Source organism: Bacillus sp. FCW2 (assembly GCF_021228595.1).
In the GTDB taxonomy this organism is placed as follows: Bacteria; Bacillota; Bacilli; order Bacillales; family Bacillaceae; genus Bacillus; species Bacillus velezensis.
Genome location: NZ_CP089436.1, coordinates 3,826,560 through 3,881,073, shown reverse-complemented (window position 1 = coordinate 3,881,073; position 54,514 = coordinate 3,826,560). Strand labels below are relative to the sequence as shown.

The following is a 54,514-nucleotide window of genomic DNA, read 5'->3' as shown; positions in this document are numbered from 1 at the left end:
CGTTCAAACCGTCCAGAAACCATCACCCATTACATCAATTGAAACATCGGAAGAACCCCGCGTTCACACAAAGCTCGAAGAATTCAACAGAGTGCTTGGCGGCGGCGTTGTGAAGGGCTCGTTAGTATTAATCGGCGGCGATCCCGGGATCGGAAAATCAACGCTCCTTCTCCAAGTATCCGCACAATTAGCAGATACGGCCGGCAGCGTGCTTTACATTTCAGGGGAAGAATCCGTGAAGCAAACGAAGCTGCGTGCCGACAGACTTGGAATCAACAGCCAAATGTTACATGTTTTATCTGAAACCGATATGGAGTATATTTCGTCTGCTATACAAGAGATGAAACCCGCATTTGTTGTCGTAGACTCCATTCAGACCGTGTACCAAAGTGATATAACCTCAGCTCCCGGCAGTGTATCACAAGTAAGAGAGTGTACGGCCGAATTGATGAAAATCGCGAAAACAAACGGCATACCTATTTTTATCGTCGGACACGTCACAAAAGAAGGATCGATCGCAGGGCCGAGATTGCTTGAGCACATGGTCGATACCGTTCTATACTTTGAAGGAGAGCGGCACCATACATTCCGTATTTTGCGGGCCGTAAAAAACCGTTTCGGCTCCACAAATGAAATGGGCATCTTTGAAATGCGGGAAGAGGGGCTTACGGAGGTGCTGAACCCTTCTGAAATATTCTTGGAAGAGCGTTCTGCCGGGGCATCAGGTTCGAGTATCGTTGCGTCAATGGAAGGAACGAGACCGATCCTGGTTGAAATTCAGGCGCTCATATCACCGACCAGTTTTGGAAACCCGCGCCGCATGGCTACAGGCATTGACCACAACAGGGTGTCGTTAATTATGGCTGTGCTTGAGAAGCGGGTGGGTCTTTTGCTTCAAAATCAAGATGCGTATTTAAAGGTCGCCGGCGGGGTCAAACTGGATGAACCGGCGATTGATTTGGCAGTAGCCGTCAGCATTGCCTCAAGCTTCAGAGATACACCGCCGAATCCCGCAGATTGCTTTATCGGTGAAGTGGGTCTGACAGGAGAAGTCCGCAGGGTGTCAAGAATCGAACAGCGCGTAAAAGAAGCGGCGAAACTCGGCTTCAAGCGCATGATCATACCTGAGGCGAATGCAGACGGGTGGACAATACCAAAAGGGATTGAGGTTGTCGGAGTAGCAAATGTTGCAGAAGCGCTTCGTACTTCATTAGGAGGATCATAATAGATGGAAAAAGAGAAAAAAGGGGCGAAACAAGAGCTTGACCTGTCTGCAATTCTGCAGTTCGTTGCACCGGGCACCCCGCTCAGAGCCGGGATAGAGAATGTACTTCGGGCAAATACAGGCGGCCTGATTGTTGTCGGATACAATGATAAGGTAAAGCAAGTCGTCGATGGCGGTTTTCATATTAATACATCATTTGCGCCCGCTCACTTATACGAGCTGGCCAAAATGGACGGTGCCATTATTTTAAGTGATTCCGGCCAGAAAATTCTTTATGCGAATACGCAGCTTATGCCGGAGGCGACCATTTCTTCTTCAGAAACGGGAATGAGGCACCGTACGGCGGAACGGGTGGCGAAGCAGACCGGCTGTCTCGTCATTGCCATTTCTGAGCGCAGAAATGTCATTACGTTATATCAGGACAGCATGAAGTACACACTAAAGGACATAGGATTTATTTTAACAAAGGCAAATCAGGCCATTCAAACGCTTGAGAAGTATAAAACCATTTTAGACAAAACGATTACGGCTTTAAACGCATTAGAGTTTGAGGAGCTTGTGACATTCAGTGACGTGCTGTCCGTCATGCATCGGTATGAAATGGTGCTCCGAATAAAAAATGAAATCAATATGTATATTAAAGAACTCGGAACGGAAGGCCACTTAATCCGTCTGCAGGTGATTGAACTGATTACGGACATGGAAGAAGAGGCGGCACTTTTCATCAAAGACTATGTCAAAGAAAAAATCAAAGATCCGTTCGTGCTGTTAAAAGAGCTTCAGGATATGTCCAGCTATGATCTGCTTGATGATTCCATTCTGTTTAAGCTGCTTGGATATCCGGCTTCTACGAATCTTGATGATTATGTGCTCCCGAGAGGATACAGGCTGCTGAACAAAATTCCGCGTCTGCCGATGCCGATTGTTGAAAATGTGGTTGAGGCGTTCGGATTTTTGCCAAGCATAACGGAAGCCACTGTGGAAGAGCTTGATGATGTCGAGGGTATCGGAGAAGTGCGCGCCCAAAAAATCAAAAAAGGCTTAAAACGCCTTCAGGAAAAACACTATATAGATAGACAGCTTTAAGAATCGCTTAAACCTGTCGGAATCCGGGTATATTATTGTTAGTTTTTGTTTATTCTGAATTTGTAGGCTCTGACAGTCTGCTGAAAAAATGCTACTTAAAAGGAGGTGGAGGTATGTTAAAACGAATAGTTCAGGCGTTCTTCATTATTGTGGGCGGCGTTGTCGGTATCTTTTTAATACCTGAATTGTTTGTGCTGTCAAATATACAGGACATACCTTTAATAACAAACGCATATACGTCTGCTGCAATTGGTGCTATTATCTTTTTTCTCATCAGTATATGGACGACAGAATATGTGATTAATTGGGTAAAATGGATTGAAGATTCTTTGCTGAGAGCTCCGGTGCCGGATCTGTTATTCGGGAGTCTCGGATTGGTTTTTGGACTTATCATCGCATATCTCATTGTAAACGTGATTCCGCTGGACAATATTCCGTACCGTATATTCAGCACCATCATTCCGGTCTTTCTGGCTTTCTTTCTCGGTTACCTGGGCTTCCAAGTCGGATTTAAGAAAAAGGATGAACTGATCAGTCTTTTCTCCATTTCTGCAAGAATGCAGAAGAAAAAGGGAAGTGCTGATGAGGAGCAGGAGGAACAGGATAAAAGGCTGAAAATCTTGGATACAAGTGTTATTATTGATGGGAGAATTGCAGATATTTGTCAGACGGGCTTTTTAGAAGGCGTCATTGTCATTCCTCAATTTGTGCTGGAGGAATTACAGCATATCGCTGATTCTTCAGATGTTTTAAAACGTAACAGAGGACGCCGCGGACTGGATATCTTGAATCGCATTCAAAAGGAACTGGATATTACGGTTGAAATTTATGAAGGCGACTTCGAAGACATTCAGGAGGTTGACAGCAAGCTTGTCAAACTTGCGAAGCTGACATCCGGCGTCGTTGTGACGAATGATTTTAATTTAAATAAAGTATGTGAGCTTCAGAAGGTTGCGGTACTGAATATTAATGACCTTGCAAACGCGGTGAAGCCGGTTGTGCTTCCGGGCGAAGAGATGAATGTGCAGGTGATTAAGGATGGGAAAGAGCATAATCAAGGTGTGGCTTACTTGGATGACGGGACGATGATTGTTGTGGAAGAAGGCCGCAATTATATAGGGAAACATATTGATGTGCTCGTAACCAGCGTACTGCAGACAGCGGCGGGACGAATGATTTTTGCCAAGCCCAAGCTGCTTGAGAAAGCTCTTTAAGAGGGAGTTCATATGGAGTATGTTGTCGTTATTCCGGCTGCCGGACAAGGAAAACGGATGAAGGCCGGGAAAAATAAGCTGTTCATCAGCTTAAAAGGTGCGCCTGTTATTATACACACACTGCGGGTTTTTGAAAGCCACGCACCCTGTCAGAAAATAATCCTGGTGATAAACGAGAGTGAACGGGAAGATTTTCGCCAGCTGCTGGCCCAATTTCCGATTCAGACGGAAATTGAGCTTGTTACCGGAGGTGCGGAGCGTCAGCACAGTGTATACGAAGGACTGAAAGTGATTGATAAGGAATCGGTCGTCCTTGTTCATGACGGAGCGCGCCCGTTTGTCACACATCAGCATATCGATAAGCTCGTTGAAACAGCAGAGGAGGCGGGAGCGGCTGTCCTGGCTGTTCCTGTGAAAGACACGATAAAACGGGCGGAAGGCTCCCGGGTTGCGGAGACCTTTGATCGTTCAAGCTTGTGGGCCGTTCAAACGCCGCAGGCTTTTCGTCTTTCTTTATTGAAGACGGCGCATATGGAAGCGGAAAACAAAGGCTTCTTAGGGACGGATGACGCCAGCCTCGTCGAGCGTCTTGATGGATATCAGGTGAGTATCGTTGAAGGCAGCTATACCAATATTAAGCTGACAACGCCGGATGATCTGATATCCGCGGAAGCAATCATGAAAGCGGAAAGTGGGAATCATAATGTTTAGAATCGGACAAGGATTTGATGTGCATCAATTAACGGAAGGCCGTCCTCTCATCATCGGCGGAATTGAAATTCCTTATGAAAAGGGGCTGCTCGGACATTCAGATGCTGATGTATTGCTGCATACAGTCGCAGACGCGTGTCTCGGAGCGGCAGGTGAAGGAGATATCGGCAAGCATTTCCCGGATACTGATCCGGAATTCAAAGATGCGGATTCTTTTAAGCTGCTTCAGCATGTTTGGAACATTGTTAAAGAAAAAGGATACGTACTCGGAAATATAGACTGCACGATTATTGCGCAAAAGCCGAAAATGGCGCCGCATATTGATGCTATGAGAAAACGGATAGCGGAAGGCCTTGAGGCGGACGTTTCTCAAGTAAACGTAAAAGCAACGACGACAGAAAAGCTCGGGTTTACCGGAAGAGCCGAAGGAATTGCCGCTCAGGCAACCGTTCTGATCCAAAAAGCCTGATCATTGTTTTGATGCCCGGTCTATTTGGTGGTAGAATAGATACATATATTCGGCTAGAGGCTACAGACGAGATGAAAGGAAGTATTTGAACATGGGAAATGAAGTACGCGTTCGTTATGCACCGAGTCCGACCGGACATTTGCATATCGGTAACGCCAGAACGGCGCTTTTTAACTATTTATTTGCCCGCAGCCAAGGCGGAAAGTTTATTATCCGGATTGAGGATACGGACAAAAAGCGAAATATTGAAGGCGGAGAGCAAAGCCAGCTCAACTATTTGAAATGGCTCGGCATGGACTGGGATGAAAGTGTGGATGTCGGCGGAGAATACGGCCCGTACCGCCAGTCTGAGCGTAACGACATTTACAAAGAGTACTATGAAGAGCTTCTTGAAAAAGGGCTAGCTTATAAATGTTTCTGTACGGAAGAAGAACTTGAGAAAGAACGTGAAGAGCAAATCGCCCGCGGGGAAATGCCGCGCTATTCCGGCAAACACAGAAACCTGACTCAAAAAGAGCAGGAGCAGTTTTTAGCCGAAGGCAGACAGCCGAGCATCCGTTTCCGCGTGCCGGAAGGGAAAATCATCGCATTTAACGATATCGTAAAAGGCGAGATTTCTTTTGAATCAGACGGCATCGGCGACTTTGTCATCGTCAAAAAAGACGGAACACCGACGTATAACTTTGCCGTCGCGATTGACGATTACCTAATGAAAATGACGCACGTGCTCCGCGGTGAGGATCACATTTCAAATACACCGAAACAGATCATGATTTTCCAGGCATTCGGCTGGGATGTTCCTGTCTTCGGACATATGACGCTTATCGTGAACGAAAGCCGCAAAAAATTAAGTAAACGTGATGAATCAATTATCCAGTTTATTGAGCAGTATGATGAGCTGGGTTACCTGCCTGAAGCGCTGTTTAACTTTATCGGACTTCTCGGCTGGTCTCCCGTCGGTGAAGAAGAGCTTTTCACAAGAGAACAATTCATTGACATTTTTGATGTAAATCGTTTGTCTAAGTCACCGGCTCTGTTTGATATGCATAAACTGAAATGGGTCAACAACCAATACGTCAAAGCGCTGGATCTTGATCAAGTTGTTGAGCTGACCCTGCCGCACCTGCAAAAAGCAGGTAAAGTCGGCACTGAGCTTTCTGCCGAAGAGCAGGAATGGGTTCGTAAATTAATCTCTCTTTACCATGAGCAATTGAGCTACGGCGCTGAAATTGTCGAGCTGACTGATTTGTTCTTTAAAGATGAGATCGAGTATAATCAAGAGGCAAAAGCCGTTCTGGAAGAAGAACAGGTGCCTGAAGTGCTCAGCGTATTTGCTGCGAAGCTTGAAGAGCTTGAAGAATTTACGCCTGAGCTGATCAAAGCCTCAATCAAGGCTGTTCAGAAAGAAACAGGCCATAAAGGCAAAAAGCTGTTCATGCCGATTCGTGTAGCGGTTACCGGTCAGACACACGGTCCGGAGCTTCCGCAGGCCATTGAGCTGATCGGCAGAGAAACAGCCGTAAGACGCCTGAAAAGCATTTAAATATACGATTGTTGACAGGGAAGAGTATAAAACAATGACCATTACAGAAAGAATCTTCATCGGCTGAGAGAGATTCATGCGTCATGTTTTAGAAGTGCGCCCTTAAGACCTTTGAAGAACATTTCTGCGGAAATCAGTATTTAAAGGCGGCCGCCGCCGTTACCGGCTTTTAAGTTGGGAAAACAGTGACTTGTTTTTCAAACAGAGTGGAACCGCGCGGTAAAAGCGTCTCTGTCATGTTTACATGCAGAGGCGCTTTTTTTATAGGCGGAAAAACAGACTGGAGCGGGGAGAGAATGGGGGGAAGCATGTGTTTTTTAAAATGCTAAAAGAAGACATAGATACAGTGTTCGATCAAGATCCGGCAGCAAGAAGCTATTTCGAAGTTGTTTTAACTTATTCTGGTTTACATGCTATATGGGCGCATCGGATTGCACATGCTTTATATAAACGGAGATTTTTCTTCCTGGCGCGCCTGATATCACAGATTGCCCGTTTCTTTACCGGAATTGAAATCCATCCCGGCGCGACCATCGGGAGAAGGTTTTTCATTGACCACGGTATGGGGGTCGTCATAGGGGAAACATGTGAAATCGGCAATAACGTGACGGTATTCCAAGGTGTCACTCTCGGGGGAACGGGAAAAGAAAAGGGGAAGCGGCATCCGACCATAAAAGATGATGCTTTAATTGCAACCGGAGCGAAGGTGCTCGGCTCTATTACGGTCGGGCAGGGTTCTAAAGTAGGGGCCGGCTCCGTTGTGCTTCGTGATGTTCCCGACTTTTCGACCGTTGTCGGCATACCGGGGAAAGTCGTCATTCGGAACGGAAGAAAAATCAAACGCGATCTCAATCACCAAGACTTGCCCGATCCGGTTGCTGACCGGTTTAGAGCATTGGAGCAGCAGATTTTTGAACTGCAGGCTGAACTGGAAGATAAAAAAGAAAGGATCAACCAAAAATGACCATTACACTTTATAATACATTGACACGGAAAAAGGAAACATTCGTTCCTCTTGAGGAAGGCAAAGTAAAAATGTACGTGTGCGGACCGACTGTATACAACTATATTCATATCGGAAACGCCCGTCCGGCGATTGTGTATGATACCGTACGCAACTATTTGGAGTATAAAGGATACGATGTTCAATACGTATCGAATTTCACCGATGTTGACGACAAACTGATTAAGGCGGCCAACGAGCTCGGCGAGGACGTCCCGACCGTTTCTGAGCGGTTCATTAAAGCGTATTTTGAAGACGTGGGCGCCCTCGGATGCCGGAAAGCGGATCTTCATCCCCGGGTCATGGAAAACATGGACGCCATTATTGAATTTGTCAGCGAGCTGATTAAAAAAGGCTACGCTTATGAATCAGAAGGCGACGTCTATTTCAAAACAAGGGCCTTCGAAGGCTACGGCAAGCTATCTCAGCAATCAATTGATGAACTCAGATCAGGCGCGCGTATCCGTGTCGGCGAGAAGAAAGAGGATGCGCTGGACTTTGCTCTTTGGAAAGCTGCTAAGGACGGAGAAATTTCATGGGATAGCCCTTGGGGAAAAGGCCGCCCGGGCTGGCATATTGAATGCTCCGCAATGGTGAAAAAGTATTTGGGTGACGAAATCGATATTCATGCCGGCGGTCAGGACCTGACATTCCCGCACCATGAAAACGAAATCGCCCAATCTGAAGCATTAACAGGCAAGACATTCGCAAAATACTGGCTTCACAACGGATATATCAATATCGATAATGAGAAAATGTCAAAATCTCTCGGCAACTTTGTTTTGGTGCACGATATCATTAAGCAATATGACCCGCAGCTTTTGAGATTTTTCATGCTGTCCGTTCATTACCGCCACCCGATCAACTATTCGGAAGAGCTGCTTGAGAAAACAAAAAACGCGTTTAACCGCCTGAAGACGGCCTACAGTAATTTAAACCATCGTTTGATTAGCAGCACGAATCTGACTGACAATGATGAGGAATGGCTCGCTAAAATTGAAGAGCACCGCACTGCGTTTGAAGAAGCAATGGATGATGATTTTAATACGGCGAATGCGATTTCCGTTTGGTTTGATCTGGCGAAGCTCGCCAATTACTACATGCAGGAAGACAATACGGCGGATCACGTCATTAAAGCCTTTATCAGCATGTTTGACAGAATCGGATCTGTTCTCGGACTTACGCTCGGCGAAGAAGAGCTTGTCGACGAAGAGATTGAAGAGTTGATTGAGAAGAGAAATGAAGCCCGCCGCAATCGCGATTTTGCTTTGTCAGACCAGATTCGCGATCAGCTGAAAAGCATGAATATCATTCTTGAAGATACGGCCCAGGGAACTCGCTGGAAGCGGGGAGAGTAAGCGGATGCTTCAATTTGAACAAATCAAAGATTCAAAGCAGTTAAACGGTCTTGCGCTTGCTTATATGGGTGATGCCATTTTTGAAATATACGTCCGGCATCACCTGCTTAAGCAGGGCTTTACGAAACCGAATGACCTTCATAAGAAGGCGAGCCGGATTGTATCGGCAAAATCACAGGCAGACATATTGTTCCGCCTTCAGGACGAATCCTTTTTCACGGAGGAAGAGGAAGCCGTGCTGAGAAGAGGCAGAAACGCGAAATCAGGGACGACGCCTAAAAACACAGATGTACAGACGTACCGCCATAGTACAGCTTTTGAGGCTTTACTCGGATACCTTTTTCTTGAGAAAAGAGAAGAAAGACTGAATCAGCTGATTGCTGAGGCTATACAAGTCGGGACGTCAGGGAGGAAAACAAATGAGTCAGCAACATGATTACGTCATAGGAAAAAACGCTGTGATTGAGACGTTAAAGTCAGATCGCAAGCTGTATAAGTTATGGATGGCGGAAAACACAGTAAAAGGACAGGCGCAGCAAGTTATGGAGCTTGCTAAAAAGCGCGGCGTCACCATTCAATTTGTACCGAGGAAAAAACTCGATCAGATGGTGGAGGGGCAGCATCAGGGTGTTGTCGCCCAGGTGGCGGCATATGAATATGCACAATTAGACGAATTATATAAAAGAGCGGAAGAGAGAAACGAACAGCCTTTCTTTCTCATACTGGACGAGCTGGAAGACCCTCATAATCTCGGTTCCATCATGAGAACGGCTGACGCTGTCGGTGCACACGGCATCGTGATTCCGAAACGCAGAGCGGTCGGACTGACTTCGACGGTCGCAAAAGCTTCGACCGGTGCGATTGAACACATTCCCGTCGTGAAGGTGACCAACCTTGCCCGGACACTTGATGAAATGAAGGAGCGGGGGATTTGGGTCGTCGGAACGGATGCATCCGCCCGGGAAGACTACCGCTCTATGGACGGCAAGATGCCTTTGGCGCTCGTTATCGGAAGCGAAGGCAGAGGAATGGGGCGGCTTGTGAAAGAGAAATGTGATTTTCTCATTAAGCTTCCGATGGCCGGAAAAGTCACGTCTCTGAATGCGTCGGTAGCGGCCGGCCTTCTCATGTATGAAGTCTACCGGAAGCGCAATCCTTTAGGGGAATGAAGACAGATGGACATCCTGTTAGTAGACGGATACAACATGATTGGAGCTTGGCCGCAGCTAAAGGATTTAAAAGCGAACAGTTTTGAAGAAGCGAGAGATGTACTGATCCAGAAGATGGCGGAATATCAGTCCTACACGGGAATCAGAGTCATTGTGGTGTTTGACGCACACCTGGTAAAAGGCATAGAGAAAAAACAAACGAATCACAGAGTCGAAGTGATTTTCACACGGGAGAATGAGACGGCGGATGAGCGGATCGAGAAGCTTGCCCAGGCGCTAAACAATATTGCGACACAGATTCATGTCGCAACTTCCGATTATACGGAGCAGTGGGCGATTTTCGGACAAGGGGCTCTCCGCAAATCCGCCCGGGAGCTCCTGAGGGAAGTGGATACGATAGAACGCCGGATTCAAAGGCGGGTTTCAAAGATCACTTCTGAAAAACCACCGGGTAAAATCGAGCTGTCCGAAGAGGTTTTGAAAACGTTTGAAAAGTGGCGCCGAGGCGGTCTGGATTAGGTTGACGCTTTTTCGCCCATTAATGTATAATATTTCTATCTACGTGCGCCGGGGGGATCGCAGTGAATCTACAGAACAGCAAGGGAAAGTTCAACAAAGTGCAATTTTGCCAGTTGGAGGACGAGCAGGTCATTGAAAAGGTTCATGTTGGGGATAGTGATGCGTTAGATTACTTGATTACGAAGTACCGTAATTTTGTACGGGCGAAAGCAAGGTCTTATTTTTTAATAGGGGCCGACAGAGAAGATATTGTACAGGAAGGGATGATAGGCTTATATAAGTCTATCCGAGACTTTAGAGAGGACAAGCTCACTTCATTTAAAGCTTTTGCAGAATTATGCATTACCCGCCAGATTATTACCGCAATAAAGACAGCTACCCGTCAGAAACACATTCCTTTAAATTCCTATGTTTCTTTAGACAAACCTATTTTTGATGAAGAATCTGACAGAACACTGCTTGATGTCATTTCAGGCGCTAAAACGTTAAATCCTGAAGAGATGATTATTAATCAGGAAGAATTTGATGATATCGAAATGAAAATGGGAGAACTGCTGAGCGATCTGGAGAGAAAGGTGCTTGTTCTGTATTTGGACGGAAGAAGTTACCAAGAGATTTCAGATGACTTAAACCGACACGTAAAATCAATCGATAATGCCCTGCAGCGCGTGAAGCGCAAGCTTGAAAAGTATTTAGAAATAAGAGAGATCAGCCTGTAGCAGGTTTCTGTGTCATATTGACAGAATTTTTCTGACTGTGCTATTTTATTAAGATAAATGAATGTTTAGGAAAAGGTGTAACGACATGAGAAAAAAGATTACGCTGGCATGCAAAACATGCGGAAATCGTAATTATACGACAATGAAAAGCTCTGCATCAGCGGCTGAGCGGTTAGAAGTTAAGAAGTACTGCAGCACTTGCAATTCACATACAGCTCATTTAGAAACAAAATAGTGTTCGCTTTTTAAATTGTGGAGGTCTTTTACATGCGCATGATGAGTTTCTTTAAAGATGTTGGGAAAGAAATGAAAAAGGTTAGCTGGCCTAAAGGCAAAGAGTTAACGCGCTATACGATCACGGTGATTTCAACGGTTATCTTTTTTGTTATCTTTTTTGCCCTCCTTGATACAGGAATTTCTCAATTAATTCGTTTAATAGTTGAATAATGATCAGCAATACGTGCTATAATAGATCATAATATCGTTTGCCAAAACCCGTTCAGCGGGTTTTTTATTGTGTTGTTGAAAAAAGGATTCATAGGCCCTGAGCCTATTTTTTGTTTTACACTTCATTTTTAAATGCGGGGAGGGAAGGACTGCAGAGTCCTGATAGAATGGAAAAGAATTGGTATGTTGTTCATACGTATTCCGGTTATGAAAACAAAGTAAAAGCAAACCTTGAAAAACGTGTGGAATCAATGGGAATGCAGGATAAAATTTTCCGCGTTGTCGTCCCTGAAGAAGAAGAGACTGATATTAAAAACGGCAAGAAAAAAGTAGTCAAAAAGAAAGTGTTCCCGGGTTATGTGCTTGTTGAAATCGTCATGACTGATGATTCCTGGTATGTGGTCCGCAACACGCCGGGCGTTACCGGATTCGTCGGATCAGCCGGTTCAGGCTCAAAGCCGACTCCGCTTCTTCCTGGCGAAGCGGAAACCATCTTAAAACGCATGGGCATGGATGAGCGGAAAACCGACATTGATTTTGAATTGAATGAGACAGTCAAAGTCATAGACGGACCTTTCGCCAACTTTACAGGATCAATTGAAGAGATTGATTATGATAAGAGCAAAGTGAAAGTATTCGTTAACATGTTCGGCCGTGAAACGCCGGTTGAACTGGAATTTACCCAGATCGACAAATTGTAATGTGAAAAAACTTGAAATTGCTATATATTAATGATAATATAGCAAAGGTACGTCTTGGACTAATCCAAGGCAGCTAGCTTGATATTTCGTCATTCATATAAAGAATGAAACCTTGAGTGGGAGGGTTTACCCTATTACCACATCACGGACTTAAGGAGGTGTGTCTCGTGGCTAAAAAAGTAGTAAAAGTTGTAAAATTGCAAATTCCTGCTGGAAAAGCTAACCCAGCGCCGCCAGTTGGACCTGCACTAGGTCAAGCCGGTGTAAATATCATGGGATTCTGTAAGGAGTTTAACGCTCGTACAGCTGACCAAGCTGGTTTAATCATTCCTGTTGAAATTTCGGTTTACGAAGACCGTTCATTTACATTTATTACAAAAACTCCGCCTGCTGCAGTATTGCTTAAAAAAGCAGCTGGAATTGAGTCTGGTTCTGGTGAACCAAACCGTAATAAAGTGGCAACCGTTAAGCGCGATAAGGTTCGCGAAATCGCTGAAACGAAAATGCCTGACTTAAACGCAGCAGACGTTGAAGCGGCAATGCGCATGGTTGAAGGTACTGCCCGCAGTATGGGTATCGTTATCGAGGATTAATTTGTTTCTTGTCGGGTTGCGAGTTTTCACAAGTTCGCAACCCTTATTCGTGGGAGGTTATTCCGCTATAACCACATAAGGAGGAAATTTTAAAATGGCTAAAAAAGGTAAAAAGTACGTTGAAGCTGCGAAGCTTGTAGACCGTGCGAAAGCTTACGACGTCGCTGAAGCAGTGGCGCTTACTAAAAAAACAAACACAGCTAAATTCGACGCTACAGTTGAAGTTGCTTTTCGTTTAGGGGTTGACCCTCGTAAAAACGATCAGCAAATCCGCGGTGCAGTTGTACTTCCTAACGGAACTGGTAAAACTCAGCGCGTGCTTGTATTCGCTAAAGGCGAAAAAGCAAAAGAAGCTGAAGCTGCCGGTGCAGACTACGTTGGCGATTCTGATTACATCGCGAAAATCCAGCAAGGCTGGTTCGAATTCGATGTAATCGTTGCGACTCCTGACATGATGGGTGAAGTCGGTAAAATCGGCCGTGTGCTTGGACCAAAAGGTCTTATGCCAAACCCTAAAACAGGAACTGTTACATTCGAAGTAGAAAAAGCAATCGGCGAAATCAAAGCTGGTAAAGTAGAATACCGCGTTGACAAAGCTGGTAACATCCATGTTCCGATCGGAAAAGTTTCTTTCGAGGATGAAAAACTTGTTGAGAACTTCACAACAATGTATGATACAATCCTGAAAGCAAAACCGGCTGCGGCTAAAGGTGTTTACGTGAAAAACGTTGCCGTTACTTCTACTATGGGCCCTGGTGTCAAAGTAGACGCTTCTACTTTCAACGTAAAATAATATTTGACTTTAGATCAGCATTCTGATATGATTCAAAATGTTGTAAAATATAATATGTCATTTATACCGTAGACAGCAGGGGCCGTTGAGGCTTAATATCCTGCCGAGGTGTATATATATCACAGCTATTACGTTACGTATGCTTGTATATACAGCCTCCATGTCCACATGGAGGCTTTTTATATGAAATCGTCGTCACAGTCGTGATCACCTAGCGGTATAAGTGTTACACAAAATCTACAGGAGGTGTAACCATGAGCAGCGCAATTGATACAAAAAAAGTTGTTGTTGAAGAGATTGCTTCTAAGCTGAAAGAAAGCAAATCAACGATCATCGTTGACTACCGCGGACTTAACGTTTCTGAAGTAACTGAACTCCGTAAACAGCTTCGCGAAGCTAACGTAGAGTTCAAAGTGTACAAAAACACAATGACTCGCCGTGCGGTTGAACAAGCTGAACTTGATGGTTTGAATGATGTCTTAACTGGACCGAATGCGATCGCATTCAGTACTGAAGATGTTGTCGCTCCGGCAAAAGTTCTTAACGAGTTCGCGAAGAATCACGAAGCTCTGGAAATCAAAGCGGGCGTTATCGAAGGAAAAGTATCTTCTGTTGAAGAAGTGAAAGCTCTTGCTGAACTTCCTTCACGCGATGGCTTACTTTCTATGTTGCTTAGCGTACTTCAAGCTCCAGTTCGCAACCTTGCACTTGCAGCTAAAGCAGTTGCAGAACAAAAGGAAGAACAAGGCGCTTAATCTGATTTTACCCTAAAATAAAACAAATGGAGGAATTTCAAATGGCTTTAAATATCGAAGAAATCATTGCTTCCGTTAAAGAAGCAACTGTACTTGAATTGAACGACCTAGTAAAAGCAATCGAAGAAGAATTTGGCGTAACTGCTGCTGCTCCTGTAGCTGTAGCTGGCGGAGCTGCTGCTGGCGGCGCTGCTGAAGAGCAAAGCGAATTCGACCTTATCCTTGCTGGTGCAGGTTCTCAGAAAATCAAAGTTATCAAAGTTGTTCGTGAAATCACTGGTCTTGGCTTGAAAGAAGCTAAAGAACTTGTTGACAACACTCCAAAACCACTTAAAGAAGGTATTGCGAAAGAAGAAGCTGAAGAGCTTAAAGCTAAACTTGAAGAAGTTGGCGCTTCTGTAGAAGTTAAGTAATCTTCACTTGCCTGTAGGGGAAGCTCGCTTTTATGAGGCGGGCTTTTTCTTTGCTTTTCTTTAAGTGCCATTATAAAAGGAGGTTCTAATAATGAGTGAACACTATTATTCAGAAAAACCTTCAGTTAAAAGCGATAAACAGACATGGTCATTTACACTGCGGAACAGATCTTATACATTCACAAGTGACAGCGGCGTTTTCTCGAAAAAGGAAGTTGATTTCGGTTCGCGTGTCTTAATTGAAGCGTTTGAAGAGCCGGAGATTGATGGTGACTTCCTGGATGCAGGCTGCGGTTACGGCCCGATCGGTCTGTCACTCGCCGGTGCATTTACAGACCGGACCGTGCACATGATTGACGTGAATGGAAGAGCCGTAGAGCTGTCAAATGAAAATGCAGAAAAAAACGGAATAAAAAACGTTCGGATTTATCAGAGTGATTTATTTTCAAATATTGATTCTGCTCAAACATTTGCTTCTATTATTACAAACCCCCCAATCCGCGCCGGAAAAAAAGTTGTCCATGCCATTTTTGAAAAAAGCGCTGAGCATTTAAGGGCTTCAGGTGAATTGTGGATCGTTATACAGAAAAAACAGGGCGGGCCTTCTGCCATTGAAAAACTGAAGGAGCTTTTTGACGAAGTTTCTGTGGTTCAAAAAAAGAAAGGCTATTATATCATAAAAGCAAAAAAAGTTTGACTTGAATTTTCAGCTATGTTAATATTGTAAAATGCCAATGTATATATTTTGCATGATATGCTGAAATAATCATAGTGCATGTATAAATTATACAAACATGGAAATGCTAATAAAATCGGTATTTGTTTTTGGATGTGGTTTTCTTAATTAGAAACCCTTTTTTCTTTTGTCTTGTAAAAGTATTTCTTTATCGTAAGAGATGCTTATTACACATATAATACGCATGATTTGAGGGGTGAATCAGTTGACAGGTCAACTAGTTCAGTATGGACGACACCGCCAGCGCAGAAGCTATGCTCGCATTAGCGAAGTGTTAGAATTACCAAATCTCATTGAAATTCAAACCTCTTCTTATCAGTGGTTTCTTGATGAGGGTCTTAGAGAGATGTTTCAAGACATATCACCAATTGAGGATTTCACTGGTAACCTCTCTCTTGAGTTCATTGACTACAGTTTAGGAGATCCTAAGTATCCCGTTGAAGAGTCAAAAGAACGTGATGTGACTTACTCAGCTCCGCTGAGAGTGAAGGTTCGTTTAATTAACAAAGAAACTGGAGAGGTAAAAGACCAGGATGTCTTCATGGGTGATTTCCCTATTATGACAGATACCGGTACTTTTATCATCAACGGTGCAGAACGTGTTATCGTATCTCAGCTTGTTCGGTCTCCAAGTGTATATTTCAGTGGTAAAGTAGACAAAAACGGTAAAAAAGGTTTTACCGCGACTGTCATTCCAAACCGTGGCGCATGGTTAGAATACGAAACTGATGCGAAAGATGTTGTGTATGTCCGCATTGATCGCACACGTAAGTTGCCGGTTACGGTTCTTTTGCGTGCTCTCGGCTTCGGTTCCGACCAAGAGATTCTCGATCTCATTGGTGAGAACGAATATCTCCGCAATACACTGGATAAGGACAACACTGAAAACAGTGACAAAGCGCTTCTTGAAATCTATGAGCGCCTTCGTCCCGGAGAGCCGCCTACAGTAGAAAACGCAAAAAGCTTGCTGGATTCCCGTTTCTTCGATCCGAAGCGATACGACCTTGCGAATGTAGGACGCTATAAAATTAATAAAAAGCTTCATATCAAGAACCGCCTGTTTAACCAGCGACTTGCAGAAACACTGGTGGATCCGGAAACCGGTGAAATTCTCGCTGAAAAAGGGCAGATTCTTGACAGAAGAACACTTGATAAAGTACTGCCATACTTAGAAAATGGAATCGGCTTCAGAAAACTTTATCCTAACGGCGGCGTCGTCGAGGATGAAGTGATGCTTCAATCCATTAAAATCTATGCTCCTACCGATGCAGAAGGAGAGCAGACGATCAATGTGATCGGCAATGCTTACATCGAAGAGGCGATTAAAAACATTACGCCTGCTGATATTATTTCTTCTATCAGCTACTTCTTCAACCTCCTGCACGGAGTGGGCGACACTGATGATATCGACCATCTCGGAAACCGCCGTCTGCGTTCTGTAGGTGAGCTCCTGCAAAACCAATTCCGTATCGGTTTAAGCCGGATGGAACGTGTCGTACGTGAAAGAATGTCTATTCAAGACACAAATACAATCACGCCGCAGCAGCTGATTAACATCAGACCTGTTATTGCGTCTATTAAAGAGTTCTTCGGAAGCTCACAGCTTTCTCAATTCATGGATCAGACGAACCCGCTTGCTGAATTGACGCACAAACGCCGTCTGTCAGCTCTCGGACCGGGCGGTTTGACACGTGAGCGCGCAGGTATGGAAGTACGTGACGTTCACTACTCTCACTATGGCCGTATGTGTCCGATTGAAACGCCTGAGGGCCCGAACATCGGTTTGATCAACTCATTGTCATCATTTGCGAAAGTAAACCGCTTTGGTTTCATTGAGACGCCATACCGCCGCGTTGATCCTGAAACAGGAAAAGTAACGCCTAGAATCGACTACCTGACTGCTGATGAAGAGGATAACTATGTCGTAGCCCAAGCGAATGCTAAGCTGAGCGATGACGGTTCTTTCTTGGATGACAGCATCGTAGCGCGTTTCAGAGGGGAAAACACCGTTGTAGCCCGCAACCGCGTGGATTACATGGACGTATCTCCTAAACAGGTTGTTTCTGCTGCGACAGCATGTATTCCGTTCTTGGAAAACGATGACTCGAACCGCGCCCTCATGGGAGCGAACATGCAGCGTCAGGCTGTGCCTTTGATGCAGCCGGAAGCTCCGATCGTCGGAACGGGTATGGAATATGTATCCGGTAAAGACTCCGGTGCAGCCGTTATTTGTAAACACCCTGGTATCGTTGAACGGGTGGAAGCGAAAAACGTATGGGTGCGCCGCTATGAAGAAATTGACGGCCAAAAAGTAAAAGGCAACCTGGATAAGTACAGCTTGCTGAAATTTGTCCGCTCCAACCAAGGTACGTGCTACAACCAGCGTCCGATCGTCAGTGTCGGCGATGAAGTAGTCAAAGGAGAAATCCTTGCTGACGGACCTTCAATGGAGCTTGGTGAACTTGCTCTCGGCCGCAACGTAATGGTCGGCTTCATGACATGGGATGGTTACAACTATGAGGATGCCATCATCATGAGTGAACGCCTTGTGAAAGATGATGTATACACATCTATTCACATTGAAGAATATGAATCAGAAGCACGTGATACAAAGCTTGGGCCGGAAGAGATCACCCGCGATATTCCAAACGTAGGGGAAGACGCGCTCCGCAATCTTGATGACCGCGGAATTATCCGTATCGGTGCGGAAGTCAACGACGGAGACCTTCTCGTAGGTAAAGTAACGCCTAAAGGTGTAACTGAGCTTACGGCTGAAGAACGCCTTCTGCATGCGATCTTTGGAGAAAAAGCGCGTGAAGTCCGTGATACTTCTCTCCGTGTGCCTCACGGCGGCGGCGGAATTATCCACGACGTAAAAGTCTTCAACCGTGAAGACGGCGACGAACTTCCTCCGGGAGTGAACCAGCTTGTACGCGTATATATCGTTCAGAAACGTAAGATTTCTGAAGGTGATAAAATGGCCGGACGTCACGGAAACAAAGGGGTTATCTCGAAGATTCTTCCTGAAGAAGATATGCCTTACCTTCCTGACGGCACGCCGATCGATATCATGCTTAACCCGCTGGGTGTACCATCACGTATGAATATCGGTCAGGTATTAGAACTTCACATGGGTATGGCTGCCCGCTACCTCGGCATTCACATCGCGTCACCTGTATTTGACGGCGCGCGTGAAGAAGATGTGTGGGAAACACTTGAAGAAGCAGGCATGTCAAGAGACGCTAAAACAGTTCTTTATGACGGCCGTACGGGAGAACCGTTCGACAACCGTGTATCAGTCGGAATCATGTACATGATCAAACTGGCGCACATGGTTGATGATAAACTTCATGCCCGTTCTACAGGTCCTTACTCACTTGTTACGCAGCAGCCTCTCGGCGGTAAAGCCCAATTCGGCGGACAGCGTTTCGGTGAGATGGAGGTTTGGGCGCTTGAAGCTTACGGCGCAGCTTACACGCTTCAAGAAATCCTGACTGTGAAGTCCGATGACGTGGTCGGACGTGTGAAAACATATGAAGCCATCGTCAAAGGCGACAATGTTCCAGAGCCTGGTGTTCCGGAATCATTCAAAGTATTGATCAAAGAGCTTCAAAGCTTAGGTATGGACGTGAAAATCCTTTCAGGCGATGAAGAAGAAATAGAAATGAGAGATCTAGAAGACGAGGAAGATGCGAAACAGGCTGACGGCCTTGCATTATCAGGTGATGAAGCGCCGGAAGAAACAGCATCTCCAGACGTTGAACGTGACGCAGTAACGAAAGAATAGTCTCTGATTGATAAAGGCAAGTGACATCGGTTAATCCGAAGATAAAAAGGGAGGTAGGCCCCTTGCTAGATGTGAACAATTTTGAGTATATGAACATCGGTCTTGCTTCACCGGATAAAATCCGTTCATGGTCTTTTGGTGAAGTGAAAAAGCCTGAAACGATAAACTATCGTACATTGAAACCTGAAAAGGACGGCCTGTTCTGCGAACGCATTTTCGGACCGACTAAGGACTGGGAATGTCATTGCGGCAAGTACAAGCGGGTTCGTTATAAAGGCGTAGTTTGTGACCGTTGCGGAGTTGAAGTAACGCGGGCTAAAGTCCGTCGTGAGAGAATGGGGCATATTGAACTGGCTGCCCCGGTTTCTCACATTTGGTATTTCAAAGGTATTCCGAGCCGTATGGGTCTTGTATTGGATATGTCACCGCGTGCGCTGGAAGAAGTTATTTACTTTGCTTCTTACGTCGTAACTGACCCGGCCAATACACCGCTCGAAAAGAAACAGCTTTTATCTGAAAAGGAATACCGTGCGTATCTGGATAAGTACGGAAACAAATTCCAAGCCTCTATGGGTGCGGAAGCCATTAATAAACTTCTGCAGGACATCGACCTTGTCAAAGAAGTTGATATGTTAAAAGAAGAGCTGAAGACTTCTCAAGGACAGCGCCGTACACGTGCGATCAAACGCCTTGAAGTGCTTGAAGCCTTCCGTAATTCAGGAAACAAGCCGTCTTGGATGATCCTCGACGTGCTTCCGGTTATTCCGCCTGAATTAAGACCGATGGTTCAGCTTGATGGCGGACGTTTCGCAACGTCTGACCTGAACGACCTTTACCGTCGTGTCATCAACCGTAATAACCGTTTAAAACGTCTGTTAGACCTCGGCGCGCCAAGCATCATCGTTCAGAACGAAAAACGTATGCTTCAGGAAGCAGTCGATGCTCTGATTGACAACGGACGCCGCGGCCGTCCGGTTACCGGACCGGGTAACCGTCCGCTTAAATCTCTTTCTCACATGCTGAAAGGGAAACAAGGGCGTTTCCGTCAGAACCTTCTCGGTAAACGTGTAGACTACTCAGGACGTTCCGTTATCGTCGTAGGTCCGCATCTGAAAATGTATCAGTGCGGTTTGCCGAAGGAAATGGCGCTTGAGCTCTTCAAGCCTTTCGTCATGAAAGAGCTTGTTGAAAAAGGCCTTGCTCACAATATCAAGAGCGCAAAACGCAAAATCGAACGCGTGCAGCCTGAAGTATGGGATGTACTTGAATCTGTCATTAAGGAGCATCCGGTCTTACTGAACCGTGCCCCTACTCTTCACAGATTAGGTATCCAGGCTTTCGAACCGACGCTTGTTGAAGGACGCGCCATCCGTCTTCACCCGTTAGTATGTACAGCTTATAACGCTGACTTTGACGGTGACCAAATGGCGGTTCACGTACCTTTATCAGCTGAGGCTCAAGCTGAAGCACGTATTCTGATGCTTGCAGCCCAAAACATCTTGAACCCTAAAGATGGTAAACCGGTTGTTACGCCGTCTCAGGATATGGTATTAGGAAACTACTACCTGACGCTTGAGCGCGCCGGAGCAGTCGGCGAGGGTATGGTCTTCAAGAATACAGACGAAGCGCTTCTTGCTTATCAAAACGGTTATGTTCACCTTCATACGAGAGTAGCTGTTGCAGCGAACTCCCTTAAGAATGTGACATTTACTGAAGAACAGCGTTCAAAATTGTTAATTACAACTGTCGGTAAGCTCGTCTTCAATGAAATTCTTCCGGAATCATTCCCTTACATGAATGAACCAACGAAGAGCAACATTGAAGAGAAGACACCTGACCGTTTCTTCTTAGATAAAGGTGCTGACGTAAAAGCTGTGATTGCTGAGCAGCCGATCAACGCACCGTTTAAAAAAGGTATTCTCGGTAAAATCATCGCGGAAATCTTTAAACGATTCCATATCACGGAAACGTCTAAAATGCTTGACCGCATGAAAAACCTCGGTTTCAGATATTCAACGAAAGCCGGCATCACAGTAGGGGTTTCTGATATCGTCGTTCTCGATGACAAACAGGAAATCCTTGAAGAAGCACAAAGCAAAGTTGATAATGTCCTGAAACAGTTCAGACGCGGTTTAATCACCGAAGAAGAACGTTATGAAAGAGTCATTTCAATTTGGAGTTCAGCGAAAGATGTTATCCAAGGCAAACTGATGAAATCATTAGACGAAGTCAACCCGATCTACATGATGAGTGACTCAGGAGCCCGTGGTAACGCATCTAACTTTACACAGCTTGCGGGTATGCGCGGTCTGATGGCCAACCCGGCTGGACGAATCATTGAATTGCCGATTAAATCAAGTTTCCGTGAAGGTCTGACAGTATTGGAGTACTTTATCTCCACTCACGGTGCGCGTAAAGGTCTTGCCGATACCGCCCTGAAAACAGCTGACTCAGGTTACCTTACACGCCGTCTTGTTGATGTTGCGCAGGATGTTATCATTCGTGAAACAGATTGCGGAACAGACCGCGGTATTCTTGCAAAACCGCTCAAAGAAGGCACGGAAATCATCGAGCGTCTGGAAGAGCGTCTGATCGGACGTTTCGCCAGAAAACAGATCAAACATCCTGAAACGGGTGCTGTGCTCATTAACGAAAATGAATTGATCGATGAAGATAAAGCGCTGGAAATCGTTGAATCCGGAATCGAAGAAGTGTGGATCCGTTCCGCGTTCACATGTAACACTCCTCATGGTGTATGTAAACGATGCTACGGACGTAACCTTGCAACCGGAACTGATGTTGAAGTCGGCGAAGCAGTAGGTATTATCGCCGCTCAATCTATCGGTGAGCCTGGAACACAGTTAACGATGCGTACGTTCCACACAGGCGGGGTTGCCGGAGACGATATCACACAAGGTCTTCCGCGTATCCAGGAGCTTTTCGAAGCGCGTAATCCGAAAGGTCAAGCGACGATTTCTGAAATTGACGGTACAATTGCCGAAATCAATGAAGTACGCGACAAACAGCAGGAGATTGTTGTTCAGGGCGCTGTTGAGACCCGTTCATACACGGCACCTTACAACTCACGCCTGAAAGTGGCTGAGGGTGATCAGATTACCCGCGGTCAAGTGCTGACAGAAGGTTCAATCGATCCGAAAGAACTTCTTAAAGTCACTGACCTGACAACGGTTCAGGAATATCTTCTGCATGAGGTTCAGAAGGTTTACCGTATGCAGGGTGTTGAAATCGGCGATAAACACGTAGAAGTAATGGTTCGCCAGATGCTTCGCAAAGTCCGTGTGATCGATGCCGGAGATACTGATGTTCTCCCTGGCACATTGCTTGATATTCACCAATTCACAGAAGCGAACAAAAAAGTGCTGCTTGAAGGCAATCGACCTGCTACAGGACGTCCTGTCCTTCTCGGTATCACGAAAGCTTCACTCGAGACGGATTCATTCTTGTCTGCCGCATCATTCCAAGAAACAACACGCGTTCTTACTGATGCTGCGATTAAAGGCAAGCGCGATGAACTTCTCGGCCTGAAAGAGAATGTTATCATCGGTAAACTGGTTCCGGCCGGTACCGGTATGATGAATTACAGAAAAGTAAAACCTGTTTCAAACGTTCAGCCTTCGGAAGATATGGTTCCGGCTGAATAACAGAAACTGCTGCAGGAAAGGCTGTTTCGACAGCTTTTCCTCAGTATTACAATTATTCTGGCGGGGGACTGCACTAAAAAATGTCATACGTTGTTGACATCCGTCCCGCAGAGTGATAATATAACCAAGGTGCTCGAAATAAAACCTGTTACTTTGGAGGATATGTTTATGTCTTATGATAAAGTATCACAGGCCAAATCAATTATTATTGGTACGAAGCAAACAGTGAAAGCTCTAAAACGAGGTTCAGTGAAGGAAGTCGTCGTGGCAAAAGACGCGGATTCAGTTCTTACGGCTGGCGTTATCCAGCTTGCAAAGAACCAAAATACCGCTGTCTGTATGGTGGATTCCATGAAAAAGCTCGGCAAAGCCTGCGGAATTGAAGTGGGAGCAGCAGCTGTTGCCATTATGTTATAGCGTACTTTTTGTTTTTATATGAGATATCAATCTTGTGTAAAGACATTGTTTTTTGCCTAATGATGAACCACCTGGGTATGTGGGTTATAAAACGTAATGAAGGGAGGAACACAACATGCCTACAATTAATCAGCTAATTCGCAAGGGACGCGTGAGCAAAGTTGAAAACTCTAAGTCACCTGCACTAAACAAAGGATACAACAGCTTTAAAAAAGAGCACACTAACGTATCTTCTCCACAAAAACGCGGGGTATGTACTCGTGTGGGTACAATGACACCGAAAAAACCGAACTCAGCACTTCGTAAATACGCTCGTGTTCGTTTGACTAACGGAATCGAGGTTACTGCCTACATTCCTGGTATCGGTCACAACCTGCAAGAGCACAGCGTTGTACTGATCCGCGGCGGACGTGTAAAAGACTTACCGGGGGTACGCTACCACATCGTTCGTGGCGCGCTTGATACTGCCGGAGTTGAAAACCGTGCGCAAGGCCGTTCTAAATACGGTACGAAACGTCCTAAAGCAAAGTAATCAAATAAATCATTAAAACTATGAAGGGAGGATATTCAGATGCCACGTAAAGGTCCTGTAGCAAAAAGAGATGTTTTACCTGATCCGCTTTACAACTCTAAGCTGGTATCCCGCCTGATCAACAAAATGATGATCGACGGTAAAAAAGGTAAATCTCAAACAATCCTATACAAGTCATTCGATATCATTAAAGAACGCACTGGCAATGATGCAATGGAGGTTTTCGAACAAGCATTGAAAAACATCATGCCTGTACTTGAAGTAAAAGCACGCCGTGTAGGTGGAGCTAACTACCAAGTGCCTGTAGAAGTTCGTCCTGAACGCCGTACAACTCTTGGTCTTCGCTGGTTGGTTAACTATGCGCGTCTTCGCGGAGAAAAAACAATGGAAGAGCGCCTGGCTAACGAAATTCTTGATGCAGCTAACAACACTGGTGCTGCCGTTAAGAAACGTGAAGACACTCACAAGATGGCAGAAGCGAACAAAGCATTTGCTCACTACCGCTGGTAGGATTCATATAATCAAAATAATAATTCCCTAATAAGGAAGGAGAAATTACCCAATGGCAAGAGAGTTCTCCTTAGAAAAAACTCGTAATATCGGGATCATGGCTCACATCGATGCCGGTAAAACGACTACTACAGAACGGATCTTGTTCTACACAGGCCGTATCCACAAAATTGGCGAAACTCACGAAGGTGCTTCGCAAATGGACTGGATGGAGCAGGAACAAGAACGCGGTATCACAATCACTTCTGCAGCAACGACTGCACAGTGGAAAGGTTACCGTGTAAACATCATCGATACACCGGGACACGTAGACTTCACAGTTGAAGTTGAACGTTCACTCCGTGTACTTGATGGTGCGGTTGCCGTACTTGATGCTCAATCAGGTGTTGAGCCTCAGACAGAAACAGTATGGCGCCAAGCAACAACTTACGGAGTACCGCGTGTTGTATTTGTCAACAAAATGGACAAAATCGGCGCAGATTTCCTTTACTCTGTAGGCACTTTAAGAGACCGTCTTCAAGCTAACGCTCACGCAATTCAATTGCCGATCGGTGCTGAAGACAACTTCGAAGGTATCATCGACTTAGTAGAAAACGTTGCGTATTTCTACGAAGATGACCTTGGAACTCGTTCAGATGCGAAAGAAATCCCTGAAGAGTACAAAGAGCAAGCTGAAGAGCTTCGCAGCAGCCTGATTGAAGCTGTAGCTGAGCTTGATGAAGAGCTTATGGAAAAGTACCTTGAAGGTGAAGAAATCACTATCCCTGAACTGAAAGCTGCTATCCGTAAAGGTACACTGAATGTTGAATTCTACCCTGTACTTGTTGGTTCTGCTTTCAAAAACAAAGGTGTTCAGCTTGTACTTGATGCTGTTCTTGACTACCTTCCTGCGCCAACTGATGTTGCTGCAATCAAAGGTGTACGTCCTGATACAGATGAAGAGATCGTTCGTCATTCTTCTGATGAAGAGCCGTTCTCTGCACTTGCATTTAAAGTTATGACTGACCCTTATGTCGGTAAGCTGACTTTCTTCCGCGTATATTCCGGTACACTTGATTCCGGTTCATATGTAAAGAACTCTACAAAAGGCAAGCGTGAGCGCGTAGGACGTATCCTTCAAATGCACGCTAACAGCCGTGAAGAGATCTCTACTGTTTACGCTGGAGACATCGCAGCTGCTGTAGGTCTAAAAGATACTTCTACTGGAGATACTCTATGTGATGAGAAGGATCTTGTAATCCTTGAATCAATGGAATTCCCAGAGCCTGTTATCGACGTAGCGATTGAGCCTAAATCAAAAGCTGACCAAGATAAAATGGGTATCGCTTTAGCGAAACTTGCTGAAGAAGATCCTACATTCCGTACACAAACAAACCCTGAAACGGGTCAAACAATCATCTCTGGTATGGGTGAGCTTCACCTTGATATCATTGTTGATCGTATGAAGCGTGAGTTCAAAGTTGAAGCTAACGTTGGTGCTCCTCAAGTTGCGTACCGTGAGACATTCCGTACCGGTGCAAAAGTTGAAGGTAAATTCGTACGTCAATCAGGCGGACGCGGTCAGTTCGGTCACGTTTGGATCGAATTTGAACCGAACGAAGAAGGCGCTGGCTTTGAATTCGAAAACGCAATCGTCGGTGGTGTTGTTCCTCGTGAATACATCCCAGCCGTACAAGCAGGTCTTGAAGACTCTCTTGAAAATGGTGTCCTAGCCGGATTCCCGCTAATCGACATCAAGGCGAAACTTTTTGATGGATCTTACCATGATGTTGACTCAAACGAAATGGCGTTTAAAGTCGCTGCTTCTATGGCATTGAAAAATGCAGTCAGCAAATGTAACCCAGTTCTTCTTGAACCAATCATGAAAGTTGAAGTTGTTATTCCTGAAGAATACATGGGAGACATCATGGGTGATGTTACTTCTCGTCGCGGACGCGTAGAAGGTATGGAAGCTCGCGGTAACGCTCAAGTTGTGCGTGCGATGGTACCTCTTGCTGAAATGTTCGGTTACGCTACTGCCCTTCGTTCTAACACGCAAGGACGCGGTACGTTCACAATGTTCATGGATCACTACGAAGAAGTGCCGAAGAGCATCGCTGAAGAAATTATCAAAAAAAATAAAGGCGAATAATTGATTTTGCCACTTAACTCAAGTATAACTACTATTGTAAGATGAGGAAGTGAAAGCTTGCTTTCACTTTCTATCACTCTATACATTACTAATTAAAAGCTCTTAAGGAGGATTTTAGAATGGCTAAAGAAAAATTCGACCGTTCCAAATCACATGCCAATATCGGTACAATTGGACACGTTGACCATGGTAAAACAACATTAACTGCTGCTATCTCAACAGTACTTCATAAGAAATCTGGTAAAGGTACAGCTATGGCGTACGATCAAATTGATGGTGCTCCAGAAGAACGTGAGCGCGGTATCACAATCTCTACTGCACACGTTGAGTACGAAACTGACACTCGTCACTATGCACACGTTGACTGCCCAGGACACGCTGACTATGTTAAAAACATGATCACTGGTGCTGCGCAAATGGACGGAGCTATCCTTGTAGTATCTGCTGCTGATGGCCCAATGCCACAAACTCGTGAGCACATCCTTCTTTCTAAAAACGTTGGTGTACCATACATCGTAGTATTCCTTAACAAATGCGACATGGTAGACGACGAAGAGCTTCTTGAGCTTGTTGAAATGGAAGTTCGCGATCTTCTTAGCGAATACGACTTCCCTGGTGATGATGTACCAGTTGTTAAAGGTTCTGCTCTTAAAGCTCTTGAAGGTGACGCTGAGTACGAAGAAAAAATTCTTGAACTTATGGCTGCAGTTGATGAGTACATCCCAACTCCAGAACGCGACACTGACAAACCATTCATGATGCCAGTTGAGGACGTATTCTCAATCACTGGTCGTGGTACAGTTGCTACTGGCCGTGTAGAACGCGGACAAGTTAAAGTCGGTGACGAAGTTGAAATCATCGGTCTTCAAGAAGAAAACAGCAAAACAACTGTTACAGGTGTTGAAATGTTCCGTAAGCTTCTTGACTACGCTGAAGCTGGAGACAACATCGGTGCACTTCTTCGCGGTGTAGCTCGTGAAGACATCCAACGTGGACAAGTACTTGCTAAACCAGGTACAATCACTCCACACAGCAAATTCAAAGCTGAAGTTTACGTTCTTTCTAAAGAAGAGGGTGGACGTCATACTCCATTCTTCTCTAACTACCGTCCTCAGTTCTACTTCCGTACAACTGACGTAACTGGTATCATCAATCTTCCAGAAGGCGTAGAAATGGTTATGCCTGGAGATAACACTGAAATGATCGTTGAACTTATCTCTACAATCGCTATCGAAGAAGGAACTCGTTTCTCTATTCGTGAAGGCGGACGTACAGTTGGTTCAGGCGTTGTTTCTACAATCACTGAGTAATCGACTCGTTCATTAATGCGGGGTCCCTTATGGGGCCTCGTTTTTTTGTTTCCCCGCTGATTCCATGTATAATAGAACGTATACAAATTTTAGGAGCAGAGCGATGATCGATAACTTCAAGAAAACCAATCGTATTTCAATGCTTCAGCAATTGCTGATTAATGGCAGTGAACAAACCACTATGATTAATGGTGATGACAGGAGTAATCCGTTGCTTTTATTTTTGCACGGCGGTCCCGGCACGCCTCAAATCGGCTATGCGAGAAAATATCAGAATAAGCTGGAAAAGTATTTCACCGTTGTGAACTGGGATCAGAGAGGGGCGGGTCTCTCTTATTCAAAGGAAATTCCGGGTTCATCTATGACTTTGGATCAGCTGACAGCTGACGCCATTCATTTGACCGAACGCTTATGCAAGCAATTCAGCAGGCAAAAAATATATATCGCCGGCTATTCGTGGGGTTCAGTTCTGGCGCTTCATGTTCTTCAAGAAAGGCCTGATTTGTATTATGGGTATATCGGTATCAGTCAGGTGGTTAATATTCAAAAGGAAGAAACGGAAGCTTACCGGCTGATGATGGAATGGAGCAGGCAACGCAAACATTTCCTGCTGGAAAAGACGCTGAGCTTTATCGGAGCGCCTCCATGGGAGAAACAGCTGCAGCGAACGTTGTTTCTGCTTTGTATCGAGATGAGGGGAGGGGGCTTTACCCATCATCCGATCGGCACTCTTAAAGCAGGGGGGCGAATGCTGTTTGGTGAACCGTACGGTGTGAGAGGGAGCTTCTTAGCCGCGCGGGGTCAAATGTTCAGCCTGAAACACCTGTGGGAGGATCTCATTTTCTTTGATGCCGGGGAATCAGTTTCTTCTATTATAATACCGTGCTGTTTTATGTCAGGGAGATACGATTTGACGGTCCCGGGGACGACGTCTTATGAATATTATCAGAAGGTTGATGCGCCGTATAAAGAATGGCATTGGTTTGAGAACTCAGCCCATTCGCCTCACTTGGAGGAACCGGATCGCTTTGCCGAAGTTGTCAGCCGGTTCGCATCGTTCCATCTCTGAAAGAAAACAGGCATATCCTTGATTAATCATGGTATCACCTGTATAATAATCAAAGTGTGAAAACCACAAGGTTCTTTAAATAAACCTTGCAACATACGTCTATTTTCTGTATAATAGTGTATGTTGGTCTTTGACTGCGATGAAGTGAGAGGTTGCTGACACACCCGGCCGCTTTGCCATGGCAAGGTGATCAGGTTTTTCTCACGGAGAACTGTCTAACGTGATGTAGGCGAAAAGGAGGGAAAATAATGGCAAAACAAAAAATTCGTATTCGTTTAAAAGCATATGATCATAGAATCCTTGATCAATCTGCAGAGAAGATTGTTGAAACGGCAAAACGTTCTGGTGCCAGCGTATCTGGTCCGATTCCGTTGCCAACTGAAAAATCAGTTTACACAATCCTTCGTGCGGTGCACAAATACAAAGATTCTCGTGAGCAATTTGAAATGCGTACACATAAACGTTTAATCGACATTGTGAACCCAACACCACAAACTGTTGATGCTCTCATGCGATTAGACTTACCATCTGGTGTCGATATCGAAATCAAACTTTAATTCTAAAATATAGAATGATCTTAATAGGAGGTGTGACGAATGACCAAAGGAATCTTAGGAAGAAAAATTGGTATGACGCAAGTATTCGCAGAGAACGGTGATCTTATCCCGGTAACTGTTATTGAAGCAGCTCCAAACGTTGTTCTTCAAAAGAAAACAGCTGAAAATGATGGCTATGAAGCGATCCAGCTTGGTTTTGACGATAAGCGTGAAAAGCTTTCAAACAAACCGGAAAAAGGACACGTTGCAAAAGCGGAAACTGCTCCTAAGCGCTTCGTTAAAGAATTACGCGGCGTGGATATGGATGCGTATGAAATTGGTCAGGAAGTCAAGGTTGAAATTTTCTCTGCAGGAGAAATCGTAGATGTAACAGGAGTATCTAAAGGTAAAGGTTTCCAAGGTGCAATCAAGCGCCACGGACAATCTCGCGGACCTATGTCTCACGGTTCACGCTACCACCGTCGTCCTGGTTCAATGGGACCTGTAGATCCTAACCGTGTATTCAAAGGTAAACTATTACCTGGACGCATGGGCGGAGATCAAATCACTGTCCAAAACCTTGAAATCGTAAAAGTAGATGCTGAGCGCAATCTTCTTTTGATTAAAGGTAACGTACCTGGTGCGAGAAAAACTTTAATCACTGTTAAAAGTGCTGTTAAATCTAAATAAGTCTCTTAGGAAAGGAGGAAATTGATCATGCCAAAAGTAGCATTATACAACCAAAACGGTTCTACTGCTGGTGATATCGAATTAAACGCTTCTGTATTTGGAATTGAGCCAAATGAGAGCGTAGTATTCGACGCTATTCTTATGCAAAGAGCTTCCTTACGTCAAGGATCTCACAAAGTAAAAAATCGTTCTGAAGTACGCGGCGGAGGTCGCAAACCATGGCGTCAAAAAGGTACAGGTCGTGCCCGTCAAGGTTCAATCCGTTCACCGCAATGGCGCGGAGGTGGTGTCGTATTCGGCCCAACACCACGCAGCTATTCTTACAAATTACCTAAAAAAGTTCGCCGCTTGGCAATCAAATCAGTATTGTCTTCTAAAGTGAACGACAACAACATTATTGTTCTTGAAGATCTTACTCTTGATACGGTTAAAACAAAAGAAATGGCAGCTATCCTTAAAGGATTATCTGTTGAGAAAAAAGCTTTAATCGTAACTGCGGATGCAAACGAAGCAGTATCTCTTTCTGCACGCAACATCCCTGGAGTTACAGTTGTTCAAGCTAACGGAATCAACGTGTTAGACGTTGTCAACCACGAGAAGCTTCTGATTACAAAAGCTGCGGTTGAAAAAGTAGAGGAGGTGCTTGCATAATGAAAGATCCTCGTGATGTTCTTAAGCGCCCCGTCATTACTGAACGTTCTGCTGATTTAATGACTGAAAAAAAATATACTTTTGAAGTTGATGTAAGAGCTAATAAAACAGAAGTGAAAGATGCAGTTGAAAGTATCTTTGGAGTGAAAGTTGACAAAGTCAACATCATGAACTACAAAGGGAAATCAAAACGTGTCGGCCGCTACACTGGTATGACTAGCCGTCGCAGAAAAGCGATCGTAAAACTTACTGCAGACAGCAAAGAAATCGAAATTTTTGAAGCATAATTATCTGTAAAAAGAAGGAGGGAAATTCAAAATGGCGATTAAAAAGTATAAACCGACCTCTAACGGACGTCGTGGCATGACAACTTCAGATTTTGCTGAAATCACGACTGACCAGCCGGAAAAATCCTTGCTTGCGCCCCTTCACAAAAAAGGCGGACGTAACAACCAAGGTAAATTGACTGTACGTCACCAAGGTGGCGGACACAAACGCCAATACCGTGTTATCGACTTCAAACGCGATAAAGATGGTATACCTGGACGCGTTGCTACAGTTGAGTACGATCCAAACCGTTCAGCTAACATTGCACTAATCAACTATGTAGACGGAGAAAAACGTTACATTCTTGCACCAAAAGGAATTCAAGTAGGTACTGAAATCATGTCCGGCCCTGAAGCTGACATCAAAGTAGGTAACGCACTTCCGCTTATCAACATCCCAGTTGGTACAGTTGTGCATAACATTGAATTAAAACCTGGTAAAGGCGGACAGCTTGTACGTTCAGCTGGTACATCTGCTCAGGTTCTTGGTAAAGAAGGCAAATACGTTCTTGTACGTCTTAACTCTGGTGAAGTTCGCATGATCCTTTCTGCTTGCCGCGCTTCTATCGGTCAAGTAGGTAACGAGCAGCACGAACTGATCAACGTTGGTAAAGCAGGACGCTCTCGCTGGAAAGGCATCCGCCCTACAGTCCGCGGTTCTGTAATGAACCCTAACGATCACCCGCACGGTGGTGGTGAAGGTCGCGCGCCAATCGGACGTAAATCACCAATGTCTCCTTGGGGCAAACCGACTCTTGGATTCAAGACACGTAAGAAAAAGAACAAATCTGATAAATTTATCGTACGTCGTCGTAAAAATAAATAACGGGGTTGTCTACGGTTCATTTCGGACCGTAGTGCAATCACGAAGGGAGGTTCCAAAATGGCTCGCAGCTTGAAAAAAGGACCATTTGTCGATGGACACTTGATGACAAAAATCGAGAAATTAAATGAAACGGACAAGAAACAAGTTGTAAAAACTTGGTCTCGCCGTTCAACTATTTTCCCACAATTTATCGGTCACACTATCGCAGTATATGACGGACGTAAACACGTGCCTGTATTCATTTCTGAAGACATGGTAGGCCACAAGTTGGGCGAATTCGCACCGACTCGTACTTACAAAGGCCACGCCAGTGACGATAAAAAAACAAGACGCTAAGAGAGGAGGCTTTTAAATGCAAGCTAAAGCTGTTGCAAGAACAGTCCGTATTGCTCCTCGTAAAGCACGTCTAGTAATGGACCTGATTCGAGGTAAGCAAGTAGGCGAAGCAGTATCTATCCTGAACTTAACTCCGAGAGCTGCTTCTCCGATCATCGAAAAAGTTTTAAAATCTGCTATCGCAAATGCTGAGCACAACTACGAGATGGACGCTAACAATCTGGTTATTTCTCAGGCATTTGTTGACGAAGGCCCAACGTTAAAAAGATTCCGCCCGCGTGCTATGGGACGTGCGAGCCAAATCAACAAACGTACGAGCCACATTACAATCGTTGTATCAGAAAAGAAGGAGGGATAAGTAGTGGGTCAAAAGGTAAATCCAGTCGGTCTTCGTATCGGAGTCATTCGTGATTGGGAATCTAAGTGGTACGCTGGTAAAGATTACGCTGACTTCCTGCACGAAGATTTAAAAATTCGTGAATTCATTAGCAAACGCCTTTCTGACGCTTCTGTTTCTAAAGTAGAAATCGAGCGCGCAGCAAACCGCGTTAACATTACGATCCACACTGCTAAGCCTGGTATGGTAATCGGTAAAGGCGGATCTGAAGTTGAAGCACTTCGTAAAGCCCTTAACAGCCTTACTGGCAAGCGTGTACACATTAACATTCTTGAAATCAAAAGAGCAGATCTTGATGCTCAGCTTGTAGCTGACAACATCGCTCGTCAACTAGAAAACCGTATTTCTTTCCGCCGTGCGCAGAAACAACAAATCCAACGCACTATGCGTGCTGGAGCACAAGGTGTGAAAACAATGGTTTCCGGCCGTCTTGGCGGAGCTGACATTGCTCGTTCTGAATACTACAGTGAAGGAACTGTTCCATTGCACACTTTGCGTGCTGACATCGACTATGCAACATCTGAAGCTGACACAACTTACGGTAAGCTTGGTGTGAAAGTCTGGATCTATCGTGGAGAGGTTCTTCCTACTAAGAAGAAAACTGAGGAAGGAGGAAAATAATATGTTATTACCAAAACGCGTTAAATATCGCAGAGAGCATCGCGGAAAAATGCGCGGTCGCGCTAAAGGCGGTACTGAAGTACATTTTGGTGAGTACGGTATCCAGGCTCTTGAAGCTTCTTGGATCACGAACCGCCAAATCGAAGCTGCACGTATTGCGATGACTCGTTACATGAAACGTGGCGGTAAAGTTTGGATTAAAATTTTCCCTTCAAAACCTTACACTGCTAAACCGCTTGAGGTACGGATGGGTTCCGGTAAAGGGGCTCCTGAAGGCTGGGTAGCTGTTGTAAAACCGGGCAAAGTTTTATTTGAAATTTCTGGTGTGTCTGAAGAGGTAGCTCGTGAAGCTCTTCGCCTTGCATCTCACAAATTGCCAATTAAAACGAAGTTCGTAAAACGTGAAGAAATTGGTGGTGAATCAAATGAAAGCTAATGAAATTCGTGACCTTACCACTGCTGAAATTGAACAAAAAGTAAAGTCTCTTAAAGAAGAACTTTTCAATCTTCGCTTTCAATTAGCGACAGGACAACTTGAAAATACTGCTCGCATTCGTGAAGTGCGCAAAGCTATCGCGCGCATGAAAACTGTGATTCGTGAAAGAGAAATTGCTGCCAACAAATAATCACTGAGGGGAGGTCGTGAGCATGAGCGAACGTAACCAACGCAAAGTTTACCAAGGCCGTGTTGTTTCTGACAAAATGGATAAAACCATCACTGTTGTTGTTGAAACATACAAAAAGGATCCTATTTACGGTAAACGCGTAAAATACTCAAAGAAATTCAAAGCACATGATGAAAATAACCAAGCTAAAATCGGAGACATCGTAAAGATCATGGAAACTCGTCCATTATCTGCAACTAAGCGTTTTCGTCTAGTAGAAGTTGTCGAAGAAGCTGTTATTATCTAATAAAGTTCGGAATTCTTTTTCCGAAGGGAGGTAACAAATAATGATTCAACAAGAGACTCGTTTAAAAGTTGCTGACAACTCCGGTGCGCGTGAGGTACTTACTATTAAAGTTCTTGGCGGTTCTGGACGTAAAACGGCTAACATTGGTGATGTAATTGTTTGCACGGTTAAACAAGCAACACCAGGAGGCGTTGTCAAAAAAGGTGAAGTCGTAAGAGCTGTTATCGTTCGCACAAAAAGCGGAGCACGCAGAACTGACGGATCATACATCAGCTTCGATGAGAATGCATGTGTTATCATCCGTGACGACAAGAGCCCGCGTGGAACTCGTATCTTCGGACCGGTTGCCCGTGAATTACGTGAAAACAACTTCATGAAAATTGTTTCTCTGGCTCCAGAAGTTATCTAATGAAATAAATGCCTTACTCAAGGAGGTGCGATCAGGATGCATGTGAAAAAAGGCGATAAAGTAATGGTTATCTCTGGTAAAGATAAAGGCAAACAAGGTACGATCCTTGCTGCTTTCCCTAAAAAGGACCGCGTTCTAGTTGAGGGCGTAAACATGGTGAAGAAGCACTCTAAACCAACTCAAGCAAACCCTCAAGGCGGTATTTCTAATCAAGAGGCGCCAATTCATGTATCAAACGTTATGCCGCTCGATCCTAAAACAGGTGAAGTGACTCGCGTAGGATACAAAGTGGAAGATGGCAAAAAAGTTCGTGTTGCAAAAAAATCTGGGCAAGTCTTAGATAAATAGTATTTAAAGGAAGGGAGGTCTATCTCATGAACCGCCTTAAAGAAAAGTACAATAAAGAAATTTCACCTGCTTTAATGACGAAGTTCAATTACGACTCTGTTATGCAGGTGCCAAAAATCGAAAAAATCGTAATCAACATGGGTGTTGGTGATGCTGTTCAAAACGCGAAAGCAATCGACAGTGCTGTTGAAGAATTAACGTTTATCGCAGGTCAAAAACCTGTCGTTACTCGTGCGAAGAAATCAATTGCTGGATTCCGTCTTCGTGAGGGAATGCCTATCGGTGCGAAAGTAACTCTTCGCGGAGAGCGCATGTATGATTTCCTTGATAAACTTATTTCTGTATCTTTACCGCGTGTACGTGACTTCCGCGGGATTTCTAAGAAATCTTTCGACGGTCGCGGAAACTACACTCTTGGTATTAAAGAACAGTTAATCTTCCCTGAAATTGACTACGATAAAGTAACAAAGGTTCGCGGAATGGACATCGTTATCGTAACGACTGCTAACTCTGACGAAGAGGCTCGTGAGCTATTAACTCAAGTAGGTATGCCGTTCCAGAAATAATCAATGAAAGGGAGGCGAAATCGTGGCTAAAAAGTCAATGATTGCGAAACAACAACGTACACCAAAGTTTAAAGTGCAAGAGTACACTCGCTGTGAACGCTGCGGACGTCCGCACTCAGTCATTCGTAAATTTAAACTTTGCCGTATTTGTTTCCGTGAGCTTGCATATAAAGGACAAATTCCTGGCGTGAAAAAAGCCAGCTGGTAATCCCCAAGAATGGGAAGGAGGTAATTATATAATGGTTATGACAGATCCAATTGCAGATATGCTGACTCGTATTCGCAATGCAAACATGGTACGTCATGAGAAGCTTGAAATTCCTGCTTCTAAATTGAAAAGAGAAATTGCTGACATTTTAAAGCGTGAAGGTTTCATTCGTGACGTTGAGTTCGTAGAAGACAGCAAACAAGGTATCATCCGCGTTTTCTTGAAATACGGACAAAACAACGAGCGCGTTATCACTGGTCTTAAAAGAATCAGCAAACCAGGTTTGCGTGTATACGCTAAATCAAATGAAGTACCTCGCGTACTTAACGGTCTTGGAATCGCGATTATTTCTACATCACAAGGTGTTTTAACGGACAAAGAAGCCCGTGCAAAACAAGCTGGTGGAGAAGTTCTAGCATACGTTTGGTAAGAAGTTTAACAAGAATGGAGGTGTTTTAGTATGTCTCGTGTAGGTAAAAAACTGCTTGAGATCCCTTCTGGAGTTACAGTAACGCTGAACGAAGGCAACACTGTAGCTGTAAAAGGACCAAAAGGAGAATTAACTCGTACTTTCCATCCTGATATGGAAATCAAAATTGAGGACAACGTGCTTACAGTTACTCGTCCTTCTGATCACAAAGAGCACCGTGCGCTGCATGGTACGACTCGCAGTCTGCTTGGAAACATGGTTGAAGGCGTATCTAAAGGATTTGAAAGAGGTTTGGAATTAGTCGGTGTCGGTTATCGTGCGGCTAAATCCGGAAACAAACTTGTTTTAAACGTTGGATACTCTCACCCTGTTGAGATCGTTCCTGAAGAGGGCATCGAAATCGAAGTTCCTTCTCAAACTAAAGTAGTTGTAAAAGGTACAGACAAAGAGCGTGTAGGAGCTATCGCTGCTAACATCCGCGCTGTACGTTCTCCAGAGCCTTACAAAGGTAAAGGAATCCGCTACGAAGGTGAAGTTGTTCGCCGTAAAGAAGGTAAATCTGCTAAGTAAGACCGCTTAAAGTGAAGAAAGGAGTGACCTAAGGATGATTACGAAAACTAGCAAAAATGCTGCTCGTCAAAAAAGACATGCCCGTGTTCGTGCTAAACTTTCAGGCACAGCTGAAAGACCTCGTCTGAATGTGTTCCGTTCAAACAAACACATTTATGCTCAAATCATCGATGATGTAAATGGCGTTACACTTGCTAGTGCCTCTACTCTCGATAAAGATTTGAACGTGGAAAGCACTGGTGACAGCGCTGCTGCTGCTAAAGTCGGTGAACTCGTTGCGAAACGCGCTTCTGAGAAAGGTGTTTCTGACGTAGTATTTGACCGCGGCGGATACTTATACCATGGACGTGTAAAAGCTCTGGCCGATGCAGCTCGTGAAGCCGGACTGAAATTTTAATAAAAAAAGGAGGGACACATGATTATGCGTCGTATTGACCCAAGCAAATTAGAGTTAGAAGAACGCTTAGTTACGGTTAACCGCGTAGCGAAAGTTGTTAAAGGTGGTCGTCGTTTCCGTTTCGCAGCTCTAGTCGTTGTCGGTGACAAAAACGGTCACGTAGGTTTCGGTACTGGTAAAGCACAAGAAGTACCTGAAGCCATCCGCAAAGCTGTTGAAGATGCGAAAAAGAATTTGATTGAAGTACCAATGGTTGGAACTACGATTCCACACGAAATCATCGGACGTTTCGGTGCAGGCAATATCTTGTTGAAACCTGCTTCTGAAGGTACTGGAGTTATCGCTGGAGGCCCTGTACGTGCGGTACTTGAGCTTGCTGGCGTTGCTGATATCCTTTCTAAGTCTTTAGGTTCTAACACACCGATCAACATGATCCGTGCAACACTTCAAGGTTTAAGTGAGCTTAAACGTGCCGAAGAGGTTGCGAAGCTTCGTGGAAAATCTGTAGAAGAACTGTTAGGATAAGGAGGGAACATTAATGGCTAAATTAGAAATTACCCTCAAACGCAGTGTAATCGGTCGCCCGGAAGATCAGCGCGTTACTGTAAGAACACTTGGTTTAAAGAAAACAAACCAAACTGTCGTTCATGAAGATAACGCTGCGATCCGCGGTATGATTAATAAAGTATCTCATCTAGTTTCTGTTAAAGAACAATAAAAATAAATTATAGGCTAAGGAGGTGTCCTAATGAAACTTCATGAATTAAAGCCTTCAGAAGGTTCACGTAAAGTACGCAATCGCGTAGGTCGTGGTATTGGTTCTGGTAACGGTAAAACAGCTGGTAAAGGTCACAAAGGTCAAAACGCTCGTTCTGGCGGCGGTGTACGCCCTGGATTCGAGGGGGGACAAATGCCTTTATTCCAACGTCTTCCTAAACGCGGTTTTACAAACATCAACCGTAAGGATTACGCTATTGTGAACGTAGACAAATTGAACGGTTTTGCGGAAGGAACGGAAGTCACTCCTGAACTTCTTCTTGAGACTGGTGTTATTAGCAAACTTAATGCAGGAGTAAAGATTCTTGGCAACGGTAAATTAGAGAAAAAATTAACTGTAAAAGCCAATAAATTCTCTGCTTCTGCGAAAGAAGCTGTTGAAGCTGCTGGCGGTACAGCTGAGGTGATCTAACTTGTTTAAGACAATCTCCAACTTTATGCGTGTGAGTGATATTCGGAATAAAATCATTTTTACATTACTCATGCTTATCGTCTTTCGCATAGGTGCATTTATCCCTGTGCCATATGTAAATGCTCAGGCGTTGCAGACACAAAGTTCGATGGGGGTTTTTGATCTCCTTAATACATTTGGCGGCGGTGCGCTTTATCAGTTCTCCATTTTTGCGATGGGAATTACGCCTTACATCACTGCTTCAATCATCATTCAGCTGCTTCAGATGGATGTTGTGCCGAAGTTTACCGAGTGGTCTAAGCAAGGTGAAGTCGGCCGCCGTAAATTAGCTCAGTTCACGAGATATTTTACGATTGTGCTTGGTTTTATCCAGGCATTAGGTATGTCTTACGGGTTTAACAACCTGGCAAACGGTATGCTGATTGAAAAATCCGGCATATCGACATATCTGATTATTGCTTTAGTACTCACTGGAGGAACTGCTTTTTTAATGTGGCTGGGAGAACAAATTACTTCCAATGGAGTAGGTAACGGAATTTCGATCATCATCTTCGCGGGGATTGTGGCTAGTATTCCGAAAACTGTTGGGCAGATTTATGAGACTCAATTTGTCGGCAGCAGCGATCAGCTGTTTATTCATATTGTAAAAATCGCTTTACTGGTGATTGCGATTTTGGCCGTTATTGTTGGTGTTATATTCATTCAGCAGGCCGTACGCAAAATCGCGATTCAATATGCAAAAGGGCAAGGTCGTTCACCTGTTGGCGGAGGCCAGTCAACTCACCTTCCGCTTAAAGTGAATCCGGCAGGGGTTATTCCGGTAATCTTTGCGGTTGCGTTTCTTATTACGCCGCGTACTATCGCGTCATTTTTCGGAGAAAACGATGTGACAAAGTGGATTCAAGCCAACTTTGACAATACACATCCGGTGGGCATGGCGGTTTATGTCGCATTAATTATCGCCTTTACGTACTTCTATGCTTTTGTGCAGGTAAACCCTGAACAAATGGCTGATAACCTTAAAAAACAGGGTGGCTATATCCCGGGGGTTCGTCCAGGGAAAATGACTCAAGATAGAATTACGAGCATTTTGTATCGACTTACGTTTGTGGGTTCTATATTCTTAGCCGTGATTTCCATTCTTCCTATCTTTTTCATTCAATTCGCTGGATTGCCTCAAAGTGCACAGATTGGCGGAACATCATTGTTAATTGTCGTCGGGGTAGCCTTGGAGACAATGAAGCAGCTGGAGAGCCAGTTAGTGAAACGTAATTACCGAGGATTTATGAAAAATTAGAGGACTGGTTTTAACCATTCCTCTAAATAAGAGAGGACGGGGGAAATCCGAATGAACTTAGTCTTAATGGGACTTCCTGGAGCCGGTAAAGGCACACAGGGAGAACGAATTGTTGAGGATTATGGGATACCTCATATCTCAACGGGAGATATGTTCCGTGCTGCTATGAAAGAAGAAACACCACTCGGACTCGAAGCAAAGTCTTATATTGATAAAGGCGAGCTCGTACCGGACGAAGTCACAATCGGCATTGTCAAAGAAAGACTCGGCAAAGATGATTGTGAAAGAGGTTTTCTTCTGGACGGATTTCCGCGAACAGTCGCTCAGGCTGAAGCTCTTGAAAACATTCTTGAGGAATACGGCAAGCCGATTGATTATGTCATTAACATTAAAGTAGACAAAGACTCTTTAATGGAACGTTTGACTGGACGCAGAATTTGCAGTGTTTGCGGCACAACCTATCATTTGGTTTTCAATCCGCCGAAAACGCCGGGTGTTTGTGATAAAGACGGAGGAGACCTTTATCAACGGGCAGATGATAATGAGGAAACCGTCTCAAAACGGCTTGAGGTCAACATGAAGCAGACGCAGCCTTTACTCGATTTTTATTCTGAGAAAGGGTATCTTGTCAACGTCAATGGCCAGCAGGACATTAACGACGTGTACAAAGATGTGAAAGAGCTTCTTGGAGGATTGAGCAAATGATTATCTGTAAGACCCCTCGTGAGCTTGGTATCATGCGGGAAGCAGGGCGAATCGTGGCTTTGACTCATGAAGAGATGAAAAAGCACATTAAACCAGGAATCTCGACAAAAGAATTGGATCAAATTGCCGAACGTTTTATTGAGAAGCAGGGTGCAATCCCATCTTTTAAGGGGTATAATGGGTTTCGCGGGAGCATTTGTGTATCAGTTAATGAAGAACTCGTTCACGGAATTCCCGGTAAAAGGGTTTTGCGTGACGGTGACATTATCAGCATTGATATCGGTGCTAAATTAAATGGTTATCATGGTGACTCTGCTTGGACATATCCGGTAGGAAACATCAGTGATGATGATAAACGACTGCTGGAAGTGACAGAGGAGTCTTTATATAAAGGCTTGAAGGAAGCAAAACCAGGTGAACGTTTGTCGAATATTTCCCACGCAATACAAACGTATGTCGAAAATGAGCAGTTTTCAGTTGTTAGGGAGTATGTCGGACATGGTGTTGGTCAAGACTTGCATGAGGATCCGCAAATTCCTCATTACGGTCCGCCAAACAAAGGACCTAGGCTGAAGCCTGGTATGGTTCTCGCTATAGAACCGATGGTTAACGCTGGCAGCCGATATGTGAAAACATTGGCTGATAACTGGACGGTTGTAACGGTAGATGGGAAAAAGTGTGCTCATTTTGAACATACGATTGCGATTACGGAAACGGGTTTTGATATACTGACAAAAGTCTAGATGATGAAATGAATTCCATGACATATGTTTTTCATTCCGCACCTGGGCAGATTGTAGGTTTACAATTGGTCGGAAGAAAAAACGGCTAGCTGCTGTCATCGGAATGAAGATTCATCATCGTGTACTAAAGCAGACGGAGAAAAGCGTACATTTCATTCTCCTTAGAAAAAGAATATCAATCATTCACCCTTTATGATTGCGTATCTCCGGAAGTTCAGAACAGTATAAACGAAACAGGGCGTGTGACAAACGGATAACTGAGATTTTCTCTTTTGAAATTTGTCAGAGAGCAAGTTACTGATTTGAAGAAGGGAGAACACTTGAATGGCGAAAGACGATGTAATTGAAGTGGAAGGTACGATTGTCGAAACTCTGCCAAACGCGATGTTCAAAGTTGAACTCGAAAATGGCCATACGGTTTTGGCTCACGTATCTGGTAAAATCCGCATGCACTTCATTCGCATTTTACCTGGAGACAAAGTTACGGTAGAATTATCTCCATATGACTTAACTCGTGGCAGGATTACGTACCGTTACAAATAAAGCACTCCGGAAACTGAAGGAGGTTGGAAACACATGAAAGTGAGACCATCAGTTAAACCAATCTGCGAGAAATGTAAAGTTATTCGCAGAAAAGGAAAAGTAATGGTGATCTGTGAAAATCCAAAGCATAAACAAAAACAAGGATAATTAATAAGGAGGTGCCCAGAGAATGGCTCGTATTGCTGGTGTAGATATCCCACGTGACAAACGTGTTGTTATTTCTTTAACATATGTCTTCGGAATTGGCCGCACAACGGCTCAGCAAGTCTTGAAAGAGGCTGGTGTTTCTGAAGATACTCGTGTGCGTGATCTTACTGAAGAAGAACTTGGTAAAATCCGTGATGTTATTGACAAACTGAAAGTAGAAGGTGACCTTCGCCGTGAAGTTTCTCTTAACATCAAGCGTCTGATCGAAATCGGAAGCTACCGCGGAATCCGCCATCGCAGAGGTTTGCCTGTTCGCGGACAAAACTCTAAAAACAATGCGCGTACTCGTAAAGGTCCGCGTCGTACTGTAGCTAACAAGAAAAAATAAGTAAGGGAGGTACCTAAACAATGGCTGCTGCTCGTAAACAAAACACGCGTAAACGTCGCGTGAAAAAGAATATTGAGTCAGGAATCGCTCATATTCGTTCAACTTTCAACAACACGATCGTTACGATCACTGATACTCATGGTAATGCTCTTTCTTGGTCTAGTGCCGGAGCTCTAGGATTCAGAGGTTCTCGTAAATCTACTCCTTTTGCTGCGCAAATGGCTGCTGAAACAGCTGCTAAAGGTTCAATCGAACACGGACTTAAAACTCTTGAAGTAACTGTTAAAGGACCAGGTTCTGGCCGTGAAGCTGCAATCCGTGCTTTACAAGCTGCCGGACTTGAAGTTACAGCTATCAGAGACGTAACTCCTGTTCCTCATAATGGATGCCGTCCACCAAAACGTCGCCGCGTGTAATTTGTTTGTATAGATTTTGTGTCCCTGTCAATAATGGGTTATGATACAGTTATTTATGAAACGAATGCACCGACTCGTTGCCTGAGCACATACGGGACTAAACAATGGGGAATTTCGGATGGAATCTCATATGATTCTATTCGAGGTTTCGACGTTTTGAAGGAGGGTTTTAAGTAATGATCGAGATTGAAAAACCAAAAATCGAAACGGTTGAAATCAGCGACGATGCCAAATTTGGTAAGTTTGTCGTAGAGCCGCTTGAGCGTGGATATGGTACAACTCTGGGTAACTCCTTACGTCGTATCCTCTTATCCTCACTCCCTGGTGCCGCTGTAACATCGATCCAGATAGATGGTGTACTGCACGAATTCTCGACAATCGAAGGCGTTGTGGAAGATGTTACAACGATAATCTTGCACATTAAAAAGCTTGCATTGAAAATCTACTCTGATGAAGAGAAGACGCTTGAAATTGATGTACAGGGCGAAGGAACTGTCACAGCAGCTGATATTACACACGACAGCGATGTTGAAATCCTTAATCCGGATCTTCATATCGCGACTCTTGGTGAGAATGCGAGTTTCCGAGTTCGCCTTACTGCACAAAGAGGACGTGGGTATACACCTGCTGATTCGAACAAAAGAGACGATCAGCCTATCGGCGTGATTCCGATCGATTCAATCTTTACGCCAGTTTCTCGTTTATCTTATCAGGTAGAAAACACTCGTGTAGGCCAGGTTGCAAACTATGACAAACTTACACTTGATGTTTGGACTGACGGAAGCACTGGACCGAAGGAAGCAATTGCTCTCGGTTCAAAGATTTTAACTGAACACCTTAATATATTCGTCGGTTTAACTGACGAAGCTCAGCATGCTGAAATCATGGTTGAAAAAGAAGAGGACCAAAAAGAAAAAGTTCTTGAAATGACGATTGAGGAACTTGACCTTTCTGTCCGTTCTTACAACTGCTTGAAGCGTGCGGGCATTAACACGGTTCAAGAACTTGCGAACAAGACGGAAGAAGATATGATGAAAGTTCGCAACCTGGGACGCAAATCACTTGAAGAAGTGAAAGCGAAACTAGAAGAACTTGGACTCGGCCTTCGCAAAGACGATTGATCTAGTTTCCATGTGAACTAGGATTTTCGTGTGTTTTTTATTTAGAAACAGCATTCCATTAAAGGAGGGGACATCACATGTCATACAGAAAACTAGGACGTACGAGTTCACAGCGTAAAGCTATGCTTCGTGATCTTACAACAGATTTGATCATCAACGAAAGAATTGAAACAACTGAAACACGTGCGAAAGAACTTCGCTCTGTTGTTGAAAAGATGATCACTCTTGGTAAGCGCGGTGACTTGCATGCTCGTCGTCAAGCTGCTGCATACATTCGCAACGAGGTTGCTAATGAAGAAAATAACCAAGATGCACTTCAAAAATTATTCTCTGACATTGCAACTCGTTACGAGGAGCGCCAAGGCGGATACACACGTATTATGAAGCTTGGTCCTCGCCGTGGTGACGGTGCACCAATGGCAATCATCGAATTGGTTTAATCACATATTTTTGTGTATCTAAAGAAGGGCGGGACAGTTTCTAACTGGATCTATGCCCTTTTTTTAGATATCAGAACTTTTTATCATGAGACAGAAAAGCAGAGCTATAGCTGAGAGGAGGTCAGGCGCCCGTGGATCAAAAACAGCTTATATCCGTAAAAGACATTCTATTCCGATACCGCAAAGATGCAGAAAGACCGGCGCTGGACGGTGTGAGTCTGGAGGTATACGAAGGAGAATGGCTTGCTATCGTAGGCCACAACGGTTCAGGGAAGTCGACTTTGGCCAGAGCGTTGAACGGGCTGATTTTGCCTGAGGCCGGAGAAATTGAAGTCGGCGGCATCAAGCTGACTGAGGATACCGTGTGGGATGTGCGAAAAAAAATAGGGATGGTCTTTCAGAATCCCGATAACCAATTTGTCGGAACGACTGTTCGCGATGATGTGGCTTTTGGTTTAGAAAACAATGGTGTTCCGCGCGAAGAAATGATTGAGAGAGTAGATTGGGCTGTCACACAAGTCAATATGCAGGATTTTCTTGATCAAGAGCCGCACCATCTCTCCGGAGGTCAAAAACAAAGAGTGGCGATCGCGGGAATTATTGCCGCGCGTCCTGATATTATGATTTTGGATGAAGCGACATCCATGCTTGACCCGATTGGGAGAGAAGAAGTCCTTGATACTGTCAGACGCTTAAAAGATCAGGGCATGGCCACCGTCATTTCGATAACACATGACCTGGAAGAAGCCGCAAGGGCGGACAGGATCATTGTGATGAACGGCGGCAGGAAATATGCAGAGGGCACGCCTGAAGAGATTTTTAAATTAAACGAAGACTTGGTTCGCATCGGTCTTGATTTGCCTTTCTCATTCCAGCTCAGCCTGCTTTTGAAAGAAAGCGGACTGGCGTTAACGAAAAACCATCTGACTCAGGAAGGGCTGGTGAATGAGCTGTGGACATTAAAATCAAAGATGTAGAACACCGCTATCAAATGAAAACACCGTTTGAACGGCTTGCTCTGTATGATATCAATGCCGTGATAAAAGAGGGCAGTTACGTTGCCGTCATCGGGCATACAGGGTCGGGCAAATCGACGCTCCTGCAGCATTTAAACGGTTTGCTGAAACCGACTAAAGGACAGCTTGAACTCGGGAGCACGATTCTGGCAGCCGGTAAAAAGAATAAAGACCTTAAGACTTTGCGAAAAAAAGTCGGAATCGTTTTCCAATTTCCCGAACATCAGCTGTTTGAAGAGACTGTGCTGAAGGACATCGCATTCGGACCGATGAATTTCGGTGTAAAAAAAGAAGACGCTGAACGGAAAGCAAAAGAAATGCTGGGGCTTGTGGGCCTTCCGGAAGACATTTTGGATCGTTCACCATTTGAGCTCAGCGGCGGCCAGATGCGCAGAGTGGCGATTGCCGGCGTTCTCGCGATGGAGCCGGAAGTGCTGGTTTTGGATGAACCGACGGCCGGTCTTGATCCGAGAGGGCGCCAGGACATTATGGACATGTTCTATGCGCTTCATCAGCGGGGAAACCTGACTACCGTTCTCGTCACCCACAGCATGGAGGACGCCGCCCGCTATGCTGACGAAATGATCGTCATGCACAAAGGAACCATTAAAGCGACGGGGAGTCCGCGTGACTTGTTTGTAAAAGGTGAAGAGATGGCCGAAATGGGACTGGATCTTCCTGAATCGGTAAAGTTTCAGAGACGGCTTGAGAAGGCTCTCGGAGTCAAGTATGAGAAACCCATGCTGACCCTGCAGGATGCCGCCAGTGAAATTAAGGCTTTCTTTCAGGAGGAAAAGGACCAATGATGGACAGCATGATTATCGGAAAGTATGTTCCCGGATCATCGCTTATTCACCGATTGGACCCGCGAACAAAACTTGTCAGCATCTTTCTTTTTGTATGTATCGTTTTTTTAGCAAACAACGTACAGACGTACGCTTTGCTCGGTTTGTTTACATTCGGGGTGATTGCCTTAACACGCGTGCCGTTCAGCTTTTTGCTGAAGGGGCTTAAGCCGATTATCTGGATTGTGGCGTTTACCTTTTTATTACACATTTTCATGACACATGAAGGATCTGTCATTTTTCGGCTTGGCTGGTTTAAAGTGTATGAGGGCGGACTTATACAGGGGATTTTTATCTCCCTCCGTTTCGTTTACCTTATCTTTATGACGACGCTGCTGACGCTGACAACAACGCCGATTGAAATAACGGATGGAATGGAGCAGCTCCTGAATCCTTTTAAAAAGGTGAAGCTGCCCGTACACGAACTCGCATTGATGATGTCGATATCGTTGCGATTTATCCCGACATTGATGGAAGAGACAGATAAAATCATGAAGGCGCAAATGGCAAGGGGTGCGGACTTTACAAGCGGCCCGGTGAAAGACAGAATCAAAGCGGTTGTTCCGCTGCTTGTCCCGCTGTTTGTCAGCGCCTTTAAACGCGCGGAAGAGCTCGCGGTCGCCATGGAGGCGAGAGGCTACCAGGGCGGTGAGGGGAGAACGAAATACAGAAAGCTCGTCTGGACCGGAAAGGATACCGGAGCTATTCTGCTCATCATCGTATTAGCCGTGTTATTGTTTTTCTTAAGAAGTTAGAGGTGCTGCTGAATGAGAGTGAAATGTACCATTGCTTATGACGGGCATTTATTTAACGGATATCAGGTTCAGCCTGGAAAGCGGACCGTTCAAAGTGAATTGGAAAAAGCCCTGGCCGTCATCCATAAAACGGACGGCAGAGTGCCTGTTTACTCATCCGGCCGCACGGACAGCGATGTTCATGCTGCCGGGCAGGTCATTCATTTTGATACGCCGCTGTCCATTCCGGCTGAGAAATGGCCGTTTGCGCTCAATGCCCTGCTGCCTGATGATATTGCCGTCAAAACAGCAGAGATTGCGGATGATGGGTTCCATGCACGATTTAGCGCGGTCCAAAAGGAATATCGCTACTTTGTATATACGGAGAAACACCCGGACGTATTTAAACGACATTACGCTTACCATTTTGCATATCCGCTTAATGTGCAGAAAATGAGGGAAGCTTCAAGGCACCTCATCGGGACACATGATTTCACAAGCTTTTGCGCGGCTGATACCGCGGTTCAGGATAAAGTCAGAACGATTTACGAGCTGGATTGGACTGAGACCGGAGACGGCCTGCAGATGCGGATCACCGGAAACGGTTTTCTCTATAATATGGTCAGAATCATTGCCGGAACATTATTGGATACAGGAGCTGGAAAATTTTCTCCCGATGATGTAAAAGCAATGCTCGAAGCGAAGGATCGCGAAGCCGCGGGGCGCACCGCACCGGGGCACGGGCTGTATTTATGGAGCGTTTGCTATGACAACTAAACCAGGTGTAACATTTTCTTGACAGAGTCTGCATAAAGTTATAAGATATCATATGGTATGTATTTCAACCCCACGATAAGCCCCGGAACTTATTGTGTTGTGAAATAGAACGTAATCGAAGATTATTGAAAATGACAGATCATTTAGGAGGGAAATTCAATGCGTACAACACCTATGGCTAACGCAAGTACTATTGAACGCAAGTGGTTAGTTGTTGATGCTGCTGGCAAGACTCTAGGACGTCTTTCTACAGAAGTTGCATCTATCCTTCGCGGGAAACACAAACCGACTTACACACCGCACGTTGATACTGGAGATCATGTGATCATCATCAACGCTGAAAAAATCGAGTTAACTGGTAAAAAGTTAACTGATAAAATCTACTACCGTCACACTCAACATCCAGGCGGATTAAAATCAAGAACAGCTCTTGAAATGCGTACAAACTACCCTGAGAAAATGCTTGAGCTTGCTATCAAAGGCATGCTTCCAAAAGGTTCTCTAGGTCGTCAAATGTTCAAAAAATTGAACGTATACCGTGGTTCTGAGCATCCACATGAAGCACAAAAACCTGAAGTTTACGAACTTCGCGGTTAATTAAAAAGGAGGTTACCAATTTGGCACAGGTTCAATATTACGGTACTGGCCGTCGTAAAAGTTCTGTAGCGCGTGTGCGCTTAGTTCCAGGAGAAGGTCGTATCGTCGTTAATAATCGTGAAATCAGCGAGCACATTCCATCTCCAGCTCTAATCGAAGATATCAAACAACCATTAACTTTAACTGAAACAGCTGGTACTTATGATGTTTTAGTAAACGTACATGGAGGCGGCTTATCTGGTCAAGCTGGAGCAATCCGTCATGGTATCGCTCGTGCTTTGCTTGAAGCAGATCCAGAATACCGTGCAACACTTAAACGTGCTGGTCTTCTGACTCGTGACGCTCGTATGAAAGAACGTAAAAAATACGGTCTTAAAGGCGCTCGTCGTGCACCTCAGTTCTCAAAACGTTAATCGTTTTGGATTGCAAAAACCACAACTTCTTGGTTGTGGTTTTTTTGTATTTTTTTCTCATATTCAAGAGGTTATCCGATGTTTTTCTAGAATTGTTTGTTATACTCTATTCATTACCAATAAGGAGCGCAGTTATAATGAATAAGTTAGTCATACATAACAGCAAGGCATGGGATAAAAAAGTCGAAACAGGCAATGAATGGACGGTTGCGGTTGATTCTCATACGATTGGTGAAGCGAAAAAAGGCAATTGGAGCATCAGGATGACCCCCGGAAAAGATGTGCCGGCGGATTGGTTTCCGCCCATAGACGGTCTGAAGGTTCTTTGTCTCGCTTCAGGAGGAGGACAGCAAGGCCCGGTCCTGGCTGCTGCAGGAGCGGATGTCACCATCTTTGACAATTCGGAAAAACAGCTTGCGCAAGACAGAATGGTTGCCGAGCGGGACGATCTTACGCTTCGGACTGTCAAAGGCAGCATGAATGATCTGAGCTGTTTTGATGATGAGTCATTTGATTTTATCGTGCACCCGGTATCGAATTGCTTTGTTGATACGGTTCTTCCTGTATGGAAAGAAGCTCATCGCGTATTGAAAAAAGGCGGGTCTTTAGTCTCCGGTTTTGTAAATCCCGTCGTGTTCTTATTTGATATGGATTTAGAGCAGGAAGGCGTACTAAAAGTAAAGTATTCCATTCCGTTTTCGGATGAAAAAGATCTGAGTAAGAAAAAGGTAAAGGAACTTATTGATAATCATGAAGCGCTTGAATTCGGCCATACGCTGGAGGATCAAATTAAAGGTCAGATTGACGCAGGCTTTATGGTTGCCGGTTTTTACGAGGACAAAGGCGGCCTCGTGCTGGATGAATACATTAATACATACTCCGTAACAAGAAGCATTAAAATATAAAAACGGCATCCCGTCAGAGGTGCTGTTTTTTTGCGGCTTTTTCCTGCGGACGGCTGATCACATTAGCCGAAACCGGTTCTATTCCAATTTCTCTGGCCCAAACCGATAGTTGTCCCATATGGTGAATCTCATGCGCAAGGATGTGGCGGAGAATATCTTCTTTAGGAAAGGTTTGGTCCATCCAGTCCGGCGTAACAAGATCCGGTCCTTTGCGGGAGACCGCATGAATGACATCCTCCCGATACTGTTCAGACAGCTTTCTGAGATCCTGAATGCTCGTATAGTCAGACTCAGCAGGTAAAACATCATCTTTACCTAAAATGGCACGAGCCCAGCTGATCTCGGCATCAATGATATGAAATAAAGTCCGCAAGATGCTCTCCATTCCGCCCGTCTGGGTTTTCGTCAGTTCCTCCCGGCTCAGCTTTTCACATATCATAAACCACTCGTCACGCACCGTCCAATTGTATTGAAACAGCTTTTTCATAACGTCACCTCAGCTCTTTCTTCTTCCAGTTAACATAAAACTCCTTCATTTGGGAGGATTTCCACTATCAACAAAGCATGCTTTTTCCCTTTTCCTTTCAAAATAACAGTAAAAAGGAGCGTGGCTGGCAATGGCAGAAGTATTATCTTTTTCAGACGTGAAACGGCAGAAGGATTTTGAGCTTGAGAAGAGTTTACTAAAGGAGCTGTCACTGACGCAGATCATTCAGTCCGTAAAAGCATGTCTTACCCCTTTGTTTCCCTTTCTTCAAGACGAAAACGGCATTCTGAGTGAAGGATGCATAGATTTTGCAATTGAAGCGTATTTATTAGGCGGCCGGTTCGGCGTCTTTGGCTATTATGGTGAGTCTTTGCAGAGGGCAAACGCCCGTTCGGCTGAAGAAGAGGAAGAACTGACGGTCGATTTTTTTGAATATCTTTGCAATTGGACGCATGAGCAATATTCTTCCGTTGAACAAAAAGAAATCTATGAAGCGTCCTGCCAGTTTATCAACAGCTGGTGGACGGAAGGATTTCTGCAAAGAGAAAAACAATGTAAGCTCCGTATGAGGTAATCATAATTTCTTCCCTTGTCCCATACTTATTAATAACGGGGACAAGCGGGAGGGAAAGGTATGGCAAAAAAGCTGAAATGGCTCGGTTTTTTACTTGGCTTTATCATATTATTGTGTTTATTCCGGTTTCAATTCCATAATGATGATTCCTGGCGGCCGTGGAGTCTGCCGCTGAGCGGAAAAATCATCTATCTCGATCCGGGACACGGCGGGCCGGACGGAGGCGCCACGGGAGGCAGTCACCTTGAAAAGGACATTACTCTCGAAGTGGCCTCCAGGGTAAGAGACTATTTGCAGGAGCAGGGAGCTTTGGTCATTATGACGCGGGAGACGGATACTGATTTAGCTCCTGAAGGGACGAAAGGCTACAGCAGACGCAAAGCGGAAGATCTGAGAAAGCGCGTGGAAATCATCAACCGTTCAGAGGCGGAGCTTTATATCAGCATTCATCTGAACGCCATACCGTCACCGAGATGGAGCGGCGCCCAAAGCTTCTACTATGGAAAATACGAAGAAAATGAAAAAGTGGCAAAATATATACAGGACGAATTGAGAATCAATTTGGAGAATACAACGAGAAAGGCGAAACGGATACACGGCATTTACTTAATGCAGAATGTAACCAAACCGGGCGCGCTGGTGGAAATCGGATTTCTGTCCAATCCCGCGGAAGCGAAAAGGCTCGGACAGCCCAAATATCAGGACAAAATCGCTTCTTCCGTGTATAAGGGCGTATTGAGATACTTCACAGAGAAAGGAGACCCTCCCGAGTAAGGAGGGTTTTTCGCCGATTCTATGTTTAATATATGGTATAATACCATTTGTAAACGAATACACAAAGGGTGAGGGTTCGATGATAAGAGAAGATGAAGTAAGAAATATAGTCGGAAACATGCGCGAACCTTTTCTTCATAGACCGCTGGGAGAATTGGATGCCATTAAAGAAGTAAAGATCAAGCCGGAAAAACGGCATGTCAGTGTAAAAATTGCATTGGCAAAAACGGGGACGGCTGAACAGATGGGTATTCAGCAGGAAATCGTATCCGTTTTGAAAGAAGCGGGTGCGGAAACTGTCGGACTGCGGTTTGAAGAGCTGCCGGAAGAAACATTGGCGAAATTCAGCCGGCCGGCTGCTGAAAGCGAAACCCTGCTGAATAGGAAACACCCGCCGGTCTTTCTTGCGGTGGCAAGCGGAAAAGGCGGTGTCGGCAAATCAACGGTTTCCGTCAACCTGGCCATTTCTCTTGCGCGGCTCGGAAAAAAAGTCGGCTTGATCGACGCGGATATATACGGATTCAGCGTGCCCGACATGATGGGTATTACAGTTCGCCCGACAGTAGAAGGAGAAAAACTGCTTCCTGTCGAAAGATTTGGAGTAAAGGTTATGTCGATGGGCTTTTTCGTCGAAGAAAACGCTCCGGTTGTGTGGAGAGGGCCGATGCTGGGCAAGATGCTGAATAACTTCTTCCATGAAGTTGACTGGGGAGAGGTTGACTATATCGTTCTTGATCTGCCGCCCGGCACGGGTGATGTGGCGCTCGATGTACACACGATGCTTCCGAGCTGCAAAGAGATTATCGTATCAACGCCGCACCCTACAGCCGCATTTGTAGCGGCGAGAGCGGGTTCTATGGCGATTAAGACCGATCATGAAGTTGTAGGGGTCATTGAAAATATGGCTTACTATGAAAGTGCAAAAACCGGCGAGAGAGAATATGTGTTCGGTCAAGGCGGGGGAGATAAGCTTGCAGAGGAATTGCAAGTGCCGCTGCTTGGCAGAATTCCTTTAAAACAGCCTGATTGGGACAAGGACCAGTTTGCGCCTTCTGTCTATGACAGAAGTCATCCGATCGGGGAAATTTATATGGGGATCGCCCAGAAAGTCATTGAAAAAACAGCTGAATAAAAAAGGGCCGGGATCAACACGGCCCGGCCTTTTATTGGCTTTCTTTTTCAGAGCTTGAAGCTGCTTTTTTCAATTCATCCTCGAATTGCTTTTTGAAAAGCGGGCTGGAAAGTGTCTCTGTAATTACATCTTCTAAGTAACTGCGGAACTTTTGGCTTTTCACCAGCTCATAGTATTTTTTATCCATGCCGGGGTCCTGCATGATCTGCATAAAACTTTTCTGATAATCAGGGTCTTTCATCAGTTTTTTTATGATTTTTTCATGCTCAGGCTGAAGAGTTTTTGCAAAGCTCTCGGCGAACTTTGAGTCTTCAAAGATGGTTTTCCAGAACTCCGCCCCTTTTTTAGAGGTGAGGGTTTTCTCTATTGTGCCTTTAATGGCATTTTGATCAATCACCAATGCCTCATTCATCGCATCATCATTTAATATTTCCTTAATTGCTTTTTTTCCATCATCTGTCTTTAATATATCAACAACCATTTTTTTAGTCTGGTCATAATCCATATCCGCTGCTTGGTCTTTTGGAGCACAAGCTGTTACAGATAATACAATAAAACAGCTTATCAATAGCGTTTTGGCTTTTGACATGCATAAGCTCCTTCCTTACTTGTACTTATTTTTAATATGATTCATCGGAATGGATTTATACATAACAAAATATCGCTGAACGCGATTGTCAGGGGGATGAATAAGAGATGAAAAGCCGCGGGCTTGTTCGATTTTTCTTTTCGATTTTAGCTGTGGGCGCTCTTATTACAAGCGTCGTGGGATTTGCTCTGAAGTGGGGGGAGTACAAGGGGTTCTTCCTGAATTTTGATGCCGGTCAGATTTTCTCCGTTCTGATCTGGTTTATCGGGGTAGGCATGATTTTCAGTGTGATCAGCCAGATGGGATTCTTCGTTTTTTTGACGGTGCACCGGTTTGCCCTTGAAATTCTCAGATCAAGCTCGCTTTGGAATCTGCTTCAGCTGTTTATCATTCTGTTTGTCGCTTTTGATTTAATGTACGTCAGATTTTTGTTTTTCGGAGAGCGGGATGACTCGATTGCGGGGTTTGTCTGGCTGCCGCTGGCTCTGCTTGCCGTCGGCCTGTTGACGGCATATATAAAACAAAAGCAGTCCTCAAAAAATACGTTCGTTTCATCATTATTTTTAATGGTCGTTATTACAGCGCTTGAATGGGTTCCCGCGCTACGAGTGAATAATGAGGACTGGCTTTATTTAATGCTGATTCCGCTGATGGGCTGCAATGCGTTTCAGCTGCTAATGCTGCCGAAGTTTGCCCAGAGGTAGTTATTTCACTTCTGATGACTTGACGTCAGTATTTGCGATCAGGTCGCCGACTGTCACGTTTTTCAGTCCTTTTTGCTTTAAATTGTGAATAATGGCGGGGAGCGCTTCTTCAGTCTGTGTTGCTGAATCAGAGGCGTGCAGCAGGACAATGTCGCCGCCTTTTATATGACTGTTTACATTTTCAATGATTTTATCAGGGCCGGGATTTGTCCAATCCTGCGAGTTAACGCTGTAATGAACCACTGAATAGTGGTACTTCTGTGCAATGGTAAGAACCTTTTTATTAAATTGTCCGGTCGGCGGGCGGAGTAAATGAACATTCTTCACACCCAGCTTTTTAAATGCAGTCTGGGCCCGGAGGATATCTTTTTTTATTTCATTGTCCTCTAGGTTCGTATAATTCTTATACGCATATCCCATGCTGCCGATTTGATGTCCGTCTTTTACCATACGTTCAACTGTGTCCGGGTGCCGTTCCGCCCAAGAAGCTGACAGAAAAAAAGTGGCGTTTTTAATACCGTTTGCTTTTAGCGCGTTCAGAATAGGAACCGCCTTTTCGTCGCCCCAGCTGATATCGAATGTTAATGCGACTTCGCCCGCTTTCGTCTCCCCTTTTGAAATAGCCTTCGGGCCGCTATCAGTTAAAAATACAGGAAGGGGGACGGCTCTCTGTATATAAAAAAAGCTGGCTGCTGCAAATGCGGCAATGATAATAATAAGCAGCTGTTTTATCCTTCTGATGTGCCACACGTAGAAGTGATTCACTGATGACGCCTCCTTATCTTGTCCATGCTTGATTACATCGTATGCCGCGGCGGAGATGAATATAACAAAATACGTTTTAAAAAAATGAAAAAAACACTTGCTAAACTCAACGAATGCA

At 44.7% G+C, this 54,514-nt stretch carries 72 protein-coding genes, 1 pseudogene and 2 other annotated features (1 of these 75 running past the window's edge); of the genes and pseudogenes, 70 read left to right on the top strand and 3 right to left on the bottom strand.

Annotated features, from left to right (window positions below):
- From radA to K3G25_RS18995, 66 genes and pseudogenes are all read left to right on the top strand, one after another.
- Positions 1-1,225, top strand: the 3' portion of a protein-coding gene (gene radA / locus K3G25_RS19320) for a DNA repair protein RadA (protein ID WP_014416742.1). It extends 155 nt beyond the left edge of the window; the window shows 1,225 of its 1,380 coding nt (coding positions 156-1,380); the start codon falls outside the window, past its left edge; its stop codon occupies positions 1,223-1,225.
- 3 nt (positions 1,226-1,228) lie between these two features.
- Positions 1,229-2,311, top strand: a complete 1,083-nt coding sequence (gene disA, locus K3G25_RS19315; RefSeq protein WP_003156401.1) for a DNA integrity scanning diadenylate cyclase DisA — start codon at positions 1,229-1,231, stop codon at positions 2,309-2,311.
- 113 nt (positions 2,312-2,424) lie between these two features.
- The gene (locus tag K3G25_RS19310; protein ID WP_003156403.1) at positions 2,425-3,525 is read left to right on the top strand and encodes a PIN/TRAM domain-containing protein; all 1,101 of its coding nucleotides are present in this window, start codon (positions 2,425-2,427) and stop codon (positions 3,523-3,525) included.
- 12 nt (positions 3,526-3,537) lie between these two features.
- Positions 3,538-4,236, top strand: a complete 699-nt coding sequence (gene ispD / locus K3G25_RS19305; RefSeq protein ID WP_017419469.1) for a 2-C-methyl-D-erythritol 4-phosphate cytidylyltransferase — start codon at positions 3,538-3,540, stop codon at positions 4,234-4,236.
- Positions 4,229-4,705, top strand: a complete 477-nt coding sequence (gene ispF, locus K3G25_RS19300; protein WP_003156407.1) for a 2-C-methyl-D-erythritol 2,4-cyclodiphosphate synthase — start codon at positions 4,229-4,231, stop codon at positions 4,703-4,705. Before ispD ends, ispF begins: the two co-directional genes overlap by 8 nt.
- Before the next feature lie 91 nt (positions 4,706-4,796).
- Positions 4,797-6,248, top strand: a complete 1,452-nt coding sequence (gene gltX / locus K3G25_RS19295; protein WP_017419470.1) for a glutamate--tRNA ligase — start codon at positions 4,797-4,799, stop codon at positions 6,246-6,248.
- A gap of 2 nt (positions 6,249-6,250) precedes the next feature.
- Positions 6,251-6,484, top strand: a binding site (T-box leader).
- Between the two features lie 74 nt (positions 6,485-6,558).
- Positions 6,559-7,212, top strand: coding sequence for a serine O-acetyltransferase (gene cysE, locus K3G25_RS19290; protein ID WP_014416745.1), 654 nt, complete (start codon positions 6,559-6,561; stop codon positions 7,210-7,212).
- The gene (gene cysS / locus K3G25_RS19285; RefSeq protein ID WP_003156411.1) at positions 7,209-8,609 is read left to right on the top strand and encodes a cysteine--tRNA ligase; all 1,401 of its coding nucleotides are present in this window, start codon (positions 7,209-7,211) and stop codon (positions 8,607-8,609) included. The genes cysE and cysS overlap by 4 nt, the downstream gene beginning before the upstream one ends.
- A 4-nt stretch (positions 8,610-8,613) precedes the next feature.
- On the top strand, positions 8,614-9,045 hold the full coding sequence (locus K3G25_RS19280; RefSeq protein WP_003156412.1) for a Mini-ribonuclease 3: 432 nt from the start codon (positions 8,614-8,616) through the stop codon (positions 9,043-9,045).
- On the top strand, positions 9,029-9,778 hold the full coding sequence (rlmB, locus tag K3G25_RS19275; RefSeq protein WP_003156413.1) for a 23S rRNA (guanosine(2251)-2'-O)-methyltransferase RlmB: 750 nt from the start codon (positions 9,029-9,031) through the stop codon (positions 9,776-9,778). The genes K3G25_RS19280 and rlmB overlap by 17 nt, the downstream gene beginning before the upstream one ends.
- Positions 9,779-9,784: 6 nt before the next feature.
- Complete coding sequence (rae1, locus tag K3G25_RS19270; protein ID WP_003156414.1) at positions 9,785-10,297, top strand: ribosome-dependent mRNA decay endonuclease Rae1/YacP; 513 nt, start codon at positions 9,785-9,787, stop codon at positions 10,295-10,297.
- Positions 10,298-10,359: 62 nt separating this feature from the next.
- The gene (gene sigH, locus K3G25_RS19265; protein WP_003156415.1) at positions 10,360-11,016 is read left to right on the top strand and encodes an RNA polymerase sporulation sigma factor SigH; all 657 of its coding nucleotides are present in this window, start codon (positions 10,360-10,362) and stop codon (positions 11,014-11,016) included.
- 85 nt (positions 11,017-11,101) lie between these two features.
- Positions 11,102-11,251, top strand: coding sequence for a 50S ribosomal protein L33 (gene rpmG, locus K3G25_RS19260; RefSeq protein WP_003156421.1), 150 nt, complete (start codon positions 11,102-11,104; stop codon positions 11,249-11,251).
- 32 nt (positions 11,252-11,283) lie between these two features.
- Positions 11,284-11,463 carry a preprotein translocase subunit SecE gene (gene secE / locus K3G25_RS19255; RefSeq protein WP_003156422.1) on the top strand — a complete coding sequence of 60 codons (180 nt, stop codon included), beginning with the start codon at positions 11,284-11,286 and terminating at the stop codon, positions 11,461-11,463.
- Between the two features lie 167 nt (positions 11,464-11,630).
- On the top strand, positions 11,631-12,164 hold the full coding sequence (gene nusG, locus K3G25_RS19250; protein WP_003156423.1) for a transcription termination/antitermination protein NusG: 534 nt from the start codon (positions 11,631-11,633) through the stop codon (positions 12,162-12,164).
- A 167-nt stretch (positions 12,165-12,331) separates the two neighbouring features.
- Positions 12,332-12,757 (top strand): 50S ribosomal protein L11, encoded by a 426-nt coding sequence (rplK, locus tag K3G25_RS19245; protein ID WP_003156430.1) that lies wholly within the window; start codon positions 12,332-12,334, stop codon positions 12,755-12,757.
- 94 nt (positions 12,758-12,851) lie between these two features.
- Complete coding sequence (gene rplA / locus K3G25_RS19240; RefSeq protein WP_003156431.1) at positions 12,852-13,550, top strand: 50S ribosomal protein L1; 699 nt, start codon at positions 12,852-12,854, stop codon at positions 13,548-13,550.
- Between the two features lie 48 nt (positions 13,551-13,598).
- Positions 13,599-13,741 (top strand) — a sequence feature (ribosomal protein L10 leader region).
- A gap of 63 nt (positions 13,742-13,804) precedes the next feature.
- A complete protein-coding gene (gene rplJ / locus K3G25_RS19235; RefSeq protein WP_014416746.1) occupies positions 13,805-14,305 on the top strand; it encodes a 50S ribosomal protein L10 in 501 nt (166 codons plus the stop codon).
- Between the two features lie 41 nt (positions 14,306-14,346).
- Positions 14,347-14,718 (top strand): 50S ribosomal protein L7/L12, encoded by a 372-nt coding sequence (gene rplL / locus K3G25_RS19230; protein ID WP_003156436.1) that lies wholly within the window; start codon positions 14,347-14,349, stop codon positions 14,716-14,718.
- 91 nt (positions 14,719-14,809) lie between these two features.
- Complete coding sequence (locus K3G25_RS19225) at positions 14,810-15,415, top strand: class I SAM-dependent methyltransferase (protein ID WP_021494149.1); 606 nt, start codon at positions 14,810-14,812, stop codon at positions 15,413-15,415.
- A 244-nt stretch (positions 15,416-15,659) separates the two neighbouring features.
- On the top strand, positions 15,660-19,241 hold the full coding sequence (gene rpoB, locus K3G25_RS19220) for a DNA-directed RNA polymerase subunit beta (RefSeq protein WP_003156440.1): 3,582 nt from the start codon (positions 15,660-15,662) through the stop codon (positions 19,239-19,241).
- A 62-nt stretch (positions 19,242-19,303) separates the two neighbouring features.
- A complete protein-coding gene (gene rpoC / locus K3G25_RS19215) occupies positions 19,304-22,903 on the top strand; it encodes a DNA-directed RNA polymerase subunit beta' (protein WP_022552485.1) in 3,600 nt (1,199 codons plus the stop codon).
- Positions 22,904-23,071: 168 nt separating this feature from the next.
- Positions 23,072-23,320 (top strand): 50S ribosomal protein L7ae-like protein, encoded by a 249-nt coding sequence (locus tag K3G25_RS19210; RefSeq protein WP_003156443.1) that lies wholly within the window; start codon positions 23,072-23,074, stop codon positions 23,318-23,320.
- A 115-nt stretch (positions 23,321-23,435) separates the two neighbouring features.
- A complete protein-coding gene (rpsL, locus tag K3G25_RS19205) occupies positions 23,436-23,852 on the top strand; it encodes a 30S ribosomal protein S12 (protein ID WP_003156445.1) in 417 nt (138 codons plus the stop codon).
- A gap of 39 nt (positions 23,853-23,891) precedes the next feature.
- Positions 23,892-24,362, top strand: coding sequence for a 30S ribosomal protein S7 (gene rpsG / locus K3G25_RS19200; protein WP_003156447.1), 471 nt, complete (start codon positions 23,892-23,894; stop codon positions 24,360-24,362).
- Positions 24,363-24,414: 52 nt separating this feature from the next.
- Positions 24,415-26,493, top strand: coding sequence for an elongation factor G (gene fusA / locus K3G25_RS19195; RefSeq protein ID WP_007410399.1), 2,079 nt, complete (start codon positions 24,415-24,417; stop codon positions 26,491-26,493).
- Positions 26,494-26,612: 119 nt separating this feature from the next.
- On the top strand, positions 26,613-27,803 hold the full coding sequence (tuf, locus tag K3G25_RS19190; protein WP_007410400.1) for an elongation factor Tu: 1,191 nt from the start codon (positions 26,613-26,615) through the stop codon (positions 27,801-27,803).
- Between the two features lie 103 nt (positions 27,804-27,906).
- Complete coding sequence (locus tag K3G25_RS19185; RefSeq protein WP_029974334.1) at positions 27,907-28,872, top strand: alpha/beta fold hydrolase; 966 nt, start codon at positions 27,907-27,909, stop codon at positions 28,870-28,872.
- 248 nt (positions 28,873-29,120) lie between these two features.
- Complete coding sequence (gene rpsJ / locus K3G25_RS19180; RefSeq protein WP_003156464.1) at positions 29,121-29,429, top strand: 30S ribosomal protein S10; 309 nt, start codon at positions 29,121-29,123, stop codon at positions 29,427-29,429.
- 39 nt (positions 29,430-29,468) lie between these two features.
- Complete coding sequence (rplC, locus tag K3G25_RS19175; protein ID WP_007410402.1) at positions 29,469-30,098, top strand: 50S ribosomal protein L3; 630 nt, start codon at positions 29,469-29,471, stop codon at positions 30,096-30,098.
- Between the two features lie 27 nt (positions 30,099-30,125).
- Complete coding sequence (rplD, locus tag K3G25_RS19170; protein ID WP_007615239.1) at positions 30,126-30,749, top strand: 50S ribosomal protein L4; 624 nt, start codon at positions 30,126-30,128, stop codon at positions 30,747-30,749.
- Entirely contained in the window at positions 30,749-31,036 is a 288-nt protein-coding gene (gene rplW / locus K3G25_RS19165) for a 50S ribosomal protein L23 (protein WP_003156467.1), read from the top strand. The genes rplD and rplW overlap by 1 nt, the downstream gene beginning before the upstream one ends.
- Before the next feature lie 31 nt (positions 31,037-31,067).
- A complete protein-coding gene (gene rplB / locus K3G25_RS19160) occupies positions 31,068-31,901 on the top strand; it encodes a 50S ribosomal protein L2 (RefSeq protein WP_003156470.1) in 834 nt (277 codons plus the stop codon).
- 57 nt (positions 31,902-31,958) lie between these two features.
- Positions 31,959-32,237 (top strand): 30S ribosomal protein S19, encoded by a 279-nt coding sequence (rpsS, locus tag K3G25_RS19155; RefSeq protein WP_003156472.1) that lies wholly within the window; start codon positions 31,959-31,961, stop codon positions 32,235-32,237.
- A 16-nt stretch (positions 32,238-32,253) separates the two neighbouring features.
- Positions 32,254-32,595, top strand: coding sequence for a 50S ribosomal protein L22 (gene rplV, locus K3G25_RS19150; protein WP_003156475.1), 342 nt, complete (start codon positions 32,254-32,256; stop codon positions 32,593-32,595).
- Positions 32,596-32,598: 3 nt separating this feature from the next.
- The gene (gene rpsC / locus K3G25_RS19145) at positions 32,599-33,255 is read left to right on the top strand and encodes a 30S ribosomal protein S3 (protein ID WP_003156476.1); all 657 of its coding nucleotides are present in this window, start codon (positions 32,599-32,601) and stop codon (positions 33,253-33,255) included.
- A 1-nt stretch (position 33,256) separates the two neighbouring features.
- Complete coding sequence (rplP, locus tag K3G25_RS19140) at positions 33,257-33,691, top strand: 50S ribosomal protein L16 (RefSeq protein WP_003156478.1); 435 nt, start codon at positions 33,257-33,259, stop codon at positions 33,689-33,691.
- Complete coding sequence (rpmC, locus tag K3G25_RS19135; protein WP_003156482.1) at positions 33,681-33,881, top strand: 50S ribosomal protein L29; 201 nt, start codon at positions 33,681-33,683, stop codon at positions 33,879-33,881. The genes rplP and rpmC overlap by 11 nt, the downstream gene beginning before the upstream one ends.
- 22 nt (positions 33,882-33,903) lie before the next feature.
- On the top strand, positions 33,904-34,167 hold the full coding sequence (gene rpsQ, locus K3G25_RS19130) for a 30S ribosomal protein S17 (RefSeq protein WP_003156484.1): 264 nt from the start codon (positions 33,904-33,906) through the stop codon (positions 34,165-34,167).
- A 40-nt stretch (positions 34,168-34,207) separates the two neighbouring features.
- Positions 34,208-34,576, top strand: a complete 369-nt coding sequence (gene rplN / locus K3G25_RS19125) for a 50S ribosomal protein L14 (RefSeq protein ID WP_007410404.1) — start codon at positions 34,208-34,210, stop codon at positions 34,574-34,576.
- 36 nt (positions 34,577-34,612) lie between these two features.
- Positions 34,613-34,924 carry a 50S ribosomal protein L24 gene (rplX, locus tag K3G25_RS19120; protein ID WP_003156486.1) on the top strand — a complete coding sequence of 104 codons (312 nt, stop codon included), beginning with the start codon at positions 34,613-34,615 and terminating at the stop codon, positions 34,922-34,924.
- A 26-nt stretch (positions 34,925-34,950) separates the two neighbouring features.
- Positions 34,951-35,490, top strand: coding sequence for a 50S ribosomal protein L5 (rplE, locus tag K3G25_RS19115; RefSeq protein ID WP_003156487.1), 540 nt, complete (start codon positions 34,951-34,953; stop codon positions 35,488-35,490).
- Positions 35,491-35,512: 22 nt separating this feature from the next.
- The gene (rpsN, locus tag K3G25_RS19110) at positions 35,513-35,698 is read left to right on the top strand and encodes a 30S ribosomal protein S14 (RefSeq protein ID WP_003156488.1); all 186 of its coding nucleotides are present in this window, start codon (positions 35,513-35,515) and stop codon (positions 35,696-35,698) included.
- A 31-nt stretch (positions 35,699-35,729) separates the two neighbouring features.
- A complete protein-coding gene (rpsH, locus tag K3G25_RS19105) occupies positions 35,730-36,128 on the top strand; it encodes a 30S ribosomal protein S8 (RefSeq protein ID WP_003156489.1) in 399 nt (132 codons plus the stop codon).
- A 30-nt stretch (positions 36,129-36,158) separates the two neighbouring features.
- Positions 36,159-36,698: a 50S ribosomal protein L6 gene (rplF, locus tag K3G25_RS19100; RefSeq protein ID WP_003156490.1), complete on the top strand. Its 540-nt coding sequence runs from the start codon at positions 36,159-36,161 to the stop codon at positions 36,696-36,698.
- Between the two features lie 34 nt (positions 36,699-36,732).
- Positions 36,733-37,095 carry a 50S ribosomal protein L18 gene (rplR, locus tag K3G25_RS19095; protein WP_003156492.1) on the top strand — a complete coding sequence of 121 codons (363 nt, stop codon included), beginning with the start codon at positions 36,733-36,735 and terminating at the stop codon, positions 37,093-37,095.
- 24 nt (positions 37,096-37,119) lie between these two features.
- Complete coding sequence (gene rpsE, locus K3G25_RS19090) at positions 37,120-37,620, top strand: 30S ribosomal protein S5 (protein ID WP_003156493.1); 501 nt, start codon at positions 37,120-37,122, stop codon at positions 37,618-37,620.
- 13 nt (positions 37,621-37,633) lie between these two features.
- Positions 37,634-37,813: a 50S ribosomal protein L30 gene (gene rpmD / locus K3G25_RS19085; RefSeq protein WP_003156497.1), complete on the top strand. Its 180-nt coding sequence runs from the start codon at positions 37,634-37,636 to the stop codon at positions 37,811-37,813.
- A 30-nt stretch (positions 37,814-37,843) separates the two neighbouring features.
- Positions 37,844-38,284, top strand: coding sequence for a 50S ribosomal protein L15 (gene rplO / locus K3G25_RS19080; RefSeq protein ID WP_007410405.1), 441 nt, complete (start codon positions 37,844-37,846; stop codon positions 38,282-38,284).
- Position 38,285: 1 nt separating this feature from the next.
- Positions 38,286-39,581, top strand: coding sequence for a preprotein translocase subunit SecY (secY, locus tag K3G25_RS19075; RefSeq protein WP_007410406.1), 1,296 nt, complete (start codon positions 38,286-38,288; stop codon positions 39,579-39,581).
- A 51-nt stretch (positions 39,582-39,632) separates the two neighbouring features.
- The gene (locus tag K3G25_RS19070) at positions 39,633-40,286 is read left to right on the top strand and encodes an adenylate kinase (RefSeq protein WP_007410407.1); all 654 of its coding nucleotides are present in this window, start codon (positions 39,633-39,635) and stop codon (positions 40,284-40,286) included.
- Complete coding sequence (gene map / locus K3G25_RS19065) at positions 40,283-41,029, top strand: type I methionyl aminopeptidase (protein ID WP_007410408.1); 747 nt, start codon at positions 40,283-40,285, stop codon at positions 41,027-41,029. Before K3G25_RS19070 ends, map begins: the two co-directional genes overlap by 4 nt.
- Positions 41,030-41,141: 112 nt before the next feature.
- Positions 41,142-41,376 (top strand): annotated as a pseudogene (locus tag K3G25_RS19060) (RNA-binding protein); the annotation flags it as partial.
- Entirely contained in the window at positions 41,354-41,572 is a 219-nt protein-coding gene (gene infA / locus K3G25_RS19055) for a translation initiation factor IF-1 (RefSeq protein WP_003156508.1), read from the top strand. The pseudogene K3G25_RS19060 and the gene infA, both read left to right, overlap by 23 nt.
- Before the next feature lie 33 nt (positions 41,573-41,605).
- Entirely contained in the window at positions 41,606-41,719 is a 114-nt protein-coding gene (rpmJ, locus tag K3G25_RS19050; protein WP_003156543.1) for a 50S ribosomal protein L36, read from the top strand.
- A 22-nt stretch (positions 41,720-41,741) separates the two neighbouring features.
- On the top strand, positions 41,742-42,107 hold the full coding sequence (rpsM, locus tag K3G25_RS19045; protein WP_003156545.1) for a 30S ribosomal protein S13: 366 nt from the start codon (positions 41,742-41,744) through the stop codon (positions 42,105-42,107).
- 20 nt (positions 42,108-42,127) lie between these two features.
- Positions 42,128-42,523 carry a 30S ribosomal protein S11 gene (rpsK, locus tag K3G25_RS19040; RefSeq protein WP_007410409.1) on the top strand — a complete coding sequence of 132 codons (396 nt, stop codon included), beginning with the start codon at positions 42,128-42,130 and terminating at the stop codon, positions 42,521-42,523.
- Between the two features lie 176 nt (positions 42,524-42,699).
- Positions 42,700-43,644, top strand: a complete 945-nt coding sequence (locus K3G25_RS19035; RefSeq protein ID WP_003156549.1) for a DNA-directed RNA polymerase subunit alpha — start codon at positions 42,700-42,702, stop codon at positions 43,642-43,644.
- 77 nt (positions 43,645-43,721) lie between these two features.
- Positions 43,722-44,084: a 50S ribosomal protein L17 gene (rplQ, locus tag K3G25_RS19030; protein ID WP_003156550.1), complete on the top strand. Its 363-nt coding sequence runs from the start codon at positions 43,722-43,724 to the stop codon at positions 44,082-44,084.
- 131 nt (positions 44,085-44,215) lie between these two features.
- Complete coding sequence (locus tag K3G25_RS19025; RefSeq protein WP_007615256.1) at positions 44,216-45,061, top strand: energy-coupling factor ABC transporter ATP-binding protein; 846 nt, start codon at positions 44,216-44,218, stop codon at positions 45,059-45,061.
- Complete coding sequence (locus K3G25_RS19020) at positions 45,037-45,906, top strand: energy-coupling factor ABC transporter ATP-binding protein (protein ID WP_014416754.1); 870 nt, start codon at positions 45,037-45,039, stop codon at positions 45,904-45,906. Before K3G25_RS19025 ends, K3G25_RS19020 begins: the two co-directional genes overlap by 25 nt.
- Positions 45,903-46,700, top strand: a complete 798-nt coding sequence (locus tag K3G25_RS19015; RefSeq protein WP_014416755.1) for an energy-coupling factor transporter transmembrane component T family protein — start codon at positions 45,903-45,905, stop codon at positions 46,698-46,700. Before K3G25_RS19020 ends, K3G25_RS19015 begins: the two co-directional genes overlap by 4 nt.
- A 12-nt stretch (positions 46,701-46,712) precedes the next feature.
- Complete coding sequence (gene truA / locus K3G25_RS19010; RefSeq protein WP_014416756.1) at positions 46,713-47,456, top strand: tRNA pseudouridine(38-40) synthase TruA; 744 nt, start codon at positions 46,713-46,715, stop codon at positions 47,454-47,456.
- A 159-nt stretch (positions 47,457-47,615) separates the two neighbouring features.
- Positions 47,616-48,053 carry a 50S ribosomal protein L13 gene (gene rplM, locus K3G25_RS19005; RefSeq protein ID WP_003225844.1) on the top strand — a complete coding sequence of 146 codons (438 nt, stop codon included), beginning with the start codon at positions 47,616-47,618 and terminating at the stop codon, positions 48,051-48,053.
- 20 nt (positions 48,054-48,073) lie between these two features.
- The gene (gene rpsI, locus K3G25_RS19000) at positions 48,074-48,466 is read left to right on the top strand and encodes a 30S ribosomal protein S9 (RefSeq protein WP_003225846.1); all 393 of its coding nucleotides are present in this window, start codon (positions 48,074-48,076) and stop codon (positions 48,464-48,466) included.
- A gap of 137 nt (positions 48,467-48,603) precedes the next feature.
- Entirely contained in the window at positions 48,604-49,371 is a 768-nt protein-coding gene (locus K3G25_RS18995; protein WP_007410414.1) for a class I SAM-dependent methyltransferase, read from the top strand.
- 13 nt (positions 49,372-49,384) lie between these two features.
- On the opposite strand, the gene K3G25_RS18990 is transcribed toward K3G25_RS18995, so the two are convergent.
- Entirely contained in the window at positions 49,385-49,858 is a 474-nt protein-coding gene (locus tag K3G25_RS18990) for a DinB family protein (RefSeq protein ID WP_109566638.1), read from the bottom strand.
- Positions 49,859-49,988: 130 nt separating this feature from the next.
- On the opposite strand from K3G25_RS18990, the gene K3G25_RS18985 reads away from it, so the two are divergent.
- The 3 genes from K3G25_RS18985 to K3G25_RS18975 all read left to right on the top strand — a co-directional run bounded on the left by K3G25_RS18985 (position 49,989) and on the right by K3G25_RS18975 (position 52,338).
- Positions 49,989-50,432, top strand: a complete 444-nt coding sequence (locus tag K3G25_RS18985) for a DUF2521 family protein (RefSeq protein WP_095061646.1) — start codon at positions 49,989-49,991, stop codon at positions 50,430-50,432.
- A 60-nt stretch (positions 50,433-50,492) separates the two neighbouring features.
- Positions 50,493-51,206: an N-acetylmuramoyl-L-alanine amidase CwlD gene (cwlD, locus tag K3G25_RS18980; protein ID WP_014416759.1), complete on the top strand. Its 714-nt coding sequence runs from the start codon at positions 50,493-50,495 to the stop codon at positions 51,204-51,206.
- Positions 51,207-51,285: 79 nt separating this feature from the next.
- Positions 51,286-52,338, top strand: a complete 1,053-nt coding sequence (locus K3G25_RS18975; protein ID WP_007410418.1) for an Mrp/NBP35 family ATP-binding protein — start codon at positions 51,286-51,288, stop codon at positions 52,336-52,338.
- A gap of 31 nt (positions 52,339-52,369) precedes the next feature.
- Here the strand turns inward: K3G25_RS18975 and gerD are convergent, their stop codons facing one another.
- Positions 52,370-52,927 (bottom strand): spore germination lipoprotein GerD, encoded by a 558-nt coding sequence (gene gerD / locus K3G25_RS18970; protein WP_014304224.1) that lies wholly within the window; start codon positions 52,925-52,927, stop codon positions 52,370-52,372.
- Positions 52,928-53,034: 107 nt separating this feature from the next.
- On the opposite strand from gerD, the gene kbaA reads away from it, so the two are divergent.
- Positions 53,035-53,631 carry a KinB-signaling pathway activation protein gene (gene kbaA, locus K3G25_RS18965; RefSeq protein WP_014416761.1) on the top strand — a complete coding sequence of 199 codons (597 nt, stop codon included), beginning with the start codon at positions 53,035-53,037 and terminating at the stop codon, positions 53,629-53,631.
- Here kbaA and pdaB read toward each other — a convergent pair whose 3' ends face one another.
- Positions 53,632-54,396 (bottom strand): polysaccharide deacetylase family sporulation protein PdaB, encoded by a 765-nt coding sequence (pdaB, locus tag K3G25_RS18960; protein ID WP_014416762.1) that lies wholly within the window; start codon positions 54,394-54,396, stop codon positions 53,632-53,634.
- Positions 54,397-54,514: the final 118 nt, after the last annotated feature.

Excerpts from the sequence above, each read along its gene's own strand:
- disA (WP_003156401.1), top strand. The coding sequence starts at position 1,229 with ATGGAAAAAGAGAAAAAAGGGGCGAAACAAGAGCTTGACCTGTCTGCA.
- K3G25_RS19310 (WP_003156403.1), top strand. The coding sequence starts at position 2,425 with ATGTTAAAACGAATAGTTCAGGCGTTCTTCATTATTGTGGGCGGCGTT.
- ispD (WP_017419469.1), top strand. The coding sequence starts at position 3,538 with ATGGAGTATGTTGTCGTTATTCCGGCTGCCGGACAAGGAAAACGGATG.
- ispF (WP_003156407.1), top strand. The coding sequence starts at position 4,229 with ATGTTTAGAATCGGACAAGGATTTGATGTGCATCAATTAACGGAAGGC.
- gltX (WP_017419470.1), top strand. The coding sequence starts at position 4,797 with ATGGGAAATGAAGTACGCGTTCGTTATGCACCGAGTCCGACCGGACAT.
- cysS (WP_003156411.1), top strand. The coding sequence starts at position 7,209 with ATGACCATTACACTTTATAATACATTGACACGGAAAAAGGAAACATTC.
- K3G25_RS19280 (WP_003156412.1), top strand. The coding sequence starts at position 8,614 with ATGCTTCAATTTGAACAAATCAAAGATTCAAAGCAGTTAAACGGTCTT.
- rlmB (WP_003156413.1), top strand. The coding sequence starts at position 9,029 with ATGAGTCAGCAACATGATTACGTCATAGGAAAAAACGCTGTGATTGAG.
- rae1 (WP_003156414.1), top strand. The coding sequence starts at position 9,785 with ATGGACATCCTGTTAGTAGACGGATACAACATGATTGGAGCTTGGCCG.
- rpmG (WP_003156421.1), top strand. The coding sequence starts at position 11,102 with ATGAGAAAAAAGATTACGCTGGCATGCAAAACATGCGGAAATCGTAAT.
- secE (WP_003156422.1), top strand. The coding sequence starts at position 11,284 with ATGCGCATGATGAGTTTCTTTAAAGATGTTGGGAAAGAAATGAAAAAG.
- nusG (WP_003156423.1), top strand. The coding sequence starts at position 11,631 with ATGGAAAAGAATTGGTATGTTGTTCATACGTATTCCGGTTATGAAAAC.
- rplA (WP_003156431.1), top strand. The coding sequence starts at position 12,852 with ATGGCTAAAAAAGGTAAAAAGTACGTTGAAGCTGCGAAGCTTGTAGAC.
- rplJ (WP_014416746.1), top strand. The coding sequence starts at position 13,805 with ATGAGCAGCGCAATTGATACAAAAAAAGTTGTTGTTGAAGAGATTGCT.
- rplL (WP_003156436.1), top strand. The coding sequence starts at position 14,347 with ATGGCTTTAAATATCGAAGAAATCATTGCTTCCGTTAAAGAAGCAACT.
- K3G25_RS19225 (WP_021494149.1), top strand. The coding sequence starts at position 14,810 with ATGAGTGAACACTATTATTCAGAAAAACCTTCAGTTAAAAGCGATAAA.
- K3G25_RS19210 (WP_003156443.1), top strand. The coding sequence starts at position 23,072 with ATGTCTTATGATAAAGTATCACAGGCCAAATCAATTATTATTGGTACG.
- rpsL (WP_003156445.1), top strand. The coding sequence starts at position 23,436 with ATGCCTACAATTAATCAGCTAATTCGCAAGGGACGCGTGAGCAAAGTT.
- rpsG (WP_003156447.1), top strand. The coding sequence starts at position 23,892 with ATGCCACGTAAAGGTCCTGTAGCAAAAAGAGATGTTTTACCTGATCCG.
- fusA (WP_007410399.1), top strand. The coding sequence starts at position 24,415 with ATGGCAAGAGAGTTCTCCTTAGAAAAAACTCGTAATATCGGGATCATG.
- tuf (WP_007410400.1), top strand. The coding sequence starts at position 26,613 with ATGGCTAAAGAAAAATTCGACCGTTCCAAATCACATGCCAATATCGGT.
- K3G25_RS19185 (WP_029974334.1), top strand. The coding sequence starts at position 27,907 with ATGATCGATAACTTCAAGAAAACCAATCGTATTTCAATGCTTCAGCAA.
- rpsJ (WP_003156464.1), top strand. The coding sequence starts at position 29,121 with ATGGCAAAACAAAAAATTCGTATTCGTTTAAAAGCATATGATCATAGA.
- rplC (WP_007410402.1), top strand. The coding sequence starts at position 29,469 with ATGACCAAAGGAATCTTAGGAAGAAAAATTGGTATGACGCAAGTATTC.
- rplD (WP_007615239.1), top strand. The coding sequence starts at position 30,126 with ATGCCAAAAGTAGCATTATACAACCAAAACGGTTCTACTGCTGGTGAT.
- rplW (WP_003156467.1), top strand. The coding sequence starts at position 30,749 with ATGAAAGATCCTCGTGATGTTCTTAAGCGCCCCGTCATTACTGAACGT.
- rplB (WP_003156470.1), top strand. The coding sequence starts at position 31,068 with ATGGCGATTAAAAAGTATAAACCGACCTCTAACGGACGTCGTGGCATG.
- rpsS (WP_003156472.1), top strand. The coding sequence starts at position 31,959 with ATGGCTCGCAGCTTGAAAAAAGGACCATTTGTCGATGGACACTTGATG.
- rplV (WP_003156475.1), top strand. The coding sequence starts at position 32,254 with ATGCAAGCTAAAGCTGTTGCAAGAACAGTCCGTATTGCTCCTCGTAAA.
- rplP (WP_003156478.1), top strand. The coding sequence starts at position 33,257 with ATGTTATTACCAAAACGCGTTAAATATCGCAGAGAGCATCGCGGAAAA.
- rpmC (WP_003156482.1), top strand. The coding sequence starts at position 33,681 with ATGAAAGCTAATGAAATTCGTGACCTTACCACTGCTGAAATTGAACAA.
- rpsQ (WP_003156484.1), top strand. The coding sequence starts at position 33,904 with ATGAGCGAACGTAACCAACGCAAAGTTTACCAAGGCCGTGTTGTTTCT.
- rplN (WP_007410404.1), top strand. The coding sequence starts at position 34,208 with ATGATTCAACAAGAGACTCGTTTAAAAGTTGCTGACAACTCCGGTGCG.
- rplX (WP_003156486.1), top strand. The coding sequence starts at position 34,613 with ATGCATGTGAAAAAAGGCGATAAAGTAATGGTTATCTCTGGTAAAGAT.
- rplE (WP_003156487.1), top strand. The coding sequence starts at position 34,951 with ATGAACCGCCTTAAAGAAAAGTACAATAAAGAAATTTCACCTGCTTTA.
- rpsH (WP_003156489.1), top strand. The coding sequence starts at position 35,730 with ATGGTTATGACAGATCCAATTGCAGATATGCTGACTCGTATTCGCAAT.
- rplF (WP_003156490.1), top strand. The coding sequence starts at position 36,159 with ATGTCTCGTGTAGGTAAAAAACTGCTTGAGATCCCTTCTGGAGTTACA.
- rplR (WP_003156492.1), top strand. The coding sequence starts at position 36,733 with ATGATTACGAAAACTAGCAAAAATGCTGCTCGTCAAAAAAGACATGCC.
- rpsE (WP_003156493.1), top strand. The coding sequence starts at position 37,120 with ATGCGTCGTATTGACCCAAGCAAATTAGAGTTAGAAGAACGCTTAGTT.
- rpmD (WP_003156497.1), top strand. The coding sequence starts at position 37,634 with ATGGCTAAATTAGAAATTACCCTCAAACGCAGTGTAATCGGTCGCCCG.
- rplO (WP_007410405.1), top strand. The coding sequence starts at position 37,844 with ATGAAACTTCATGAATTAAAGCCTTCAGAAGGTTCACGTAAAGTACGC.
- K3G25_RS19070 (WP_007410407.1), top strand. The coding sequence starts at position 39,633 with ATGAACTTAGTCTTAATGGGACTTCCTGGAGCCGGTAAAGGCACACAG.
- map (WP_007410408.1), top strand. The coding sequence starts at position 40,283 with ATGATTATCTGTAAGACCCCTCGTGAGCTTGGTATCATGCGGGAAGCA.
- infA (WP_003156508.1), top strand. The coding sequence starts at position 41,354 with ATGGCGAAAGACGATGTAATTGAAGTGGAAGGTACGATTGTCGAAACT.
- rpmJ (WP_003156543.1), top strand. The coding sequence starts at position 41,606 with ATGAAAGTGAGACCATCAGTTAAACCAATCTGCGAGAAATGTAAAGTT.
- rpsM (WP_003156545.1), top strand. The coding sequence starts at position 41,742 with ATGGCTCGTATTGCTGGTGTAGATATCCCACGTGACAAACGTGTTGTT.
- rpsK (WP_007410409.1), top strand. The coding sequence starts at position 42,128 with ATGGCTGCTGCTCGTAAACAAAACACGCGTAAACGTCGCGTGAAAAAG.
- K3G25_RS19035 (WP_003156549.1), top strand. The coding sequence starts at position 42,700 with ATGATCGAGATTGAAAAACCAAAAATCGAAACGGTTGAAATCAGCGAC.
- rplQ (WP_003156550.1), top strand. The coding sequence starts at position 43,722 with ATGTCATACAGAAAACTAGGACGTACGAGTTCACAGCGTAAAGCTATG.
- K3G25_RS19015 (WP_014416755.1), top strand. The coding sequence starts at position 45,903 with ATGATGGACAGCATGATTATCGGAAAGTATGTTCCCGGATCATCGCTT.
- truA (WP_014416756.1), top strand. The coding sequence starts at position 46,713 with ATGAGAGTGAAATGTACCATTGCTTATGACGGGCATTTATTTAACGGA.
- rplM (WP_003225844.1), top strand. The coding sequence starts at position 47,616 with ATGCGTACAACACCTATGGCTAACGCAAGTACTATTGAACGCAAGTGG.
- K3G25_RS18995 (WP_007410414.1), top strand. The coding sequence starts at position 48,604 with ATGAATAAGTTAGTCATACATAACAGCAAGGCATGGGATAAAAAAGTC.
- K3G25_RS18990 (WP_109566638.1), bottom strand. The coding sequence starts at position 49,858 with ATGAAAAAGCTGTTTCAATACAATTGGACGGTGCGTGACGAGTGGTTT.
- K3G25_RS18985 (WP_095061646.1), top strand. The coding sequence starts at position 49,989 with ATGGCAGAAGTATTATCTTTTTCAGACGTGAAACGGCAGAAGGATTTT.
- cwlD (WP_014416759.1), top strand. The coding sequence starts at position 50,493 with ATGGCAAAAAAGCTGAAATGGCTCGGTTTTTTACTTGGCTTTATCATA.
- K3G25_RS18975 (WP_007410418.1), top strand. The coding sequence starts at position 51,286 with ATGATAAGAGAAGATGAAGTAAGAAATATAGTCGGAAACATGCGCGAA.
- gerD (WP_014304224.1), bottom strand. The coding sequence starts at position 52,927 with ATGTCAAAAGCCAAAACGCTATTGATAAGCTGTTTTATTGTATTATCT.
- kbaA (WP_014416761.1), top strand. The coding sequence starts at position 53,035 with ATGAAAAGCCGCGGGCTTGTTCGATTTTTCTTTTCGATTTTAGCTGTG.